This window comes from Porticoccus sp., from assembly GCA_023261185.1.
GTDB classification, from domain to species: Bacteria; Pseudomonadota; Gammaproteobacteria; order Pseudomonadales; family Porticoccaceae; genus Porticoccus; species Porticoccus litoralis.
The window spans coordinates 1-40737 of the sequence record JALRJN010000079.1 but is presented as its reverse complement, the minus strand read 5'-3'; the positions used below and the strand labels follow the sequence as shown (position 1 = coordinate 40737).

General features: G+C 51.5%; 44 protein-coding genes and 1 tRNA gene. 36 read left to right on the top strand and 9 right to left on the bottom strand.

What is annotated here, in order from left to right; all coding sequences use genetic code 11:
* On the top strand, positions 1-337 hold a 337-nt coding region (locus ACYZYZ_RS07640), incomplete at its 5' end, for a sigma-70 family RNA polymerase sigma factor (protein ID WP_461483823.1).
* Between the two features lie 7 nt (positions 338-344).
* Here the strand turns inward: ACYZYZ_RS07640 and ACYZYZ_RS07635 are convergent.
* Positions 345-1157: an inositol monophosphatase family protein gene (locus ACYZYZ_RS07635; RefSeq protein ID WP_305168988.1), complete on the bottom strand. Its 813-nt coding sequence runs from the start codon at positions 1155-1157 to the stop codon at positions 345-347.
* Positions 1158-1344: 187 nt separating this feature from the next.
* Between ACYZYZ_RS07635 and trmJ the strand changes: the two genes are divergently transcribed.
* The 19 genes from trmJ (at position 1345) to der (ending at position 18844) form a co-directional block, all read left to right on the top strand.
* Complete coding sequence (gene trmJ / locus ACYZYZ_RS07630; RefSeq protein ID WP_305168987.1) at positions 1345-2118, top strand: tRNA (cytosine(32)/uridine(32)-2'-O)-methyltransferase TrmJ; 774 nt, start codon at positions 1345-1347, stop codon at positions 2116-2118.
* A 98-nt stretch (positions 2119-2216) separates the two neighbouring features.
* On the top strand, positions 2217-2651 hold the full coding sequence (gene iscR, locus ACYZYZ_RS07625; protein WP_461483822.1) for a Fe-S cluster assembly transcriptional regulator IscR: 435 nt from the start codon (positions 2217-2219) through the stop codon (positions 2649-2651).
* Positions 2652-2693: 42 nt separating this feature from the next.
* Positions 2694-3908: an IscS subfamily cysteine desulfurase gene (locus ACYZYZ_RS07620; RefSeq protein ID WP_461483821.1), complete on the top strand. Its 1215-nt coding sequence runs from the start codon at positions 2694-2696 to the stop codon at positions 3906-3908.
* 17 nt (positions 3909-3925) lie between these two features.
* Entirely contained in the window at positions 3926-4318 is a 393-nt protein-coding gene (iscU, locus tag ACYZYZ_RS07615; protein ID WP_305168984.1) for a Fe-S cluster assembly scaffold IscU, read from the top strand.
* A 35-nt stretch (positions 4319-4353) separates the two neighbouring features.
* Complete coding sequence (iscA, locus tag ACYZYZ_RS07610) at positions 4354-4677, top strand: iron-sulfur cluster assembly protein IscA (protein WP_305168982.1); 324 nt, start codon at positions 4354-4356, stop codon at positions 4675-4677.
* A gap of 61 nt (positions 4678-4738) precedes the next feature.
* Positions 4739-5269: a Fe-S protein assembly co-chaperone HscB gene (gene hscB / locus ACYZYZ_RS07605; protein ID WP_305168981.1), complete on the top strand. Its 531-nt coding sequence runs from the start codon at positions 4739-4741 to the stop codon at positions 5267-5269.
* A gap of 13 nt (positions 5270-5282) precedes the next feature.
* A complete protein-coding gene (hscA, locus tag ACYZYZ_RS07600) occupies positions 5283-7151 on the top strand; it encodes a Fe-S protein assembly chaperone HscA (protein ID WP_305168980.1) in 1869 nt (622 codons plus the stop codon).
* 1 nt (position 7152) lies between these two features.
* Complete coding sequence (fdx, locus tag ACYZYZ_RS07595; RefSeq protein ID WP_305168979.1) at positions 7153-7491, top strand: ISC system 2Fe-2S type ferredoxin; 339 nt, start codon at positions 7153-7155, stop codon at positions 7489-7491.
* Positions 7492-7505: 14 nt separating this feature from the next.
* The gene (gene iscX, locus ACYZYZ_RS07590; RefSeq protein WP_305168978.1) at positions 7506-7706 is read left to right on the top strand and encodes a Fe-S cluster assembly protein IscX; all 201 of its coding nucleotides are present in this window, start codon (positions 7506-7508) and stop codon (positions 7704-7706) included.
* Positions 7707-7744: 38 nt separating this feature from the next.
* A complete protein-coding gene (locus ACYZYZ_RS07585) occupies positions 7745-9589 on the top strand; it encodes a putative bifunctional diguanylate cyclase/phosphodiesterase (protein ID WP_305168977.1) in 1845 nt (614 codons plus the stop codon).
* Between the two features lie 145 nt (positions 9590-9734).
* The gene (gene ndk, locus ACYZYZ_RS07580) at positions 9735-10160 is read left to right on the top strand and encodes a nucleoside-diphosphate kinase (protein WP_461483820.1); all 426 of its coding nucleotides are present in this window, start codon (positions 9735-9737) and stop codon (positions 10158-10160) included.
* Positions 10161-10197: 37 nt separating this feature from the next.
* The gene (rlmN, locus tag ACYZYZ_RS07575; protein ID WP_461483819.1) at positions 10198-11361 is read left to right on the top strand and encodes a dual-specificity RNA methyltransferase RlmN; all 1164 of its coding nucleotides are present in this window, start codon (positions 10198-10200) and stop codon (positions 11359-11361) included.
* Between the two features lie 33 nt (positions 11362-11394).
* Positions 11395-12192 (top strand): type IV pilus biogenesis/stability protein PilW, encoded by a 798-nt coding sequence (gene pilW, locus ACYZYZ_RS07570; protein WP_305168974.1) that lies wholly within the window; start codon positions 11395-11397, stop codon positions 12190-12192.
* Entirely contained in the window at positions 12176-13021 is an 846-nt protein-coding gene (locus ACYZYZ_RS07565; RefSeq protein WP_461483818.1) for a helix-turn-helix domain-containing protein, read from the top strand. Before pilW ends, ACYZYZ_RS07565 begins: the two co-directional genes overlap by 17 nt.
* Before the next feature lie 10 nt (positions 13022-13031).
* Positions 13032-14144, top strand: a complete 1113-nt coding sequence (gene ispG / locus ACYZYZ_RS07560; RefSeq protein ID WP_305168972.1) for a flavodoxin-dependent (E)-4-hydroxy-3-methylbut-2-enyl-diphosphate synthase — start codon at positions 13032-13034, stop codon at positions 14142-14144.
* Entirely contained in the window at positions 14144-15433 is a 1290-nt protein-coding gene (hisS, locus tag ACYZYZ_RS07555; protein WP_461483817.1) for a histidine--tRNA ligase, read from the top strand. Before ispG ends, hisS begins: the two co-directional genes overlap by 1 nt.
* A 2-nt stretch (positions 15434-15435) precedes the next feature.
* Positions 15436-16137 carry a YfgM family protein gene (locus ACYZYZ_RS07550; protein ID WP_461483816.1) on the top strand — a complete coding sequence of 234 codons (702 nt, stop codon included), beginning with the start codon at positions 15436-15438 and terminating at the stop codon, positions 16135-16137.
* Positions 16137-17309 carry an outer membrane protein assembly factor BamB gene (bamB, locus tag ACYZYZ_RS07545; protein WP_305168968.1) on the top strand — a complete coding sequence of 391 codons (1173 nt, stop codon included), beginning with the start codon at positions 16137-16139 and terminating at the stop codon, positions 17307-17309. The genes ACYZYZ_RS07550 and bamB overlap by 1 nt, the downstream gene beginning before the upstream one ends.
* A gap of 140 nt (positions 17310-17449) precedes the next feature.
* On the top strand, positions 17450-18844 hold the full coding sequence (gene der, locus ACYZYZ_RS07540; RefSeq protein WP_305168967.1) for a ribosome biogenesis GTPase Der: 1395 nt from the start codon (positions 17450-17452) through the stop codon (positions 18842-18844).
* A gap of 13 nt (positions 18845-18857) precedes the next feature.
* Here the strand turns inward: der and ACYZYZ_RS07535 are convergent, their stop codons facing one another.
* Positions 18858-19343, bottom strand: a complete 486-nt coding sequence (locus tag ACYZYZ_RS07535) for a hypothetical protein (protein ID WP_305168966.1) — start codon at positions 19341-19343, stop codon at positions 18858-18860.
* Positions 19344-19596: 253 nt separating this feature from the next.
* Here ACYZYZ_RS07535 and putP point away from each other — a divergent pair, with 253 nt between their 5' ends.
* The 5 genes from putP (at position 19597) to ACYZYZ_RS07510 (ending at position 24676) form a co-directional block, all read left to right on the top strand.
* Entirely contained in the window at positions 19597-21087 is a 1491-nt protein-coding gene (gene putP / locus ACYZYZ_RS07530) for a sodium/proline symporter PutP (RefSeq protein WP_461483815.1), read from the top strand.
* Between the two features lie 53 nt (positions 21088-21140).
* A complete protein-coding gene (locus ACYZYZ_RS07525; RefSeq protein ID WP_305168964.1) occupies positions 21141-21968 on the top strand; it encodes a mechanosensitive ion channel family protein in 828 nt (275 codons plus the stop codon).
* A gap of 26 nt (positions 21969-21994) precedes the next feature.
* Positions 21995-22492, top strand: coding sequence for an O-acetyl-ADP-ribose deacetylase (locus tag ACYZYZ_RS07520; protein WP_461483824.1), 498 nt, complete (start codon positions 21995-21997; stop codon positions 22490-22492).
* Positions 22493-22647: 155 nt separating this feature from the next.
* A complete protein-coding gene (locus ACYZYZ_RS07515; protein WP_305168963.1) occupies positions 22648-23172 on the top strand; it encodes a peroxiredoxin in 525 nt (174 codons plus the stop codon).
* Positions 23173-23293: 121 nt separating this feature from the next.
* On the top strand, positions 23294-24676 hold the full coding sequence (locus tag ACYZYZ_RS07510) for a class II fumarate hydratase (RefSeq protein WP_461483814.1): 1383 nt from the start codon (positions 23294-23296) through the stop codon (positions 24674-24676).
* 13 nt (positions 24677-24689) lie between these two features.
* Here ACYZYZ_RS07510 and ACYZYZ_RS07505 read toward each other — a convergent pair whose 3' ends face one another.
* Positions 24690-25100, bottom strand: coding sequence for a YkvA family protein (locus tag ACYZYZ_RS07505; RefSeq protein WP_461483813.1), 411 nt, complete (start codon positions 25098-25100; stop codon positions 24690-24692).
* 55 nt (positions 25101-25155) lie between these two features.
* Positions 25156-26892, bottom strand: coding sequence for an arginine--tRNA ligase (gene argS, locus ACYZYZ_RS07500; protein ID WP_305168960.1), 1737 nt, complete (start codon positions 26890-26892; stop codon positions 25156-25158).
* Between the two features lie 171 nt (positions 26893-27063).
* On the opposite strand from argS, the gene ACYZYZ_RS07495 reads away from it, so the two are divergent.
* The 6 genes from ACYZYZ_RS07495 to ACYZYZ_RS07470 all read left to right on the top strand — a co-directional run bounded on the left by ACYZYZ_RS07495 (position 27064) and on the right by ACYZYZ_RS07470 (position 31992).
* Positions 27064-27297: an OadG family protein gene (locus ACYZYZ_RS07495; RefSeq protein WP_305168959.1), complete on the top strand. Its 234-nt coding sequence runs from the start codon at positions 27064-27066 to the stop codon at positions 27295-27297.
* Between the two features lie 46 nt (positions 27298-27343).
* The gene (gene oadA, locus ACYZYZ_RS07490; RefSeq protein WP_305168958.1) at positions 27344-29113 is read left to right on the top strand and encodes a sodium-extruding oxaloacetate decarboxylase subunit alpha; all 1770 of its coding nucleotides are present in this window, start codon (positions 27344-27346) and stop codon (positions 29111-29113) included.
* 59 nt (positions 29114-29172) lie between these two features.
* Positions 29173-30342: a sodium ion-translocating decarboxylase subunit beta gene (locus ACYZYZ_RS07485; protein WP_461483812.1), complete on the top strand. Its 1170-nt coding sequence runs from the start codon at positions 29173-29175 to the stop codon at positions 30340-30342.
* Between the two features lie 21 nt (positions 30343-30363).
* Positions 30364-30678, top strand: a complete 315-nt coding sequence (locus ACYZYZ_RS07480; RefSeq protein WP_305168956.1) for a BolA family protein — start codon at positions 30364-30366, stop codon at positions 30676-30678.
* Between the two features lie 86 nt (positions 30679-30764).
* Positions 30765-31187 carry a DUF4399 domain-containing protein gene (locus ACYZYZ_RS07475; RefSeq protein WP_305168955.1) on the top strand — a complete coding sequence of 141 codons (423 nt, stop codon included), beginning with the start codon at positions 30765-30767 and terminating at the stop codon, positions 31185-31187.
* A 109-nt stretch (positions 31188-31296) separates the two neighbouring features.
* On the top strand, positions 31297-31992 hold the full coding sequence (locus tag ACYZYZ_RS07470; RefSeq protein ID WP_461483811.1) for an OmpW/AlkL family protein: 696 nt from the start codon (positions 31297-31299) through the stop codon (positions 31990-31992).
* Positions 31993-32048: 56 nt separating this feature from the next.
* Here ACYZYZ_RS07470 and fnr read toward each other — a convergent pair whose 3' ends face one another.
* The 3 genes from fnr to msrA form a co-directional block, all read right to left on the bottom strand.
* Positions 32049-32762, bottom strand: coding sequence for a fumarate/nitrate reduction transcriptional regulator Fnr (gene fnr, locus ACYZYZ_RS07465; protein WP_461483810.1), 714 nt, complete (start codon positions 32760-32762; stop codon positions 32049-32051).
* Between the two features lie 84 nt (positions 32763-32846).
* Positions 32847-34001, bottom strand: coding sequence for a hypothetical protein (locus ACYZYZ_RS07460; RefSeq protein ID WP_305168952.1), 1155 nt, complete (start codon positions 33999-34001; stop codon positions 32847-32849).
* A gap of 165 nt (positions 34002-34166) precedes the next feature.
* A complete protein-coding gene (msrA, locus tag ACYZYZ_RS07455; protein ID WP_305168951.1) occupies positions 34167-34772 on the bottom strand; it encodes a peptide-methionine (S)-S-oxide reductase MsrA in 606 nt (201 codons plus the stop codon).
* 152 nt (positions 34773-34924) lie between these two features.
* Between msrA and ACYZYZ_RS07450 the strand changes: the two genes are divergently transcribed.
* The 4 genes from ACYZYZ_RS07450 (at position 34925) to ACYZYZ_RS07435 (ending at position 39485) form a co-directional block, all read left to right on the top strand.
* Positions 34925-36031: a DUF2817 domain-containing protein gene (locus ACYZYZ_RS07450; RefSeq protein ID WP_461483809.1), complete on the top strand. Its 1107-nt coding sequence runs from the start codon at positions 34925-34927 to the stop codon at positions 36029-36031.
* On the top strand, positions 36028-37140 hold the full coding sequence (locus tag ACYZYZ_RS07445; protein ID WP_305168949.1) for a peptidase C39 family protein: 1113 nt from the start codon (positions 36028-36030) through the stop codon (positions 37138-37140). Before ACYZYZ_RS07450 ends, ACYZYZ_RS07445 begins: the two co-directional genes overlap by 4 nt.
* 251 nt (positions 37141-37391) lie before the next feature.
* Positions 37392-38570 (top strand): magnesium transporter, encoded by a 1179-nt coding sequence (locus ACYZYZ_RS07440; RefSeq protein ID WP_461483808.1) that lies wholly within the window; start codon positions 37392-37394, stop codon positions 38568-38570.
* 180 nt (positions 38571-38750) lie between these two features.
* Entirely contained in the window at positions 38751-39485 is a 735-nt protein-coding gene (locus tag ACYZYZ_RS07435; protein WP_305168947.1) for a helicase associated domain-containing protein, read from the top strand.
* Between the two features lie 111 nt (positions 39486-39596).
* On the opposite strand, the gene ACYZYZ_RS07430 is transcribed toward ACYZYZ_RS07435, so the two are convergent.
* Both ACYZYZ_RS07430 and ACYZYZ_RS07425 read right to left on the bottom strand, forming a co-directional pair.
* On the bottom strand, positions 39597-39788 hold the full coding sequence (locus ACYZYZ_RS07430) for a hypothetical protein (protein WP_305168946.1): 192 nt from the start codon (positions 39786-39788) through the stop codon (positions 39597-39599).
* 93 nt (positions 39789-39881) lie between these two features.
* Positions 39882-39969 (bottom strand) — tRNA-Ser (locus tag ACYZYZ_RS07425).
* A 296-nt stretch (positions 39970-40265) separates the two neighbouring features.
* On the opposite strand from ACYZYZ_RS07425, the gene ACYZYZ_RS07420 reads away from it, so the two are divergent.
* The coding region (locus tag ACYZYZ_RS07420) for a class II aldolase/adducin family protein (protein ID WP_461483807.1) at positions 40266-40737 on the top strand (472 nt) is incomplete at its 3' end.

The window sequence follows — 40737 nt, the reverse complement described above, 5'->3', positions numbered from 1 at the left end:
TTCCGTTGATGTGCCCATGGGCAAAGATGGTGATCGCATGCTGGTTGAAACCCTGGCAGACGAGCACCCCAGTGATCCTGAAGAGCTGGTCGAAGATCAGGATATGAATGACGCGGTTGAGCTTTGGTTGTCAGAGCTGACGGATAAGGAGCAGGAAGTGATTGTGCGTCGCTTCGGCTTACACGGACACGATGTGTGCACCCTAGAAGAAGTCGGCCACGAAATAGGGTTGACCCGAGAACGAGTCCGACAAATTCAGGTGGAAGCTTTACGCCGCCTGCGGTCAATCGTGAACAAGCAGGGCTTGGATGGACATACCTTGTTTGATGAAAACTGATCTTCTGTCAGTTTGAAGTCTCAATATGCCCCAGATGTTTTTGCACCACTTTGAGAGTAGGTTTAAACAGTTTTGGTGTGGCGCAGACAATATTCCCGCTATCCATATAGTTTTCACCGCCACTGAAGTCGCTGACCAGGCCACCGGCCTCTTTCACCAATAGCACACCGGCTGCAATGTCCCAGGGCTTCAGGTTCATTTCCCAGAATGCATCGACACGTCCCGCCGATAGATAAGCGAGGTCCAGTGAAGCAACACCGAGCCGACGTATACCAGACGATTGTGTCGCCAGTTCTGTAAGGCAGGACAGATAAGGCTCCATGTGGTCAATGGAGGGACTGTTAAAGGGGATGCCAGTGGCGACCAGAGATCCGGCGAGTCCAACTCTGCCTGACACGCGAATTCGCTTGCCGTTCAGAAAAGCACCGCGACCGCGGCTGGCTGTATATTCTTCCCGGCGCATGGGGTCAAACACCACGGCATGTTCCAGTTTGCCCTTATAGCGACAGCCAATGGACACTGCAAAGTGGGGGATACCATGAATAAAATTTGTGGTGCCATCCAGAGGGTCGATTATCCATTGATAGTCATCGTTTTCGCCCTGGAGGTGGCCTGACTCTTCGCCGATGATGCTGTGATCGGGATAGGCTTTACGCAGATGGTAAATAATTTCCTTTTCAGCGGCGCGGTCGATTTCTGTGACGTAATCGTTGCGGCCTTTTTCATCGATCTTGATCAAATCGCTGCGTTCAGTGGCGCGAGCAATCATATCCCCGGCTTTGCGGGCGGCACGAAGTGCGATATTAACCATCGGTTCCATTACTGCTATTCCACTGTGGCGAAAGCGCGGCATTGTAGCAGAGAGCTAGAGTTTGAGGGGAGTGGAAATCCATGATTTCACCTTTGCTTCCTGATAGAATTTGCGCCCTTCAAAAAGGCGGTTGTGCGTCGCTGTTTTCTTGAGAGCACAGGCGATCCCTGAGACTAACCATTAATGCAGGCCTAGTGTGTTTGAAAATGTTCGTATAGTGCTGGTGAATACCACACATCCTGGCAACATTGGTGGTGCCGCCAGGGCCATGAAGAATATGGGTCTGTCCCGCCTGTATCTCGTTTCCCCAAAAGAATATCCCGCTGATCGAGCCGTTTGGCGCGCCGCAAATGCACTGGATGTGCTGGATAATGCGGTTGTGGTAGACACGCTGGATGAAGCCGTTGGCAGTTGTGGCCTTGTTGTGGGTACTAGCGCCCGTGAGCGCCGCATTCCCTGGCCGCTCCTCAATCCTCGGGAGTGTGGTGAACGGGTCTGGCAAGAGTCCTCTGAGCATGAAGTGGCGATCGTATTTGGCCGGGAAGACCGGGGACTAACCAATGAAGAGTTGCATAAATGTACCTACCATGTGCACATACCCTCAAATCCTGAATACAGCTCCCTGAATCTTGCCGCAGCGGTGCAGGTGCTTTGTTATGAGGTACGAATGGCTTCTCTTGCAAACGCAGATGGTAAGTTGCCATCGCTGTGCGAGTGGGATGTACCCCCAGCCCGGGCGGAAGATTTGGAAATGTATTTTCAACATCTGGAGCAAGCGTTGGTGGATATAGGCTTCCACAGCCGCGATAACCCGCGCCAGACCATGCCACGACTTCGCAGGCTTTACAGCAGGATCCGACTAGATGAAATGGAGCTGTCGATTTTGCGCGGTGTGTTGACTGCTATGCAGAATCTCGCACACAAAATGCGGCAGCTTACAGGGGACAAGCAGAGCGACACCCGGACGTAATTCCGACTAAAAAACTATGTTATTTACTTGACTAAAATAGTGGGTTATTGGATAATTCCGGCATGTGTTTCATGAACTGAACGAGTGAGAGCATCTCTATGCGCCTGACAACTCGAGGTCGTTATGCTGTGACTGCCATGCTGGATTTGGCGCTGCATGGTGATAAAGGTCCCATAAGCCTGGCGGATATATCGCAGCGTCAGGAGATTTCACTGTCTTACCTGGAACAATTATTTGCCAAGTTGCGCCAGATGGATCTGGTTAGCAGCGTCAGGGGCCCCGGTGGCGGCTATCGCCTCTCACGGGACTGCACAGCTATCAACGTTGCCGAGATCATTGATGCTGTCAATGAGTCTATCGATGCAACTAGTTGTAACGGTAAGGGTAACTGCCAAAATGGCGGAGTCTGCCTGACCCACTATCTTTGGGATGACCTCAGCCAGCAGATTCACCGCTTTCTTAGTGGAATTACACTGGACAGTCTGGTGCAGCAACAGGAAGTGCGTCCGGTGATGTTGAGTGGCGCAGAGTAAAGCAAGCGCCGTCAATTGTGAAAATCTATTAGGAGTGACTGAATGAAACTGCCGATCTATCTGGACTATTCTGCAACCACGCCGGTTGACCCTCGGGTAGCCGCGAAGATGGCGGAATGTCTGACTACAGAGGGCAACTTCGGTAATCCGGCCTCCCGTTCGCATGCCTTTGGTTGGCAAGCGGAGGCGGCTGTTGAAGATGCGAGAGAACAGGTGGCGTCACTGTTGAATGCCGATCCCAGGGAAATTGTCTGGACTTCAGGTGCCACGGAAGCCAATAACTTGGCGATCAAGGGCTGTGCCCACTTCAATCAGAAAAAAGGCAAGCACATTATTACCTCCAAAATCGAGCACAAAGCGGTGCTCGACACCTGCCGCCAGTTGGAGCGAGAGGGCTATGAGGTTACTTATCTTGTCCCGGACGCCGACGGCTTGATTCAGCCGAGCGCTGTTTCCGAGGCGATTCGTGAAGACACTACGCTGGTGTCGCTGATGCACGTGAATAACGAGATCGGAACCATTAATGACATCGCGGCGATTGGCGAAGTTTGTCGTGAGCACAAGGTTTATTTCCACGTGGATGCCGCACAGAGTGCTGGCAAGGTGGAAATAGACATGGAAACCATGAAAGTTGACATGATGTCTTTGTCAGTCCACAAAATATATGGTCCCAAGGGCATTGGCGCTCTGTATGTGCGTCGCAAACCACGGGTTCGCATCGAAGCACAGATGCATGGCGCTGGCCATGAGCGCGGCATGCGCTCCGGAACGCTGGCCACTCATCAAATTGTCGGTATGGGTGAAGCTTTCCGTATTGCCAGAGAAGAGATGTCCGATGAAAACCAGCGTGTATTGGCGCTGCGTAATCGGCTTTGGCACGGTATTTCCGATATGGAGGCTGTCCACCTGAACGGCTCTTTAGAGCAGCGTGTTTCGGGAAATCTGAATGTCAGTTTTGCCTATGTAGAAGGTGAGTCTCTAATCATGGCGCTCAAGGATCTCGCGGTCTCATCCGGCTCAGCCTGTACCTCGGCCAGCCTGGAACCTTCCTATGTGCTACGTGCGTTGGGTCTGGATGATGAGCTGGCACACAGCTCCATTCGTTTCTCCATAGGTCGCTTTACAACTGCTGAAGAAATTGATTACGCCATTGAGCGAGTGCGGGAAGCCGTTAATAAATTACGGGAGCTATCTCCGCTCTGGGATATGTACAAAGACGGCATCGATCTGAGTCAGGTCGAGTGGGCCGCCCACTAACGTTGAGGAGTTAAATTATGTCTTACAGTGACAAAGTACTGGATCACTACGAAAGTCCCCGCAACGTTGGCAAGTTGGATGATAAAGCCAGCAACGTTGGCACGGGAATGGTTGGTGCCCCGGCCTGTGGCGATGTCATGCGCCTTCAGATTCAGGTGAATGAGGACGGTGTTATTGAGGACGCCAAATTTAAAACCTATGGCTGCGGATCTGCGATTGCCTCGAGCTCTTTGCTGACTGAGTGGGTCAAGGGTAAAACCCTTGAGCAGGCCGCAGAGATCAAGAACACCCAGATAGCAGAAGAGCTGGCATTGCCACCGGTGAAAATCCACTGTTCTGTGTTGGCGGAAGACGCGATTAAGGCCGCCGTCAGAGATGTTCGCCATAAGCGTGGCGAACAGACCGACTGAACTGACAGACAACTTGAGATAGCAGGAGAGAAATAATGGCAATTACCATGACCCAGGCAGCTGAGCAGCACATCACCAGGCACCTTGCTCACCGGGGACACGGTATTGGTATTCGCCTCGGTGTTAAGACCACGGGTTGTTCCGGGTTGTCCTATGTCCTTGAATTTGTCGATGACCAGCAGCCCGAGGACACGGTTTTTGACTGTGGTGATGCAAAGTTGTTTGTGGATCCTAAAAGTCTCGCCTATCTGGACGGCACAGAGTTGGATTTCGTAAAGGAAGGGCTCAATGAAGGTTTTCAGTTCAACAACCCCAATGTCAAGGAAGAGTGCGGTTGTGGTGAGAGTTTCCACATCTAGGTGGTAGAGAGCCCGATAGGGTATAAGAGCCTTTTTTGATATCTCGGTCGGAGCTGTTCTCGTGGAAATTTCAGACAATTTTTTCGAAATTTTCGGACTGCCTGTCAGTTATGATATCGACATCAGCCAGCTCTCAGAACGCTACCGCACCATGCAGCGGCAATTTCACCCAGACAAATATGCCGGCAAGCCCGCCCGCGAACAGCGGTTGGCGGAGCAGTATGCGGCTGTTGTGAATCAGGCCTACAACGAACTGAAATCACCACTGCTGCGTGCACAGTACCTGTTGTCGTTACACGGAGTGGATGGGGCTAATGAGACTGCCATCACCCGTGATCCTGACTTTCTAATGGAGCAAATGACGCTGCGCGAAGCCTTGTCAGAGGTTCGGGATGCCAACGATTCTCACGCGTCGCTTGCGGAGATTAATGAACATGCCATTGGCGAGTATCGCTCACTGCAGAAACTCTTCAGCGAGTGCCTGGGTGCAGCAGATATGGATCATGCTGCTGAAGCGGTGGCCAAGATGCAGTTTTTCAGCAAGCTCATCAGTGAAATTCATGAGCTTGAACACGAACTAGACGAAGAATAGGCGGTTACATCAAGTGGTTTTGTTACAGATATCTGAGCCCGGTCAGTCCCCGGAACCGCATCAGCGCCGGAGAGCAGTGGGCATTGACCTGGGCACTACGAACTCGCTGGTGGCAACTGTTCGCAGTGGTACGCCGGAAACGTTGCCTGACAACGAAGACCGCCACCTGCTGCCTTCAGTGGTCCATTACGAGGCGGACCAGAATATCTCTATTGGTTACGAGGCCCTCGAGTGGGCGGGTCGTGATGCGCTCAACACTCTCATTTCCGTTAAGCGCTTTATGGGTCGTGGTACAACAGATATCAAAACCCTGGGAGACCAGTTGCCCTATCAGTTTGTGTCAGGTGAAAGTGGCATGCCCAGCTTTAGAACATCTGCTGGAGATATTAGCCCTGTGGCGGCTTCTGCCGAAATTCTGCGAGCCCTTGTAGAGCGTGCGGAATCAGCCCTGGATGGTCCTCTGGATGGTGCGGTGATAACTGTTCCCGCTTATTTCGATGAAGCACAGCGTCAGGCCACGAAAGATGCTGCAACCCTGGCAGGAGTCAAGGTGCTGCGCCTGTTGAGTGAGCCCACGGCTGCCGCCGTTGCCTACGGACTCGACCAGGGAGGGGAGGGGGTAATAGCCGTTTATGACCTTGGCGGTGGAACCTTCGATATTTCCCTGCTGAGGTTGTCTCGCGGTGTCTTTGAAGTTCTGGCCACTGGTGGTGATTCAGCCCTCGGTGGTGATGACTTTGATCGTGCCATCGCCCAATGGTGCTGCGAACAGGCCGGGCTGGGTTCCGATCTCGATCCGCAGCAACAAAGACAATTGATGTCTGCTGCGCGCCAAGCCAAGGAAGCTTTGGCTGAGCAGGAAAGCGTGGCGATGGATGTGCTTGGCTGGCAAGGTTCATTGGACAGACACACCCTGAACACCCTTGTTGATCCCCTGATCGATAAAACATTGCGAGCCTGTCGGAGAAGCCTGAGGGATGCAGAGCTTGATAGTGATGAAATCGATGCTGTCGTTATGGTCGGTGGGTCGACACGTATGTTGAGGGTTCGCGAGCGGGTTGAAGAGACATTCAAACGCGAGCCCCTGGTCAATATCGACCCCGACCGCGTGGTGGCCATCGGCGCCGCACTTCAGGCTGATGTGCTGGTCGGCAATAAGCCCGGCGATGAAATGTTGTTGCTGGATGTAATTCCATTGTCGCTGGGTCTCGAAACCATGGGTGGTCTGATGGAAAAAATCATCCATCGCAATACCACCATACCGGTTGCCAAGGCTCAGGATTTCACCACCTTTAAGGATGGGCAAACAGCCATGGCTATCCACGTGCTGCAGGGGGAGCGGGAGCTGGTCAGCGATTGTCGTTCCTTGGCACGTTTTGAACTGCGAGGCATCCCGCCTATGGTGGCCGGTGCAGCAAAGATTCGCGTCAAATTCCAGGTAGACGCGGATGGCTTACTGAATGTGTCCGCCAAGGAATTAACCAGTGGTGTTGAGGCGCATGTTGAGGTCAAACCCTCCTATGGCCTGAATGACAAAGAAGTGACCCGGATGTTGAGGGAGTCCTACACCCATGCCCGGGATGATATGCAGTTGAGGGCCCTGAGAGAGCAGCAGGTCGAAGCAGATCGTCTCTACGAAGACCTCAGTGCCGCATTGGCGCAGGATGGCAAAGTCCTGCTTAATGAGAAGGAATACCATTGCCTTGAAGTGGCGTTGGACGATTTGCGTAACGTCAGGGAGAGCAGCAACCACCGTGAAATTGCCCGCCATATTGAGACAGTGTCGAAAACCAGTGAGGATTTCGCGGCACGTCGCATGGATGCCAGTATTAAAAAGGCGTTGGCCGGTCACAGCCTCGACGAGATCGATAAGGGCCTTTGAAATGACCAAGGTTGTATTTCTCCCACACGAAACCATCTGCCCGGAAGGGGCGGTGATTGAGGTCGAGCCTGGCGAAAGCATCTGTGAAGCGGCACTGCGCAATGATATTGAGATAGAACATGCCTGTGAAATGTCCTGTGCCTGTACAACCTGTCATGTCTATGTACGGGAGGGCTTTGATTCCCTTGAGGAAGCGGACGAGCTGGAAGAGGATTACCTCGACAAGGCCTGGGGTGTGGATCCGGATTCGCGGCTCAGTTGCCAGGCGGTTGTTAAAGATCAGGATTTAATTGTCGAAATACCTAAATACACCATCAATATGGTGTCCGAAAAGCACTAGTCGGAGTATTGGTCATGACACTGAAGTGGACCGATGTAATGGATCTGGCAATCGAGTTGTCGGAATCACACCCGGATGTTGATCCGCGGTATGTCAATTTTGTGGATTTGAGAAACTGGGTTCTCTCCCTGGAAGATTTTGATGATGATCCTCAGCGTTGTGGCGAAAAGGTGCTAGAGGCGATCCAGATGGCATGGATTGATGAACTCGATTAGAATGGTCCGCAGAATTTGATGTTGGTTAAGGGGTATAGATGAGCTCTAAAGAAGAGCTTTATAAAGTACTGGTTGAATCGGTACCCTATGGCACCCTTTTCTTTGCCTACGGCGTCTGTGTCGACGCCAATCAGAATGCCCTGAGGTTGTTGGAGTGTGAGCTCAAGCAACTGATCGGTGCCTCCGTTGATAAAATCAACGGTGATGAATCTTCTGCACTGGTTGACCTCAAGTTACAACTCAAAAAAGCCCAAATGGGCAAACAGAAAACGCTATCCTGGACCTGTCCCGGTCAGGGAGCCCCCATTCATGTTGAAGTCGTGTATGTAACAGAAGACGGCAAAGAAATGGTCGTCATGCTGAAAAGCGAGCAGGACAAGGCGGCCGCTTCCGGAGCTGAGGGCTATCACAGCAAACCTACAAATAGTGGTCAATCTGGCCTTGACGCATTGTCAGATAGCTGGGAGCCAATGGACGAGTCGGCTGTCACTAGTGTGGGTAATCCCGAGCTGATTGTTGATGACAGTGGCAGAGTGGTTTCTGAGCGCCGAGTCGCCGAGCGACGTGCTGATGATGGGCAAAAGCACTATTTTGACGGCTTGACCAGTCTCCCGAATCGCCAAATGTTGGCCGAATCGCTGGCAGATTTTCTGGAAATCCATCAAGGCGGTCCAGTTTGCGCCGCTGTCATGATGCTGGATCTCGACCACTTCAAGGATATCAATGATTCCTGGGGGCACAACGTTGGGGACCAGGTCATCAAGAAAATTGGCCAGGCACTCGTCAGCCTGGTGTCCGGGGACAACATGCTTGCCAGGATGAGTGGCGATGAGTTCGTCCTTTTCATTCCCGAACTGGCGGACGACCCCTCGAAAGCAGCCTGGAGTGCCCAGGCGATTGCAGAAAAACTGGGCGAGGCCGTAGCCAGTCCGATATTTCTCGATGGTCACGAGGTTATTCTCACCGCGAGTATTGGTATTGCCTTATTGACCGATGCTGACCTGAGAGCAGACCGTGTGTTGCAGTATGCGGATACCGCCATGTATGAGGCGAAGCGAAAAGGCCGCAACAGTATTGCGTTTTTTGACCCCAGCATTACTCAAAAAGCCCAGCGCCAGATTGGTATGAACACGCGGTTACGAAAAGCCATGGATAACCATGAGTTTGTCCTGTACATCCAGCCACAAATATCTGTTGAAACCGGTGAATTGTTGGGTGGTGAGGCATTGCTGCGCTGGATGAACGCAGACAAAGTGACCAATATGCCTTCGGAGTTTATTCCGGTGCTGGAGTCATCGGGGCTGATCGTCGATGTCGGGCGCTGGGTGATTCGAACGTCCTGTGAATATTTGCGTAATTTTATCGACATGGGTATCTGGCAGGATCATATGCGTCTTGGTATCAATATCAGCCCGCGCCAGTTCCGTGATCCCCAGTTGCTCGATATTGTCCAGCACAGTATGAAGAGCTACAACATCGACCCGAGCTTCCTGAACTTCGAGGTGACTGAAAGCCTGGTGATCGAAGACGTCGATGATGCTATTAAAAAAATGGAAGCCATCAAGGCCTTGGGAGCGATGTTTTCCATCGACGATTTTGGTATCGGGTATTCATCGATGATCTACCTGAAGCGACTGCCCTTCGACCAGCTCAAGATTGATCGTGAGTTTATCCGCAATATCCATCGCGATTCGGAAAGCCGTGGCATCGTGGAAGCGATCATGGCAGTTTCCAAACAATATGGGCTAAAGGTCACAGCAGAAGGTGTGGAAAGTCAGGAAGCCTTGGACATCCTGCGTGAGCTGGGTTGTCATTCCTATCAGGGCTCGCATTTCAGTATGCCCGTGCCCTGTGATCGCTTTACAAAATTGTTAGCTGCCTGAACATGAGTGGTCAGGAAACGGCCTTGAGAATTCCTTGTAACCCCTTGTATCGAAGAGTAAAATGCCCCCCCTTTTGAAGCGGCGGGCCGAGCTGGGTGCAGCAGGGCTCGCCAGGTTTTACAAATATCCCCCCTGGAGACCATTAATGGCTATTGAACGTACCCTTTCTATTATCAAACCCGATGCAGTGGCAAAGAATGTAATCGGCCAAATCTACAGCCGTTTTGAAAATGCGGGTTTGAAAATCGTCGCAGCAAAAATGCTGCACCTCTCCGAGGAGAAAGCGGGCGGTTTTTATGCTGAACACAAAGAACGTCCTTTCTTTGCCGACCTGGTTGGCTTCATGACATCCGGCCCGGTAGTCGTTCAGGTACTGGAAGGTGAAAATGCTGTTGCCCTGAATCGTGAATTGATGGGTGCAACCAACCCCAAGGAAGCCGATGCTGGCACTATTCGTGCAGATTTTGCGGAATCCATTGACGCCAACGCTGTCCATGGTTCTGACTCGACAACTTCCGCTGCTCGTGAAGTGGCATACTTCTTTGCAGAAGATGAAATTTGTCCCAGATAATTGATGCCCAACCCTATGCCGAAAGGCAGGATAATTGATGACAGCATTGAACACTGACATCAACCAGACAGTAGAGCCCCAGGAGGAGAAAATAAACCTGCTGGGGCTTTCTGCTGAAAAACTGGTGGAATTTTTTGCCTCTCTGGGCGAAAAACCTTTTCGTGCCACACAGGTTTTGAAGTGGATTCACCAGCTTGGTGTTGATGACTTTGAGCAGATGACAAATCTTTCAAAGGCCCTTCGTGAACGCTTGAAAATTGTGGCTGAAATCCGCGCACCAGAGGTGGTCTCCCAGCATGATTCAGCGGATGGAACACGGAAATGGCTGATTCGTGTGGCGGGTGGTAGCTGTATTGAAACAGTATTTATTCCGGAAAAAGATCGCGGCACATTGTGTGTTTCCTCGCAGGTTGGCTGCTCCCTCGACTGCAGCTTCTGCGCCACGGGGAAGCAAGGGTTTAATCGTGACCTGACCGCGGCGGAGATCATTGGCCAGGTTTGGATTGCAGCAAAATCCTTTGACTCTCTGACCGTCGGAGCTGACCGCGTAGTCAGCAATGTAGTGATGATGGGCATGGGTGAGCCTCTACTGAACTTTGATAATGTGGTGGACGCCATGTCCCTGATGCTCCACGACTGTGCCTATGGTCTTTCCAAGCGCCGGGTGACCTTGAGCACGTCGGGGGTTGTCCCCGCCATTGACCGGCTGGGTGAGGTTTCAGACGTTTCTCTGGCCATTTCGCTGCATGCGCCAAATGACGAGTTGCGCAACGAGCTGGTGCCTATCAATCGCAAATACCCCATAGCCATGCTGCTGGATTCGGCGCGTCGGTATCTGGAAAAAATGCCTGATACCCACCGTAAAATTACGGTGGAGTACACGTTGATTGACCATGTTAATGATCGTGATGAGCACGCAAAACAGTTGGCCAAACTGCTCAAGGATTTACCTTGTAAGATCAACCTGATTCCATTCAACCCGTTTGTACAGTCTGATTACAAAAAAGTTACAAACACTGCCCTGAATCGCTTTCGGGACATCCTCTACAAGGAAGGGCATATCGTCACCGTGAGAACAACCCGTGGTGATGACATCGCGGCAGCCTGTGGTCAATTGGCGGGTACAGTGAATGACAAGACACGTCGCAGCGAGCGTTACCAGAACCAGGTGGTGGAGTCGCCAGTCAGGTTTGTGGGGTAATGGATAACAATGCAATCCAGGGGTGAAGGACGCATGAAGCTCAGAACCATAGTCACAGTCATCGTGGCCGTATTTTCGATGGCAATGATACAGGGCTGCACCACATCGTCCACGACGGTGAACGGTGCACCGAGTGTGAGCCCCGATACTGAAAAGGCCTTAGAGACACGCTTGCAACTGGCCCTGGGATACATGACCCAGGGTGATCGGGAACGCGCCCGAGAGCATCTTGAGAAAGCGATGCGAATCAACAGTCGTTCACCCGAGGTGCATGACGTATGGGCCCTGTTGTATCAGCAGGAAATGGAGCTGGCTGAGGCGGAATCCCACTATAAAAAAGCTCTAAGTTACGACCCAGGCTTTACCCGTAGCCGCAACAATTACGGCATGTTCCTGCTGCGCCAAGAGCGTTATGAGGAAGCATACCAACAGTTTGTTAAAGGCTCTGAAGATCTGGCCTACCCTAAACGCGGTGAAATTTTCTATAAGGCTGGTGTCACGGCAATCAAGCTCAACAAACTAACGGAAGGGGAAGAAGCTCTGCAAAAGGCCGTCGTGCTGGCGCCGCAGATGTCCCAACCCTATCTGGAGTTGGCAGAGATCGCTTATACGCGCGCGGATTATCAACGCGCCAAGCAACTGTTGGAAAAATATAATGATGCTCGGCGGAGACCGACGCCCAGGGGTTTGTGGTTGGGAGTAAAACTGGAAAATCGACTTGGAAATCGAGATGCGGAAGCGAGTCAGGGACTGGCACTGAAAAATCTGTTTCCCGATTCTCGGGAAAACCAGGAATACCTGAACTGGCTACAAAATGACAAACAAGACTGAAGCAAAAAAGCAGACAGACACAGCCCCGGCAATGGAGGTGTCTCCGGGCGAGCAGCTCCGTAGAGCCAGAAAGGAAAAAGGCCTAGGAATTGATGATCTGGTACCCCAGTTGGGGTTGCCGGCCAGGGTTTTGAACGCCATTGAAACGGACGACTACGAGCGCCTGCCCGCGCCGGTGTATGTCAGGGGTTATGTGCGTCGTTACTGTGCATTGCTTGAACTACCGGAAGAACCGGCGCTACAAGCCGTTGAGCAGCAGTTGGCCGCCCGGGGCATCAAGGATCATTCACCCTCACTTATACTTCCGGCTGCCCCGAGAAAGAAGTTTAAATTTCGTCTGAGTTTCTTGGTGGTACCGTTGATTCTGATTTTGTTGGTGGTTGCCGCTGTATTTGTGTGGGCGATGCAGACCGATGAAACCATCAACCTTCCACAAGTGGAAAAATCTGCTGTCACCATACAACCACAACTTGAAATGAAGCAGTTGCCGAATCTCAGCAGTAACAATGTGCAAACCTATGAGGAGCCGAATCCTACGGTCCGGGCGGTGGCAGAGGAGGGTGGTGATGATGGTATTCGCAATCTTTATATCCGTGTGGTTCAGCAAAGCTGGGTTGAAGTCTTTGATGCCGAAGGTGGCATGCTGGTTGCCGATTTGAAATCTTCGGGTACCGAACTGGATGTGAATGGCCTGGCGCCGTTTACCGTAATATTGGGCTATGCCCCAGGTATAGAAATTATGTATGCCGGTGAGCCGATCACCGTTGCCACCATTGCCAACGATAATACGGCAACACTAAAGATCGGTGATGATTTGACCTCGGAGTAGTAGACAGTCCATGCATTTTGAATCCCCGATAGTCCGCAGGCAGTCCCGCCAGATCATGGTAGGCAACGTTCCTGTGGGTGGCGATGCGCCCATTTCCATACAGAGCATGACCAATACGGAAACGACCGATGTGGCCGCGACCGTCGCACAGATTTTACGCCTCGAAGCTGCAGGTGCGGATATTGTGCGCGTTTCTGTACCCAGTATGGAGGCCGCCGAAGCGTTTGGCCTGATTCGTCAGCAGGTGTCAGTGCCCCTGGTGGCAGACATTCATTTTGACTATCGAATTGCTTTGCGGGTCGCGGATCTGGGCGTTGATTGTCTGCGCATCAACCCGGGAAATATCGGCAGGGAAAAGCGTATCCAGGCCGTGGTTGATAAGGCCCGTGACCTCAATATTCCGATACGTATCGGGGTGAATGCCGGGTCACTGGAGAAAGATCTACAAAAGAAATACGGTGAGCCAACCCCGGACGCTCTGGTGGAATCCGCCATGCGACATGTGGAGATTCTCGACAGCCTGAATTTCAACAACTTTAAATTGAGTTTAAAAGCGTCGGATATTTTTATGGCCGTCGCAGCCTACCGCAAAATAGCCACCCAGATAGACAACCCGTTGCACTTGGGGATAACCGAAGCTGGGGGCTTGCGAGGTGGTACGGTAAAATCTTCCATCGGTCTCGGTTTACTGTTGATGGATGGCATTGGGGACACAATTCGCGTTTCCCTTGCCGCTGATCCCGTGGAAGAGGTTAAAGTCGGCTGGGATATGCTGAAGAGCCTCAAGCTGCGCAGCAAGGGAGTCAATTTTATCGCTTGTCCCAGTTGTTCCAGGCAGAATTTTGATGTCATTAAAACCATGAACGAGCTGGAAACCAGGTTGGAAGATATCACCACGCCGATAGATGTTGCTGTCATTGGCTGTATCGTCAATGGTCCTGGGGAAGCCAAGGAAGTGGATCTGGGCCTCACTGGTGGCACACCAAACAATCTGGTGTATATCGATGGTCAGCCCAGCCAGAAGCTGGGGCAGGAAAACCTGGTGGATGAACTCGAGCAATTGATTCGCACCAAAGCCAGCCAGAAAGCAGCACAACAAGAAAATCTGATAGCGAAGTCCTGATGAAAAAAATTCAATCCATCCGGGGGATGAATGATCTTCTGCCCGATGAGTCGCCCGTTTGGCAGTATCTGGAAAAAACCGTTTCGGAATTGTTAGCCAGGTATGGCTACCGGGAAATCCGTTTTCCCATTCTCGAACCCACTGAGTTGTTCAAACGCTCTATCGGTGAAGTAACCGATATCGTTGAAAAAGAAATGTATACCTTTGACGACCGCAACGGCGACAGCGTTACCCTGCGACCGGAGGGTACAGCAGGTTGTGTCCGCGCCTGTGAACAGCATGGGCTGACCTTCAATCAAGTACAAAGACTTTGGTATCAGGGCCCCATGTTCCGATATGAGCGCCCGCAAAAAGGTCGCCTGCGTCAGTTCCATCAAATTGGTATTGAGGTATTCGGCCTGGAAGGTCCGGATATCGACGCCGAGCAATTGGTCATGATCTGGCGGTTGTGGCAGCAGCTCGGTATTGATCAGGTGGTGACGTTGGAAGTGAATTCACTTGGCACCGTGGAATCCCGCGGTCGCTATCGGGATGCGTTGGTAGAGTTTCTGGAATCTCGCAAAGAGCTGCTCGATGAAGACAGTCAGAGGCGCTTGTATAGTAACCCCATGAGAATCCTCGATAGCAAAAATCCCGAGACTCAAAAACTGCTGGATGGTGCTCCACAGTTGGCGGATTTTCTCGAGGACGAATCGCGTCAACATTTTGAGCAGCTGCTGTGCCTACTGGATGGGGCCGGTGTTCCCTACCGGGTGAACCCGAGACTGGTCAGAGGACTGGACTATTACGGTAAGACGGTCTTCGAATGGGTAACCAATGCGCTGGGAGCTCAGGGTACAGTCTGTGCAGGTGGACGTTATGATGGTCTGGTAGAGCAGCTGGGTGGAAAACATACACCGGCGGTCGGTTTTGCCATGGGCGTTGAGCGTTTGGTATTGCTGCTTGACGCCGCTGGTGTGGTACCGGATAGTATCGCCCGGCGAGTTGACGTCTACCTGCTGGCAGCGGGTGATGTTCAGGTTCAGGCTTTGCAGCTGGGTGAAACCTTGCGAAGTCAGTGTCCGCAATTGCGCGTTCTAAACCACTGTGGTGGTGGCAGTTTCAAGAGCCAGATGAAAAAAGCAGACCGCTGTGGTGCACAGATAGCGCTGATTCTCGGCGAAGATGAAGCTGCCAGTGGCAAAGTGTCCGTGAAATTTTTGCGTGAAGATAAACCCCAACAAACAATGAGCATTACCGAGACACTGGCAATGCTGAATGAATACGATTTTGAAAAAGGTGAGGTCTAACAGTGGCAGAACATCTCAGCGAAGAGGAACAGCTGGAAAGTCTCAAACGCTGGTGGAAAGAGAACGGTCTGTCCACGGTGATTGTGGTTGTGCTCGCCGTGGGCGGGTATTTCGGTTGGGACTTATGGAAAGGTCACCGTCAGGCGCAGACGGAAGCGGCAGCCATTGTCTATCAGCAGATGATGGAAGTCTCGCAGGTACAGCCCGGACAGGCACTTGAAGCTGAGAAGCGGGAGCAGGCGGTAGCATTGGCAGAGCAGCTGAAAAGCGAGCATGCCAGTAGTCAGTATGCCCGCTACGCGGCGATGTTGCTGGCGCGCCTGGCTGTGGAAGCTGATGACCTGGAGGTTGCCAAAAGCCAGCTGCAGTGGGCGGAGAAAGGTGCAGATGATGGATTGTTACTGATTATTAAGTTGCGCCTGGCCCGACTGGAAGCCGCATCAGGTAATCTGGGCAAAGCCATTGATATGCTGAAAGGTGTTGATGCCGGGGCCATGGGTTCGGCTTACGCTGAAGCAATTGGTGATTTTCAGGTAATTAAAGGTGATAAAGCGGCTGCCTATACTGCCTATCGTGATGCCCTGCAAAAGCTTGTGCTCAATGACAACCAGACACGTACCATTATAGAGCTGAAGCTCAATCATGTGGCACCCGAGGTTGAAACAACTGATCCGGTTGATCCAGCCTCCGAGGGAGATGCCTGATGAGACATTTAACCTGGCTATTGGCAGCTTGCCTATTGATCTCAGGGTGTAGCATTTCCTCTATCAAGGATAAGCTGGGTACGCCTAAAGTTGACGATGCAGGCGAAAAGATTGCCCCTGCTGCCCTGCAGGAATTCATGCAGGAAGCCAAGTTTACAAAGCGTTGGTCCACTAATGCTGTGGGCAAATATCGCTCAGTTAATGGTGGCATTCGCCCGGCCATCTCGAATGGAATGATCTACGTGGCGGATAGTCAGGGCGAGGTGGCTGCCATTGATGCTGCTTCCGGCGAAAAACGCTGGAAAGTGGAACTGGATGTTGATCTCGGCGGTGGTGTAGGCGTGGGCAATGATCTCGTCCTCGTGGGCAGTACCCTGGGTGATGTGTTCGCCCTGGATGCCAACACTGGTGAGCAGCGTTGGCATACTTATGTGACCAGCGAAATATTGGCAGCGCCTGGTACCAATGGCATCGTCGTGGCTGTGCAATCACAGGATGGCCGTGTGGTTGGCTTGGATGCCGACGATGGCAAAAAACTCTGGGTTTTTGAAGCAGATGTTCCAGTGCTAACCCTGCGGGGCACAACATCGCCCCAGGTTGGCTACGACGCAGTTATTGTCACCTTTGCCAACGGCAAAGTGCACGCCCTGAACCCGAATTCCGGTGAGGAGATCTGGGAAAATCGGGTCGCGGTACCCCAGGGGCGTACAGAACTTGAGCGTATGGTGGACATCGATGGTCAGCCTGTGCAGTCAGGTGAAATACTCTATGTGGCCAGCTACCAGGGTCGCATTGGCGCTATCGCCCGATCCACAGGCCGCGGTATCTGGTATCAGGATGCGTCAACCACGCGCGATCTCGCCTTCGGTCTGGAACAGATTTACCTGGTTCAAAAGAATGATGCCATTGAGGCCATGCGGGCCAGCAGCGGGCAACAATTGTGGCTTAACGCTCAATTGACTTACCGCAAGCTGAGCAGCCCGGTGGTGTTCAATGGTTACGTGGTGGTCGGTGATGCAGAGGGATTCCTGCATGCGCTGTCTCAGACGGATGGCCATTTTGTCGCTCGTGCCAAAGTGGGGAGTGGTGTCACAGCACCCATGCTGGTCGATGACGAAACACTCTATATCCTGGATAACAGTGGTAAATTGTCTGCTTTCAGTATTGAGTAAATGGCTGTAGAGAATGTGGATGCCGCCCTTTGCCTGAAGGGCGGCATTTTATATTTACAGGGAAAGAAAAAACTCAGTACAACATCCCCAGAGATTGGGAAATCGGGTGTGATACCCGGAGATTTTTTGAGTACGGTGAAATGGTCCCAGTAATCGCTTTAGTTGGCCGACCCAATGTCGGCAAATCGACCTTATTTAATCGCTTGACCAAAAGTCACGATGCGCTGGTGGCAAACTATCCAGGGCTGACCCGTGACAGGAAATACGGCGAGGGTGAGTTTCAGGGTCGTCGTTACATGCTGATTGATACCGGCGGCATTACCGGTGAGGAAGAGGGTATTGATTCAGCTATGGCCATGCAGTCGATGCAGGCTATTGAAGAGGCTGACGCGGTTCTGCTGGTAGTCGACAGCCGAGATGGTCTCACGCCTGTCGACAGGCGTCTGGCGGAAGAGATGCGTAGTAACGGCCGAAAGGTATATCTGGTGGCCAATAAAATTGATGGCATAAATCCCGATGTCGCCATGGCCGAGTTCTTTGAGCTGGGTATTCCCGAAGTCTATCCCACTACAGCAACCCATGGTCGCGGCGTACGCCAGCTCATGGAAGCGGTACTGAGCCCCTTCCCAGAAGAAGAATTGGTGGAGTCTGAAGAAGAAGCAGAGCGCGGTATTAAAATTGCGGTGATTGGACGGCCCAATGTCGGTAAGTCCACGCTGGTTAACCGTTTACTGGGTGAAGAGCGGGTGGTTGTTTTTGATATGCCGGGAACGACCAGAGACAGTGTCTACATTGATTACGAGCGAGATGGAAAGAACTACACACTGATCGATACCGCTGGAATTCGGCGTCGCAAGAACATTAAGTTAGCGGTGGAGAAATTCTCCATCGTAAAAACCCTGCAGGCCATTGAAGATGCCAACGTGGTGGTGTTGCTGATTGATGCACGGGAAGGCCTGGTTGATCAGGATTTACACCTGATGGGTACAACCATTGAGTCCGGACGAGCATTGGTGCTGGCAGTGAATAAATGGGATGGGCTTGAGGCGGACAACAAAGCCTGGATCAAGACGGAGCTGGAAAGGCGCCTGCGATTTGTGGACTTCGCCGATGTCCACTTCATCTCTGCACTGCATGGCACGGGAGTAGGTCACCTATACGAGTCCATTGAAAAAGCCTTTGCCGCCGCCACCGACAAACTGGGAACCAACCGGCTGACTCGTATCCTGCAGGATGCGGTGACTGAGCATCAGCCACCTATGGTCAGGGGGCGTCGTATCAAGCTGCGCTATGCCCACGCAGGGGGGCAAAACCCTCCGGTGATTGTTATTCATGGCAACCAGACGGAAGAGGTGCCCAGTCATTACACGCGATACCTGGAAAAGCTTTTTCGCAAGGCGCTGGATCTGCATGGCACCCCGGTAAGAATTGAGTACCGCTCCAGTGAGAATCCCTATGCAGGGAAAAAGAATAAACTTACGGCACGTCAGGTCGCGAAAAAGCGGCGCTTAATGAAACACGTCAAAAAGAAATAAGTGTTTTGGCCTATCAGGCCGCGGCGAGGGTTTCATCTCTTATCAGCAACTGATAACTGGTGACAAAGTCCTTGGCAGATCCTTCCGGTCGAGAGCGAAAGTGACGGTGCCAGTATGTGCCCAGGGCACCGATATTAGCTGGATCGGGTAACGCCTGTTCAGCCCGCCGATAAATCATCCAGGCTATGGCTGTGGCATATTTGAGGTTGGTGGCCAGTTCGCCGTGAGGATCCTTGAGAAAACTGTGCTGTCCGGCTATGCCGCGGATATCGCTGGCCAGTTCGGGATGTTGTATCAGGTAATTGTCCCAGACCGTCCTGTGCATGCTTGGCGTTATGCGGTAGAGGCCCACTCGACGCCCTTCGTGCCAGCCTCCCAGGCCAGATTCATGTGCCGCCGTCCCCAAAAGTAGATTTTCCGCAGCTTGTGACCAGTCGTTCAGATAGTTCAGTGTCTCCCGAATAACGAGATGACGTAAATCCCCAGCAGTAAAAATCATGACTTGGCTCCTGTGCTCTTATTGATGCAGTCGCGTTCACATTGTCTTCATGATCTTATAATTTTTTTTTATTATTAGCATGTTATATTAAATAACTCAATTTAAAATTATAAATTATAGCTAACTTAAGTTATTTTCTGCTCCAATATTGACTATTATTTGACCAAATTTATTTGGGAATACAGGGTTCAGTGATGCAGTGGCGATCAAACTGATAAATAATGGATCCATAAGAAAAACCGGGAGCGGGTGGTTGGCCACGTTTAGCTTGTCGATAGCACTGACGTTCTGTGTCTATTTGGTGGTTGTGCTGGGTATAGGGATTCTCGCCTGGACGAAAACCCGTTCCGCTTCGGATTATTTTCTGGGTGGGCGCCGATTGTCTGCAGGTGTTGCTGCTCTCAGTGCCGGGGCTTCCGACATGAGTGGTTGGGTTTTGCTCGGGTTGCCGGGATATGCTTATTTGGCGGGCATGGAGGCAAGCTGGATTGCTCTCGGCCTCTGTATCGGTGTCGCGCTCAATTGGCTGCTGTCTGCCAAGCGCCTGCGTGTCTACAGTTATCAGCTGGATGATGCCGTCACACTTCCAGCGTATTTGCACCGTCGTTTTCAATGCCCGGTACCATGGCTTAAGCTTTCTTCAGGCCTGTTCATCCTGCTGTTCTTTTTGTTCTATGTCAGCTCCGGATTAATCGGGGCCGGGAAATTATTTGTTGCGGTTTTTGGGTTCGAATACCAACTGTCAGTATTGCTGGGGGCCGTGATTATCATTTTCTACACCCTGTTCGGGGGGTTTCTTGCGGTTTCCTGGACCGACGTATTTCAGGCAATCCTCATGACACTAGCCCTGGTGCTGGTGCCGTGGATGGCCATGGCCAATCTGGGTGGTTACAGCCAGCTTGTGGGTACGACTGAGGCAAACAATCCCGCCTTGTTGTCTATGGCCACCGACCGTGAGGGTAATCCGCTGGATGCGCTGGCCATCATCAGCCTGATGGGGTGGGGGCTGGCCTATTTTGGTCAACCGCACATCCTGGCACGTTTCAAGGCCATCCACTCGCATGTCCAATTACGTACCGCTTCGGCAATCGGTATCAGCTGGTCACTACTGGTGTATGCAATGTCCATAGCTGTTGGTATTACGGGATTGGCGCTGTTATCAGCACCACTGTCAGATGCCGAACACGTGTTTATGGCGATGGTCCAGATACTGTTTCATCCTCTGGTGGCCGGTTTTCTTCTGGCAGCCATTCTGGCCGCGATCATGAGTACCGTTGATTCCCAGTTGCTGGCGAGTTCTTCTGCGCTGGCCGAAGATCTCTATCCCATGCTCAGTGGTCATCAGTTATCCGAAAAGGGCCGCATCACTGCGGGGCGCTGGGCCGTTGCGGTGATTGCGACAGTGGCGACAGGCGTAGCAATGGACCCCGACAGCAAGGTACTTGATGTGGTGGCCTATGCCTGGGGAGGGCTCGGTGCCACATTGGGGCCTGTGACCTTGCTGAGCCTGTATTGGCCGCGCATGAATTGGCAGGGCGCTCTGGCCGGTGTTATTTCCGGAGGGGTGACGGTGGTGGTCTGGAAGCAGTTATCCGGTGGCATTTTTGAGGTCTACGAACTGGTGCCCGCATTTTTTGTATCCCTGGCGGCAATTCTTGTTACCAGCATGCTGACTCCCGCACCGGAAAAAATGGTTAAACAAGGCTTTCTTGAAATGTCGCAGATGCTCAATAAACAGGAATAATCGGCCAGACTAGCTCCAGGTTTCACCGTACTTATAGGTAAGAGGGTATTTTAATGGAAAAAAATCAGACATTCAGTGAGACATTATCCACTTTGATGGTGGCGTACGGTGGCAAATTGTTACTGGCCCTGGTTGTGCTGGGCGTTGGCTGGTGGCTTATTGGCCGAATTCTCTATTTCCTGGATCGCGCACTAATGAAAAGTGATGCGGAAAAAACCCTGCGAACGTTTTTTCACAGTTTTACCAATATTCTTTTGAAAGGGGTGCTGTTGGTCATTGTGGCTTCCATGGTGGGGGTAGAGACGGCATCGCTGATCGCCTTGCTGGGTGCGGCCGGTTTGGCAGTGGGGTTGGCATTGCAGGGTAGCCTGGCTAACTTTGCTGGCGGTGTGCTGATCCTGTTTTTCAAGCCGTTCAAAGCCGGGGATGAGATTGAAGCTCAGGGTTACCGGGGACTGGTTGAAGAGATCCAGATCTTTAACACGATCTTGAAAACACGGGATAACGAAGTGGTGGTCATTCCCAACGGGATTCTTTCTAACGGCTGCCTGAAGAACATCTTCTGTGAACCGACACGCAGGGTCGATATGACCTTTGGTATCAGTTACCAGGATGACATTCTCAAGGCCAAGCAGGTGATCAGACAGGTGCTTGAGGCCAACCCCAAAGTGCTGAAAACACCTGCCCCGGATGTTTTTGTCAGCGCCCATGCCGACAGCTCAATCAACTTGCTGGTGCGCCCCTGGTGCGTTTCCAAGGATTATTTTGAAGTCTATTTTGGGACCATGGAAGACCTGAAACTGGCCTTCGACCGCGAGGGCATCACCATTCCGTTCCCGCAGCGGGATGTCCATATCAAAGGGGGCACTCCCCAGCTCTGATAGCTGTAGAGGTTTAAACCGTGGGTATGGAGGTGGTTGTTGGCGATATTACCCGTCTCAAGGTTGAGGTTGTGGTTAATGCCGCCAATCAGCAACTCGCCGGCGGTGGTGGCGTAGATGGGGCCATTCACCGCGCGGCAGGTTATGAGCAATTGCAGCAGGCCTGCCGGAAGCTAGGGGGCTGCCCCACAGGGCAGGTTGTTGTGACGCCGGCCTTCAATCTTTCTGCCCGATATATATTTCATGCAGTAGGACCTATCTGGCGTGGAGGGGGTAGCGGAGAACAAGCCCTGTTGGCCAGTTGCTATCGCCAGGCTATGGTCTTGGCGAATGAACTCGGAGTATCCAGTATTGCTTTTCCTGCCATCAGTTGTGGTGTCTATGGTTATCCCTCGGAGTTGGCCGCTCCTGTAGCGGTGTTTGAAGTACAGAAGCAACTCGATCAGGGCTCGTCGCTGCAGCACGTCATCTTTTGTTGCTTTGATGAGGTGATAGCAGGGTATTACCGGCCTTTGCTTGCTTGATATCGATAATTTGTGTAGTTAACCAGAAGCTATTAAGACAATATCAATAATTAGTTTTTGCAATTAACCTGCTTTTACTAAGATATAAATAACAGGACGTCGAATGATGTTCCTTGATGATCAACAGACCTTGGTGTCACAAACGGAGAAACACTATGCAAAGCAGAGTTCCAAACGTCGTTTTCAAAACCCGTGTGCGCAATGAAGCATTGGGTGGGCCCAACCCCTTTGAGTGGAAGGACCTGCACACTGACGATATTTTCAAGGGCAAAAATGTCATCGTATTTTCTCTGCCCGGTGCATTCACACCCACCTGTTCTACCTCACACCTGCCTCGATATGAGGAACTGTATGATGAGTTTAAAGCGCTGGGTGTCGACGCTGTGGTCTGTGTCTCAGTGAACGATGCTTTTGTGATGTTCCAGTGGGGTAAAAGCCAGAATGCCAAGAATGTGTTCCTGTTGCCCGATGGTAATGGTGAATTTACGAGAAAAATGGGCATGCTCGTGGATAAAAATAACCTCGGCTTTGGCCAGCGGAGCTGGCGTTACTCCATGTATGTGGAAGACGGTGAGATCAAGCAGATGTTCTGCGAGCCAGGCTTCGAAGATAACTGCCAGACCGATCCCTTTGAGGTTTCCGATGCGGACACCATGTTGAATTACCTGAAAAACCGCTGAGCAGAAAAGGGAAGAGGGCAGACATCCTTCTTCCCTTTTTTATCGTTGTGATTTTCCTAACAGACACGACGATTGCCAACTCCGCAATATTTCAACGGGTACAAATCAGGTGGTGCAGACAATGAAATATCGCGACGAAAACGATTCTCTGGGCTCGGTCAGGGTCCCGGAAGCTGCCTTGTGGGGCGCACAAACCCAACGTGCCAAGGAAAACTTTCCTCACCATGGTGGTGCCATGCCATGGCTGGTCATAGAAGCATTGGCTGTTATCAAAAAAGCGGCTGCCATTGCCAATGAACAGCTTGACCAACTGGATGGTCAGCAGAAAGCGCTGATCGTTAAAGCCTGTGATGAAGTGTTGGCACGAGAGCACGATGGGCAGTTTCCCCTGTCTATCTGGCAGAGTGGCAGCGGTACACAGGGCAACATGAACATGAACGAGGTGATTGCCAATCGTGCCAACGAATTGGCAGGGGGAAGTCGTGGCAGCAAAAGCCCTGTGCACCCCAATGATCATGTGAACTGTTCCCAATCTTCGAACGACGTGTTCCCCACTGCTATGCACCTGTCGGCACTATGGGCGGTGGAGCGAATACTACTTCCATCGCTGGTGAACCTACGGGATGCTTTACAAGGTAAAGCTGTCGAGTTTGAGGGCCTCTGGAAAGTGGGTCGCACACACCTGATGGATGCAGCACCGATGACACTGGGACAGGAGTTCGGTGGTTATGTCGCCCAGATTGAGGGAGTCATCGCCCAGGTAGAACGAGCCCGAGATGGGTTGTATTCGCTGGCGATTGGAGGCACTGCGGTTGGTACCGGACTGAACACCCCAGAGGGTTGGCAGGAAGCCGTCATAGGGCAGTTAAGACAGCTCTCAGGCCTGACGGTGACATCGGGGGACAACAAATTTGCTGCTCTGTCCAGTCACGGTCCTCTGTTGACGTTAAGTTCAGCGTTGCGCCTGTTTGCCTCTGAATTACTGGTCATTGGTAACAATTTGAGAATGTTGGCCAGCGGCCCAAGAGCCGGGCTGGGAGAACTCCAGCTACCCGCCAATGAGCCGGGCAGTTCGATTATGCCGGGTAAGGTCAACCCAACCCAAATCGAGTCAATCACCATGGTCGCCGTTCAAGTGATGGGCCTCGACAGTGCCGTGAACCTGGCCTGTACCCAAGGTCATCTGCAGTTGAATGTGTTCAAGCCGCTGATCATTCACAATGTTCTGCAAGCGATTGAGTTGCTGGCGGCCAGTTCCGGACATTTTGTTCGTCACTGCCTGGATGGCTTGACCTGCCATGAGCAACAGCTGGCTAATAATGTCGAATATTCACTGATGATTGTCACGGCACTGACGCCGACACTGGGTTATGACAAGGCAGCGGAAATTGCCAAGTATGCGCAGGCAAACAATCTCACCATTCGACAAGTCCTTGAGGAGCAGAAAATTCTTAGTGGCGAAGAGTTCGACCGCTTAATCAAACAGCATGTGTTGGTGGGCTAGGGGTGACCGGATGTTATTGGCTGGCTTCTTTTCTGGCTTCGTTTTGACCAAACCAGTGATTCACTTTTTCTCTGGCCCGCACCTTAACATCCTCATCAATGTAGTTACTGATGGTTGAGACGGCTGCCAGAATGGCTGCCAAATCATCGGTATAACCGGTGCCTGGGATAAAATCCGGAATAGTGTCGGTGGGAAGAATAAAATACGCCAGCGCACTGTAAACAGCGGCTTTCGCCCAGGTGGGTGTCTCAGGTCGGTGTGAAGCGTAGTAAAGCCAAAGGCTCTTTTCTACCAGCTCTTTACCTGCTGCTTTGGCAGCATGCTTCAGCTTGATCCAGAAATCTGTTCCTGAGTAGTGGTGTTTGGCGCCGACCTTTTTTAGTGATGTGCCTGTTTTGATGTTCATGGCTACAGGATTAGTCATGTACCGGAAAGAGTCAAAACCCTTTGGCGAACAATTGCCCGCAGCCTGGTCAGGTCTACATCTGCTCCATGACCTCAATGCCCAGTAAATCCAGTCCTCTGCACATGATGTCAGCGGTCAGGTGAGCAATAGCCAAACGGCTTTCACGGGTAGCTTCAGCGACATCCTCTTTGAGGATCGGGCAGTGTTCGTAGAACGCCATAAAATGGCTGGCCAGTTCATACAGGTAGTTACATAACACATGGGGGTGTGCTTCGCGGGCCAATTGATCGAGCACCTGGCCAAACTGCAACAGCTGCATGGAGAGCAACTTTTCATGGGGTGCCGCGATGCTGATTTGGCTGTTGATGGCGGCCTGTTCCAGTCCGGCACGACGGAAAATACTGCGTATTCGGGTATAGGCATACTGCAGGTAGGGGGCGGTATTGCCCTCAAAGCTCAGCATCGCATCCCAGTCAAAAATATAATCATTGGTGCGGGTTTTGCTGAGATCAGCATATTTCACTGCACCGATGCCGACTTTGCGGCCAATTGGCGCGATTTCCACGTCGGACAGCTGCGGATTCTTTTCTTTCACCAGCTTGCACGCCCGCTCCACGGCTTCCTGTAACAGGTCGGTGAGCTTTACCGTGCCGCCGCTGCGGGTTTTAAACGGTTTGCCGTCCTTGCCCATCATGGTGCCAAAAGGGTGGTGTTCCAGCGATACCTCATCAGCGACGAAGCCGGCTTTTTTGGCCAGTGTGAAGACCTGCTTCATGTGCAGGGATTGCCGGGCATCAATAAAGTAGAGGATACGATCGGCGTGCAATTGACGACTGCGAAAGCGCAGGGCGGCCAGGTCCGTCGTGGCATAGAGGTAGCCGCCACCAGACTTCTGAATAATCACTGGGCTGGGGTTGCCTTTTTTATCCGCCAGCTCTTCCAGAAAAACCACTTGGGCTCCCTGGTCTTCTACCGCCAGTTGTAGTCTCTGCAAATCGGCGACAACATTGGCCAGGTCGTCGTTATAGGCGCTTTCCGGGCGAATATCCGTATGCTTCAGGGTGACATTCAGGCACTCGTAAACAGCTTCGCTGTGGGCCACAGAAATATCGATAAACTGCTGCCATAACGCACGGCAGTGCTCGTCTCCCGACTGTAGTTTCACCACGTAGTTACGAGCTTTTTCCGCGAAGGCCGGGTCGTCGTCAAAGTGTTTTTTGGCCTGCTGATAAAATACTTCCAGGTCACCCAGTGCCAGTTCGGGCCTTTCACCTTCACCGAGGTGCTCCTCAAGCTCAGCGATCAGCATGCCAAACTGTGTACCCCAATCGCCCATGTGGTTCTGGCGGATTACCTGGTGGCCAAGAAACTCCAGTGTGCGGGCCACAGCATCACCGATGATGGTGCTACGCAGGTGCCCCACATGCATTTCCTTGGCGAGGTTGGGGGAAGAGTAATCGACGACAATGGTCTGGGCTGGTGGAATTTCTACCCCCAAGTATTGATCGTTACGCAGCTGTTGAAGCTGTGCCGATACAAATTCATTGGAGAGGTGGATGTTGATAAATCCCGGGCCCGCGATTTCCACGTTACCGGCAATCCCTGACAGGTCGAGGTGTTCAATAATCTGTGAGGCCAGTTCTCGGGGATTGGATTTAAGCTGCTTGGCCGCCGCCATGGCGCCGTTGGCCTGAAAGTCACCGAATTCAGGGCGTGTGCTGACAGTGATGTTAGCGGGGCAGGTGCTCGGAATTCCGGCTGCAGACATAGCAGCCAGGACCCGTTGTTCAAGCAGGGCTTTGATAGTCATAAGCAGAACAGACGTGATATCGAAAGGGAAAGCGCGATTGTAGTCTCCCAAACGTAAAATGCCAGTGCAGTTGCTATTATTGATGCAACAGGGCGCCGCCAGTATAGTCAGTTGATTGGCATTCCCGGCATTTCAGTTGTGGGAAACTGCCGCCAGGATCAGGGGTAATGGATGAATGAGCCACTTTTGCAAGAAGGGTTGAGCCTGTTGCTCTACGGGATGGGAACAGTCATTGTTTTTTTGACCTTGCTGGTTGCTGTCACGGTCTTAATGTCGACGCTGATCAAACACTTTTCTCCAACCGTTGACGAGCCACAGGCTTTAACACAACAGAATGTCAGCGCAGTGGATGAACGGGTGCTGGCCATCATTCAGCAGGCCATTAATCAGCATCGTCGACACTGACACCATGTCAACATCTGAAAAACAGTATTACTGAGGGCCGGTGTTCATGTCAGAGCAATCGAAGCCGTTGGGCATCACAGAACTGGTATTAAGGGATGCACATCAGTCGTTATTTGCTACGCGTCTGCGTATTGACGATATGCTGCCTATTGCTGAAAAGCTTGATCGAGTTGGCTTCTGGTCACTGGAGACCTGGGGTGGGGCTACCTTTGATGCCTGTATACGCTACTTGGGGGAAGATCCCTGGGATCGACTTCGAGAGCTGAAACGGGCGATGCCCAATACCCCTCAACAGATGCTACTTCGTGGTCAGAATATTCTTGGTTATCGCCATTATGCTGATGATGTGGTGGAAAAATTTGTTGAGAGGGCAGCGTTCAACGGAATAGATGTGTTCCGTGTGTTTGATGCCATGAACGACTTGCGCAACCTGACAACCGCTGTCGGTGCTGTGAAGCAACAGGGCAAACACGCCCAGGGGACTATTTCCTACACGGTCAGTCCGGTGCATACACTAGATCACTGGGTCGATATGGGGCGGGCGATTGAAGATATGGGTGCAGATTCTATCTGTATCAAGGATATGGCCGGCTTGTTGAAGCCCTATGTGGGGCTTCAGTTGGTCACCCGACTCAAGCAAAGTTGCGATATCCCTATCCACCTGCACTGTCATGCCACCACCGGCCTGTCCACGGCGACCATTGTTAAATGCGTGGAAGCTGGGGTAGATAATGTCGACACAGCCATTTCCTCGATGTCGATGACCTATGGGCATTCACCCACAGAATCTATTGTTGAAATTTTTAACGGCACCATGAGGCAGACGGGCATCGATATTCGGGAGCTGGAAGAAATCGCAGCTTATTTCAGGCAGGTGCGAAAGAAATATGCGTCTTTTGAAGGATCCCTGCGTGGGGTGGATTCACGCATCCTGCTGGCCCAGGTACCTGGCGGCATGCTCACCAATATGGAGAGCCAGCTGCGCGAACAGGGTGCAGAGGATCGATTTGATGAGGTTTTACAGGAAATCCCCCGTGTCAGGGAGGACTTGGGATATATCCCACTGGTAACGCCTACGTCGCAGATTGTCGGCAGTCAGGCAGTGATTAACGTCCTCAGTGGTGAACGTTACAAAACCATATCCAAGGAAACCTGTGGTGTATTGCGGGGTGAATACGGGGCCACGCCAGCAGCCGTGAATGTGGAGTTACAGGCACGCGTTCTGGATGGCGATGACCCGATCACCTGCCGCCCGGCAGATCTGCTATCTCCAGAGCTAGACAATCTGACCAGTGAGTTACTAGTTGCAGTAGAAGAGAGCAACACAGAGATTGTTGAGGGTGAACGCCGGGTGGAAGATGTGCTGATCTATGCCCTGTTTCCCCAGGCAGGCCTGCGGTTTTTACAAAACAGGGGGGATCCCGAAGCCTTTGAACTAGAGCTGACCGAAGCTACCGGAAAGCAAAAAGCCTGTGAGGGCGAAGCCACCTATACCGTCACTCTGGAAGGTGTGAGTTATACCGTGGTTGTTGCTGAGGGTGGCGATATATCGGGCATTGTACCTGTCGGCCATGCTGGCGATATGTCTGGTGGTGGACAGACCGCCGATCTGGTCAAGGCTCCATTGGCTGGTGCCATCATTCGGGTACTGGTTTCTCCGGGGCAGCAGGTTGCGAGCGGGGAAGCATTACTGGTGCTGGAAGCAATGAAAATGGAGACTACGGTCAGTGCCACCCGGGATGGCGTGGTTGCCGAAGTGTTGGTAAAAGCTGGTGACTCCGTGGCTGTCGGTGACTGTCTTGTTACCCTCGCGTGAATGGTGTTGCGTGTTAAGCGTTGTTGAGTTGCAACCTCTGGTTTCCGGGAAACATTGAGATGGAACGATTAAACAACTTGTGGCTGGATTCTGGGGTTGGCCAACTGTCCCCGGGGCAGGGCATCATGATACTGGTGGGGCTGTTATTGCTTTACTTGGCCATTCGGCGGGGGTTTGAGCCACTGTTACTGGTGCCAATCGGTTTTGGTACAGTGCTGGTCAATATTCCCGGAGCGGGCTTTGATACAGCACCTGTTTATGATGCCCTCGGGCATATGCAACAACCCGGTGGATTGTTGTACTACATCTACGAAGCGGGTATTGCCACCGGTATTTTTCCATTACTGATTTTCATGGGCGTGGGGGCGATGACGGACTTCGGTCCCATGTTGGCTAACCCAAAAACGTTGTTTTTGGGGGCGGCAGCCCAGGTTGGTATTTTTGCCACGGTATTGGGTGCCATCGGCCTCAGTCACTTTGGGGTTCTCGAGTTTAGCCTGAGGGATGCGGCATCCATCGGCATTATCGGCGGGGCGGACGGACCGACGGCCATTTACGTAACGAGCCTGTTATCGCCAGATTTATTGGGAGCCATCGCTGTGGCGGCCTATTCCTACATGGCGCTGGTACCCATCATTCAACCGCCCATTATGAAACTGCTCACTACGAAAAAAGAACGCGCCATCCGCATGGAGCAGCTCCGTCCCGTTTCCCAGCGTGAAAAAATCATTTTTCCGCTGATCCTACTGATCCTGGTAGCCCTGCTGCTACCCAGCGCCGCGCCGCTGTTGGGTATGTTCTGTCTGGGGAACCTGATGCGGGAGTGTGGTGTGGTGGCACGCCTCAGTGATACTGCCCAGAATGCCCTGATCAACACGGTGACGATCTTTCTGGGGTTGGGGGTAGGCTCGAAGATGAGTGCTGAAAAATTCCTCAATGCGGAAACCCTGGGGATTCTGCTGTTGGGAATTGTTGCTTTTGCCATTGGTACGGCAGCGGGTGTGCTTATGGCCAAGGTGATGAATCTGTTGAGCAAACATCCCATCAACCCCCTGATCGGTTCAGCAGGTGTGTCAGCCGTACCCATGGCTGCGCGGGTTTCCAATAAAATGGGATTGCAATCAGATCCGCACAATTACCTGATGATGCATGCCATGGGTCCTAATGTGGCAGGGGTGATCGGCTCTGCAGTAGCCGCCGGTGTTATGATCACGCTAGTAGGCGGTTAAGGTTGTACAAAAGAGGTAACGATGAGCGTTAAGCAAACGATTGAAGACAAAATACAGCGGGCACTTAGCCCGGATCATCTTGAGGTGATCAATGAGAGCCATATGCATTCCGTGCCACCCAATTCCGAGACCCATTTCAAGCTGGTGATTGTCACCAGTGCTTTTGAGGGACAGAGACAAGTGCAGCGTCACCAACAGGTCTATCGCCTGCTGGGTGATGAGTTGGACGCGGGGGTTCACGCTCTGGCATTGCATACTTACTTACCTGGGGAATGGGCTGCACGTGCCCAGGCGCCTGATTCACCCCAGTGCCTGGGGGGTGGCAAGTCAGGCTGATATGCCTTTTCCCTGACAAGCTGATCAGGCGAAAATTCTTGTGTAAAGTAGTGAGCAATAATCAATACAACAATCTGAGGAAAACCATGAAATTTGTCAAAACACTCATGATAACTGCGGCAATTGCCGTATCTCCGCTGCTGATGGCCGGTGAAACTCCCGCGCCTGAGGCTGCCAAGGCTTATATTATTTCACCAGCCGACGGGGCAACGGTCACCAGTCCGGTTACCGTGCAATTTGGTCTCAGTGGCATTGGTGTGGCACCAGCGGGCGTTGAAAAAGCTAAAACCGGTCACCACCACCTATTGATTGATGTGGCAGAGCTGCCGGCAATGGATAGCCCGATACCGGCCGATGATCATCACAAGCATTTTGGGGGTGGGCAGACCGAGGTGACTATTGAGTTGGCTCCGGGTAAACATACACTGCAGCTGCTTCTTGGAGACCATCACCATATCCCCCACAACCCCCCAGTGTTGTCGGAACTGGTGACAATCACTGTCAATTGATCTAGCTCAATTGGGTGGCCTCATTTACTTAATCCAGATCAAGTTCGGTAAGTACCCAAGCTGATTTACTACTCCCATGTTTTAGGTGTTACCCCACGGGAGAAAGTAAATGAAAAAGCAAAAAGCATTATCACTGGCCATTAATACAGTTTTGGCGGGCTCTTTGTTGATGGGAGCAACAGCGGCCATGGCTTATGAGCCGGGCGATTTTATTGTGCGTGCTGGTGCAGCTAACGTTGATCCAAATGATGATAGCGATGCTCTCAAGCTTGACGGTGCAACATTACCTGGCACAGAGGTTGAAGTTGATGATGATACTCAGCTGGGTATTACCTTCACTTATATGCTTACCGATCATTTGGGTCTTGGCCTCTTGGCGGCTACCCCCTTTGAGCACGACATCAAAGCTGACCTCACAGGCATAGGTGCCGGCAAAGTGGATGCGGGCTCAACTAAGCACCTGCCACCAACATTGACCCTGCAGTACTTCCCGATGGCGTCTGATTCTAAATTCCAGCCCTACATCGGTGCCGGTATCAACTACACCAATTTCTTTGATGAAGAAGTGGATAGTGAACTCGAAACTCTTTTGGGCCACGGAAGCATGGAATTGGATGCTTCCTGGGGGTTAGCTTTCCAAGCAGGTATGGATTATATGATTAATGAACATTGGTTGATTAACGCCAGTGTTTGGTATCTTGATATCGATACTGATGCCAAAATCGATACTGCTGCTGGTGTAGTTAAGACCGAGGTGGATATCGATCCTTGGGTTTATATGATTGGTGTTGGTTACAAATTTTAAGTCAGTCTTGTAGACAAAAAAAGCCGGGCAGATGCCCGGCTTTTTTGTTGAAGTATTCAGTTGGCAAGCTGCCTCAGTTTTTCCAGATCAAGTACTTCAATTTCTTTCTTGTCCACCAGTAGCATGTCCTGTTTCTGGAAACGGCCAAACACCCGGCTAACCGTTTCGACGGTCAGGCCAAGGTAGTTACCGATGTCCGCTCGCGACATAGGGAGACGGAAGCGTGTAGGGGATAGCTTGCGACGCAGATTGCGGTTGGAAATACTAATCAACAGCGTTGCCACCCGCTCTTCGGCGCTGTTTTTGCTGAGCAGGGTGATCAGGTGCTGGTCGTTGGTGATTTCCATGCTCATTAGTTGGAAAAAATGTCGTTGCAGGGTAGGAATGGCGATACTCAACTCTTGCAGCCGATTAAAGGGAATCTCACAGACAGATGATGTTTCCATGGCGGTGGCAGAGTTGGTATAGCGATTTTGACCGATGCCGTCCATACCGAAAATTTCACCAGGAAGATGGAAGCCGGTGACTTGTTCAACACCATCATTGCTAACGGTATAGCTTTTGATAGAGCCGCTGCGCACTGCATAAACAGAGCGGAACTCTTCGCCAGCCCTGTATATGTGATTTTCGCGTTGAAGTGGACGGCCGCGCTGAACAATTTCATCGAGGCGCTCTACTTCCTTTGCTTGAAGGGCTAATGGCAAACAGAGAGCATTCATGCGGCAATCGCCACAATTTACTTCACTATTGTGTGGGCACTTTGCATCCATGGAAATGATCACGTGTGGTATTAGCCAGGGATTATATAGCTGATTACCCTATAGGTCATCTGGATGAAAGTTTGAGGGGTTGTCTCAGAGGCTCTGTAGTTCCTGGCAGAATTGTGTCAGATGGTTCAGGCCGTTTTCCGCCAGTATCAGGGCATTTTTATGCCGGTTTAACCAAGCCAGTTTCTCCGCTTTTGCTATTACCTCGTGGATGTTTTCAGAAATCCTGGCTGTAGCCGTGATGGATTGTTCGGGCAGACAGTGATAGCAAAGGAGCTGGTCAACCAGTTTCCAAGCTAGGGTCTTTTCATGGCCTTCAGCGTAGGAGGCGCTGAAACTGATGGGGAGCTGATTGTTGCGAATGGCATCGCGGTATTGGTGTGATGACAAGTGGTTCTGATAATAACCACTACCCAGTTTTCCTAAAGCATCAACCCCGACACCCAGCCAGTCGCCCAATTGACGTTGGCATAAACCCCAAGGTGTATATTGCAGGTCTGATTGTTTCTTAAGCGATAACAGCATGTGATCAGCAGGAACAAAAAAACGGTCCCCCAATAGGTGATATCCCTGAACACTGAAATGATCTGCAAGTGATGCCAGTGTTACAGAACCGTCCATCTCATCGAGGCCCTGTATTTCAATCATGCGTGGAAGATGGGTTATCAGCGTATCGAGCCAGCAGATGAGGGTATCCGGGTCAGTATTTGCGATATCGATTCGGTAACGACACTCCTGGAAATCATATTCATCGATGAGTGACAGAATCTGTGAGATTTTCTGCTTTTTGGGTGGCAGGGATGTATTCAGGGAAAAGGTCAGATGGTTGAAACGCAGACCCTTCATCAAGGCAAGATTGCCCGGAGTAATATCGCTTGGCTGGCACTCAAACCCATATTCTTCTGAGCCGCCTGGCTCTCTGGAAAAAAGCTGGTGAGTATAAAAAGCCAGTTCGGCTAGTTCGCCAGCTTTCATGGTCAACAGCGGTTTGCCGCGAAACCATATTTTTGTCAGACGTCGATGCTGGAAATGTTTTGCGTAAAAACCAATCTCACGAGTGAGCAAGTCGACATAGTCAGGATAGGGCTCATTGGGGAAAAATAGATTCAGGGCAATAGGGCTGGCAAAGGGGTGGTCATCAAACAACTTTCCTTGGGCGCAGGTAAGCAATGGCTTAAATACCTCTGCTTCCATTGGCGAGTGAGCGTGGAAGGCGCCAGTTGAGTTTTCATTGCTGTACATGTTCCCTTGCCCGTGATGTTTCTGCGGGGATTGGGTAACACTAACCCCAGCTCGCGGATTGACAGTTGATATGCGTCAAACCGGTGTGGAATTTCAGCCCTGGCTAATTCGGCAGGTGCCAGTTTTTTATACAAGCCTGTCTTCAGGGAAATAGGCAAAGCGTCATTAATTGGATGAAAATGGAAGCGTTGCTCCTTTCCATAATTGCTTAAGACGAACATCGCGACCACAGCCATTCCTGTAGTAGTGGTATTTCAGCGGGTTCTTCATGTAGTAATCCTGATGGTAACTTTCCGCAGGGAAAAACGTTTTCACGGGTAGTATTCGGGTAACGATGTCCTTGTTGAACAGGTAGCTATCGGTCAGTGCCTGTTTGGATGCTCTTGCGGCCTTTTCTTGCGCTTCGTTGAGATAAAAGATAGCGCTTAAATACTGGCTGCCGCGGTCACAGAACTGACCTTTGCTATTCAGCGGATCAATATTCGTCCAGAAGGTTACCAATAACTGCTGGTAAGTGATCATTTCTGGATCGTAAGTGACTTCTACTGCTTCAAAATGGCCGCTTTGACCGGAGGATACTTCACGGTAGGTGGGGTTTTCCTTGCTGCCACCGGTATATCCGGAGACCGTGGTAATGACACCCTCCAGCTTGTCAAAAGGCGGCTCCATGCACCAGAAACAACCACCGGCAAAGATGGCTTTTTCGGTGGCTGAAAAGGCCAGAGAAGAGTGGACGATAATAGCTAATATGAGTACGGCACGAACGCGCATAATTCCTAACCATGGATGTTGATGATCTGTAAGTCTGTTTGACCCGAATCGAGGAACAGGGTTCAACGGCTTCGCTGGGTGCTAAAGGCATTTGACCACTTACGGGTTAACCGTTTTGCCGCTATGATCGCGATATCGTTCAGGGTGCTGGTATGTCGTACATCAGTTTGTTGCAGGCGTTCTCCGAGGATATTTTCCCGAAGGATTACCGCCAGGCCTGTGATTTATGGCAAGAAGCCCTCCACAGACTATCCGCCACTCACCACCAGAATGATTTCACCCTGGACCATGTTCAGGAGCTGCGATGCCAAACGGCTTGGGTTGGCCCTGACGCTGCTCCCAAAGTTCTGGTGCTGATCAGTGGTACACATGGTGTGGAGGGGTATGCGGGCAGTGCGGTGGAGCTGGATTGTCTTCGCCAGCTGGATACCGGTCTGTTGCATTTGCCCCCCGATACGGCTCTGCTACTGATTCATGCACTTAATCCCTGGGGTTACGCCAATTACCGCCGCTGTGACGACCAGGGTATTGACGTTAACAGAAACTTTATCGATTTCACCCAACCTCTACCCGAGAACCCTGGGTACCTGGAGCTTCAACCCTTGTTGGGGATTGTTGATAGCGCAGTACGGGAACGTGCTATCCACAGCTTTCGTAATAGAGTGGGGCAGCGGGAGTATGAAATTGCCTATAGTGGCGGTCAGTACGCCGACCCCGATGGACCGTTTTATGGTGGTTCAGGCCCCAGCTTCAGTCGCGAAGTGATTGAGGGTTTGATCAATGGGTTCAGACTGTCAGAAAGGCAGTTGGCGGTCATTGACGTTCATACGGGTCTGGGACCTTATGGATACGGTGAGGTGATCTGTGATCATCCCGCGGATAGCGGTTCCGTTCGCACCGCCAGGCAATGGTTTGGTCCGGGTTGTGGGCTACCGGATCGGGGAACATCCTGCTCGGTCCCCAAGCTCGGTTTGTTGGATTACGGATGGCATAAGGTGATGGGGAGCGAGAGCTGTTTTGTAACACTGGAATTTGGCACCTTGGGCACAGATTCACTATTTGCCGTGTTACATGATGAGGCTTGTGCCTGGCGCGGAGGAGTTCCAGATGCCTTGTCCAAAGATGAAGCCGGGGCGCGAATGGAGGCTCATTTTAATCCTCAGGATATTGGCTGGCGTGAGGCTGTGATTTTCAGAGCACGACAGGTCATACAGCAGGCCTTGCAGGGTCTTTCGGGAAACTCGGGAGCAGCGAAATGAATTCAGATGTAAAGTTCCGGCCTGCAGCAGGGTCGGATCTGGCTGCCTTGTTGCGTCTGGAAAAAATCTGCTTTACCAGCGATCGACTCAGTCGACGCAGCTTTCGGCACTGGATTCAGGTGGATCACTGCGCGTTCATCGTGGCGGAAGCCGATTCCCAGCTGGTGGGGTACAGCCTGATCATTTTCTTTCGAGGTACAGCGCTGGCCCGGCTGTATTCCATCGCCATTGACCCGTCGTTCAGGAGCTTTGGCATTGGCAGAAAACTGATGGAGGAGGGCGAAAAGCTGAGCAAAGCAGCAGGCAGAGTATTTTTGCGACTGGAAGTGAATGTCGACAATGCTGCGGCCATCGCTCTTTATAATTCCCTGGGTTATCAGCCCTTTGGTATTTACCGCAACTATTACGAGGACAGCCATGATGCGCTTCGCATGCAGAAGTGCATACGCACGGTGCCGCCCGTAGCAGAAAACCGGGCGATACCCTGGATACCCCAGACAACCAATTTTACCTGTGGCCCTGCAGCATTGATGATGGCCATGCGAGGCCTGTCCAAATCCTATAGCCCGAATCAGCATGAGGAGTTACAGATCTGGCGTGAAGCAACCACGATATTTATGACGTCCGGGCATGGAGGCTGTCATCCGGTGGGCCTTGCTCTGGCAGCCAAGCAGCGGGGTTACGGTGTAAAGGTGTGGCTCAATCGTGATACCACACTGTTTGTGGACAGTGTCCGGGATGAAAACAAAAAGCGGGTGATTGAACTGGTACACCAAGAGTTTGTGTCCCAGGCAAAAAAGCAGTCCATCAAGATCCGCTACCGGGATTTCCGCCATACTGACCTGATCAATGAATTCAGGAAGGGCAATATCCCAATTATCCTCATCAGCACCTACCGCATGGACGGGCGCAAGGCCCCACACTGGGTGACCATGAGTGGTTTTGATGAAGATTGTATCTATGTCCATGACCCCGATCCAAACCCGGACGAGCAGAGTGCCAGTGGCATTGATAATCAGCACCTGCCAATTGCCAATGAAGATTTTTTGAAAATGTCACGATTTGGGCGAAACCCGATTCGAACAGCGTTGATACTCAATAAACCCTAAAAGCCCTCCGTCTCGCGATAATCTCCTGCCGAAACCAGCATTAGGTGCTAAAAATAAGGGTGTATTCTGTGGGGACTTTGCCATTGCCGCCTCTTAGTCTCGTGGTGAAAAAGTGGTTATTGTCCTGTCACCCCAGGTGATAGGACTATCATCCCGATTCCGAATCAGCGATATTGGGAATCATTCACAGCCAAGAGTGCTCTGCTAAGCTGAAAGGCATAATCATTAACCAGGTTAAAAGGTGGTAGGCAATGGATAGTAGCCCCCATTCAAAATTGTTTACAAAAGTGGCCAGCTTGGAGCCTATCAGTGCTGCAGCTCTACTCGGTGGTCAGCCTCAGCACACGATCCATCAGGTATTAACAGAACTTCCATCCGAAAAAGCATTGCTGATTGCTTCTCATTTACCGGGTACGGCTTCCCAGAGCATTGCAGAAACCTCTGAACTCGTTAGCGGTATCAAAGGCACGGTTGAAACCCTGATGTCAGCCCCGATCGGGGTTTTACCCCAGACGACTACTGTGGCCGGCGCACTAGACTACATCGTTCATCTTCAGGAAGTCTCGAGCATCACCTATATCTACGTGGTAGATGACAGTTCTCACCTGATGGGTGTGGTTGCGATGCGTGATCTGTTACTGGCCAGCCCAGCGCAAACCCTAGGCGAGATCATGACGGAAAACCCCTTTGCATTCTCTGCCGATACGGATATGTCGCAGGCTGTCAACGAGGCCTTGAAACGCCATTATCGGCTCTACCCGGTGGTTGGCGACAATAATCGCCTGATTGGCCTGGTTTTCAGCTGGAAACTGTTTGAATACATAGCGACAGAGATCAGTGCCCAGTCGGGATCCATGGTGGGCTTGGATAAGGAAGAACGGGTGACCACGAATATTCTAGAGGCTTTCCGGATGCGACATCCCTGGCTTCAAGTAAACCTGATCACGGCATTTGCCGCTGCATTTGTGGTAGGCATGTTTGAGGATACTATCGCTCGTATCGTCGCACTGGCAGTGTTCCTGCCGGTATTAGCCGGGCAGAGTGGTAACACCGGTTGTCAGGCGCTTGCCATTACTCTGAGGGGGATTACCCTAGGAGAGTTAGGCGGCTATCCGGTAAGCAAGCTGCTGCGCAAGGAAATTGTGTTAGGTGCGATGAATGGTCTGTTTGTCGGTGTGGTGGCAGCTATTGCTATGTGGCTTTATGCAGGCGTCAGCGGTGCAGAACAGCCGATGATGCTGGCACTTGTCATTCTCATTGCCATGATAGGCGCCTGTACGGGGAGCGGTATTTTCGGGGTGCTAGTGCCCCTTACTTTACGGCGCTTTGGTGCGGATCCAGCGATGGCCAGCAGTATTTTTCTCACCACATTTACCGATATTCTGGGCATGGGGTTAATGTTGTTTCTGGCCACTGCACTTTTATTATAAAGACTGCCGCCGATATGCATCGGCCGCATATGGGGGGGGGTTGGGTACCCTTTGTAACATTTGAGTCGAACAAAGGTCCCAAATCCAGGAAATTGAGTAAATAGGCTCATTTCTCGTTTGAGTATGCTGGTGGTTATGTATTACTGTTGCTCCTCTTCACCATGCGATAAAAATACTGCTATGAATGATGTAAAACTGAAAGACTACGATACCAAATTAGAAGAAACGAATGCTGTGCCTTGGGAAGAATGGTTCGCCGAAATGGCGGCTTTCCGTGAGGAACACAACAACTGCCTGGTTCCCCATGGTTACAAGACTTCAAACGGCCACTCTCTCTGGCATTGGGTGGAAAAAGTTCGCCGGGATTATGCAGAAGGGAAAGTTTCCGAGGAACAATTCCAGCGTCTGGATAAGCTGCATTTTATCTGGGATATGGAGGACCTGCGTTGGGAAACTGGGTTCTCTGAATTGCAGAATTTTCATGACGAGCACGGTCATTGCATCGTTCCAAAGGGCTATCGAGGTAAAGATAAAAAGTTCCCTTTATGGCTTTGGGTTGCAACGCAGCGTGATTACGATGGTGTATACCCACGCGATAAGTTTCACCGCCTGGATGCTATCAACTTTGTATGGAACATTCGTGAGTATGAGTGGGAAAGGGCTTTTGGCCAACTCGAAGCCTACAAAGCCGAAAATGGCGATTGCCTGGTTCCGGAAAAGTATATGGTTGATGGTGATCTGGACTTGGGTGCCTGGGTCGTCAAACAGCGTGCTGACCTGCATTTCAATTTTCTCTCGCAGGATAAAATGCAACGCCTGAATGATATAGGCTTCTCCTGGGCTGCAACTGAAGGTAGTCCCCTGATAGTCATGATGCCTAACGATAATACCGAAAGCCCGAAATCGTCACTGTAAAACAGCTTATTAGCTTTGGCTTCAACCCAAACAAAAAACACCGCGTTTATCGCGGTGTTTTTTTGTTTGGGTGCACACCAGCCTGAAGGCGGGTTGCCGGGCGGCTAAGGCCTAGTCAATCACTTTCCAAAAGGTGTCAGCCCAGATAGCCTTGGCCTTCATGGTTTTAAAGCTGCCCATGTGGTAACCCACGAACAGGGTGCCGTCTTCGTGGACATTGTAGACACGGGCTTCCACACTTTCTTGCTCTTCACATGCCTTCAGCATGATCCAGTCTCCACGTTCTACATGTGGTCTATCCATTGTTCAAACCTCTTTTTCATCGTCGGCAGTTTCACTGCCTGTCGTTATTTATACTCAAAAAAAAACCCCTGCATGACAAGGGTTTTTAAAATATGGCGGAGGGGCAGGGATTCGAACCCTGGGAGCCTCTCGACTCGTCGGTTTTCAAGACCGGTGCTTTCGACCACTCAGCCATCCCTCCGTTAGGATGGGCGCAGATGTTACCTTGCTCAGTTTTTCTGTCAACTATTAAGGACTCTTTTTTAACAAAAAAGTAAGAAAAATGGTCCAGTTGATCAGTTTTCAACCAACTCTAGATCAAATCGGTTGTTATTCGATCAATGTTAACTTCGGTAGATCAATTGAATGCAGATGACCAATCGTTAACGATCTAAGCTAAGCAGGCAGGAGAATAGGGATTCATGATTATTGTCAGTGCCTGTGATGAAATCTCTGTGATAGGATTTGATCTTCGAAAAACACTATTTGAGTGACACTATGTACAACATTCCGCAAGTGAATCTGCGCGGCAAAGTTTCTGATATTGAGTGGCAAACACGCATCTCTCTAGCTGCTGCATACCGACTGGTTGTTCTACACGGCTGGGATGATCTTATCTATACACATATTTCGGCCCGCATCCCCGGCACTGAAGAGCTTTTAATCAACCCATTTGGGCTGCGATTCGATGAGGTAACTGCATCCAATCTGGTCAAAATTGATATTGAAGGCAACAAGATCGATGCAGACTTTCCGTACGACATTAACCCGGCGGGATTTACGATTCACAGTGCAGTTCACCTAGCACGTCACGAAGATCAGTGTGCCTTCCACCTCCACCACCCCGACCTTATTGCAGTTGCTACCCGCAAAGAGGGACTTCTGCCCTTGAGTCAGTACTCCGCGTTCGCCCTCGCAAGTATCGCTTACCAGGAGTACGAGGGGTTGGCTGTTAATCCTGACGAGATAA

What these genes read in the sequence shown, in the direction of transcription:
- ACYZYZ_RS07445 (WP_305168949.1), top strand. Translation starts at nt 36,028, where the DNA reads ATGAATTCAGATGTAAAGTTCCGGCCTGCAGCAGGGTCGGATCTGGCT.
- ACYZYZ_RS07535 (WP_305168966.1), bottom strand. Translation starts at nt 19,343, where the DNA reads ATGATTTTTACTGCTGGGGATTTACGTCATCTCGTTATTCGGGAGACA.
- ACYZYZ_RS07505 (WP_461483813.1), bottom strand. Translation starts at nt 25,100, where the DNA reads ATGACTAATCCTGTAGCCATGAACATCAAAACAGGCACATCACTAAAA.
- pilW (WP_305168974.1), top strand. Translation starts at nt 11,395, where the DNA reads ATGAAGCTCAGAACCATAGTCACAGTCATCGTGGCCGTATTTTCGATG.
- ACYZYZ_RS07440 (WP_461483808.1), top strand. Translation starts at nt 37,392, where the DNA reads ATGGATAGTAGCCCCCATTCAAAATTGTTTACAAAAGTGGCCAGCTTG.
- iscA (WP_305168982.1), top strand. Translation starts at nt 4,354, where the DNA reads ATGGCAATTACCATGACCCAGGCAGCTGAGCAGCACATCACCAGGCAC.
- ACYZYZ_RS07510 (WP_461483814.1), top strand. Translation starts at nt 23,294, where the DNA reads ATGAAATATCGCGACGAAAACGATTCTCTGGGCTCGGTCAGGGTCCCG.
- ACYZYZ_RS07585 (WP_305168977.1), top strand. Translation starts at nt 7,745, where the DNA reads ATGAGCTCTAAAGAAGAGCTTTATAAAGTACTGGTTGAATCGGTACCC.
- ACYZYZ_RS07480 (WP_305168956.1), top strand. Translation starts at nt 30,364, where the DNA reads ATGAGCGTTAAGCAAACGATTGAAGACAAAATACAGCGGGCACTTAGC.
- ACYZYZ_RS07470 (WP_461483811.1), top strand. Translation starts at nt 31,297, where the DNA reads ATGAAAAAGCAAAAAGCATTATCACTGGCCATTAATACAGTTTTGGCG.
- der (WP_305168967.1), top strand. Translation starts at nt 17,450, where the DNA reads ATGGTCCCAGTAATCGCTTTAGTTGGCCGACCCAATGTCGGCAAATCG.
- ACYZYZ_RS07635 (WP_305168988.1), bottom strand. Translation starts at nt 1,157, where the DNA reads ATGGAACCGATGGTTAATATCGCACTTCGTGCCGCCCGCAAAGCCGGG.
- ACYZYZ_RS07430 (WP_305168946.1), bottom strand. Translation starts at nt 39,788, where the DNA reads ATGGATAGACCACATGTAGAACGTGGAGACTGGATCATGCTGAAGGCA.
- oadA (WP_305168958.1), top strand. Translation starts at nt 27,344, where the DNA reads ATGTCAGAGCAATCGAAGCCGTTGGGCATCACAGAACTGGTATTAAGG.
- ACYZYZ_RS07620 (WP_461483821.1), top strand. Translation starts at nt 2,694, where the DNA reads ATGAAACTGCCGATCTATCTGGACTATTCTGCAACCACGCCGGTTGAC.
- ACYZYZ_RS07515 (WP_305168963.1), top strand. Translation starts at nt 22,648, where the DNA reads ATGCAAAGCAGAGTTCCAAACGTCGTTTTCAAAACCCGTGTGCGCAAT.
- ACYZYZ_RS07475 (WP_305168955.1), top strand. Translation starts at nt 30,765, where the DNA reads ATGAAATTTGTCAAAACACTCATGATAACTGCGGCAATTGCCGTATCT.
- iscU (WP_305168984.1), top strand. Translation starts at nt 3,926, where the DNA reads ATGTCTTACAGTGACAAAGTACTGGATCACTACGAAAGTCCCCGCAAC.
- ACYZYZ_RS07565 (WP_461483818.1), top strand. Translation starts at nt 12,176, where the DNA reads ATGACAAACAAGACTGAAGCAAAAAAGCAGACAGACACAGCCCCGGCA.
- fdx (WP_305168979.1), top strand. Translation starts at nt 7,153, where the DNA reads ATGACCAAGGTTGTATTTCTCCCACACGAAACCATCTGCCCGGAAGGG.
- ispG (WP_305168972.1), top strand. Translation starts at nt 13,032, where the DNA reads ATGCATTTTGAATCCCCGATAGTCCGCAGGCAGTCCCGCCAGATCATG.
- ACYZYZ_RS07525 (WP_305168964.1), top strand. Translation starts at nt 21,141, where the DNA reads ATGGAAAAAAATCAGACATTCAGTGAGACATTATCCACTTTGATGGTG.
- ACYZYZ_RS07495 (WP_305168959.1), top strand. Translation starts at nt 27,064, where the DNA reads ATGAATGAGCCACTTTTGCAAGAAGGGTTGAGCCTGTTGCTCTACGGG.
- bamB (WP_305168968.1), top strand. Translation starts at nt 16,137, where the DNA reads ATGAGACATTTAACCTGGCTATTGGCAGCTTGCCTATTGATCTCAGGG.
- rlmN (WP_461483819.1), top strand. Translation starts at nt 10,198, where the DNA reads ATGACAGCATTGAACACTGACATCAACCAGACAGTAGAGCCCCAGGAG.
- ndk (WP_461483820.1), top strand. Translation starts at nt 9,735, where the DNA reads ATGGCTATTGAACGTACCCTTTCTATTATCAAACCCGATGCAGTGGCA.
- iscR (WP_461483822.1), top strand. Translation starts at nt 2,217, where the DNA reads ATGCGCCTGACAACTCGAGGTCGTTATGCTGTGACTGCCATGCTGGAT.
- iscX (WP_305168978.1), top strand. Translation starts at nt 7,506, where the DNA reads ATGACACTGAAGTGGACCGATGTAATGGATCTGGCAATCGAGTTGTCG.
- argS (WP_305168960.1), bottom strand. Translation starts at nt 26,892, where the DNA reads ATGACTATCAAAGCCCTGCTTGAACAACGGGTCCTGGCTGCTATGTCT.
- ACYZYZ_RS07435 (WP_305168947.1), top strand. Translation starts at nt 38,751, where the DNA reads ATGAATGATGTAAAACTGAAAGACTACGATACCAAATTAGAAGAAACG.
- ACYZYZ_RS07485 (WP_461483812.1), top strand. Translation starts at nt 29,173, where the DNA reads ATGGAACGATTAAACAACTTGTGGCTGGATTCTGGGGTTGGCCAACTG.
- ACYZYZ_RS07520 (WP_461483824.1), top strand. Translation starts at nt 21,995, where the DNA reads ATGGAGGTGGTTGTTGGCGATATTACCCGTCTCAAGGTTGAGGTTGTG.
- fnr (WP_461483810.1), bottom strand. Translation starts at nt 32,762, where the DNA reads ATGGATGCAAAGTGCCCACACAATAGTGAAGTAAATTGTGGCGATTGC.
- ACYZYZ_RS07450 (WP_461483809.1), top strand. Translation starts at nt 34,925, where the DNA reads ATGTCGTACATCAGTTTGTTGCAGGCGTTCTCCGAGGATATTTTCCCG.
- msrA (WP_305168951.1), bottom strand. Translation starts at nt 34,772, where the DNA reads ATGCGCGTTCGTGCCGTACTCATATTAGCTATTATCGTCCACTCTTCT.
- ACYZYZ_RS07460 (WP_305168952.1), bottom strand. Translation starts at nt 34,001, where the DNA reads ATGTACAGCAATGAAAACTCAACTGGCGCCTTCCACGCTCACTCGCCA.
- hisS (WP_461483817.1), top strand. Translation starts at nt 14,144, where the DNA reads ATGAAAAAAATTCAATCCATCCGGGGGATGAATGATCTTCTGCCCGAT.